Genomic DNA, 57,671 nt, shown 5'->3' on the forward strand with positions numbered 1-57,671 from the left:
AGATCGTATCACCTGCATCATCGGCGATAATTAACCCGCCCTGCTTATCGCTGGCAAGGCCCACCGGTAAGCCGTGCACTTCTTTTTCATCCTCAGTCAAAAAGCCGGACACCACGGTTTGCGGTTGCCCCACCGGTTTCCCGTTTTCGAATTTCACCCAGATGACCTTGTAGCCGTTCAGTGGCTTACGGTTCCAGCTCCCGTGTTCGCTGATAAAGGCACCGCCCCGGTACTGCGGCATATTCTCTGCACCATAGAACAACAGGCCCAGTGGGGCGACATGCGAGCTCAGAGCGTAATCAGGCTTGATGGCTGTTTTGACCAGATCCGGTCGCTGCGGCTGAGCGCGTACATCAACGTGTTGACCAAAATAGCTGTAGGGCCAGCCATAGAAGCCTTTCTCTTTAACAGATGTCAGGTAGTCAGGCACCAGATCCGAGCCAATTTCGTCACGCTCGTTGACGACCGCCCACAACTGCTTCGTCTGCGGCTCCCAGTCGAGCCCCGTCGGGTTACGCAAGCCGCTGGCATAAATGCGGCTGGCACCGCTGGCGGCATCGACCTCCAGCACGGCGGCACGGCGGTATTCCGCACCAATACCGTTTTCGGTGATATTGCTGTTCGACCCGACGCCGACATACAGTTTGCTGCCATCAGGACTGGCTAACAGCGCTTTTGTCCAGTGGTGGTTAATGGGCCCGCCGGGTAATTCGGTCACCTCTTCCGGCGCGGTGCGAATCTCGGTTTGTCCTTCGCTGTAGGGAAATTTCACCAGACTGTCTGCATTTGCCACATACAGGGTATTCCCGACCAGTTGCATGCCAAACGGCGCGGTCAGATTTTCGATAAAGCGGTGTTGCTCCCACTTGCCATTCACATTACGCAACAGGGTGATGCGGTTACCGCCTTTGCCCCCTTTACCTGAGGCATTTTTTACCAGACCCGTAATCAGCTCTTTCGGCTTGGTCGTGGGTTTGGGTGTGCCGTTGGATTCCGCGACCAAAATATCGTTGTTCGGCAGCACGTAGACCTGACGAGGATGCTGAAGCTTATCGGCAATCTTCTCTATCTTCAGCCCCTCGGCGACCTTGGGCATTTCTCCGTTCTTCCACGGAACACCTTTGGGCACCTGCATCGGCGGTACCATAAAATTTTTGGCTTCCGGCAGCTCAGGATTCGCACCAATCTGTTTTTCAGGCGCGACCGACGCACCGTTATCACACCCGGCTAACAGGGCCGTCAGCGCCAACGCTATCAGGGAATATTGTGGTATTTTCATTGGGGCTTCTCCTTAAGCGATGCGTTGACGAAGGGCAAGTTGCACATTCGCCAGCAGTAGCAGTATCACCACCAGCGTTGAGAGAATCACCGCCGTGGGCACCACTGCGTACGCATCACGGCTGTGAATAAAGGCGTTGGCGATAGCCAGCAGGATAGCCACCAGCGAGATCCAGAAATGGGTTTTCTCTGGCGCGCTGCTGCCGCGGAACAGATAAATAAGACTAATTACTCGTGGCAGAACAGCGATGACCAGACCTATTGCGATTAACCAACTGGCACTGACAGACCAGAAGATGACAGTCGTCTTCATATAGATGATATCGAACAGCCAGGCCGCTACAAAAAAGCCCACCGGTAGAGGTTCGAGGAGAGCGTAAAGCGTCACGGCGATGGCCGATCGTCCAGAGGTGTTGCGCATGATTTTCTCCATTTTCAATAGTTATACAGCCCAGGCACAACGTATTACCTTCCCATCACGTTGTTAACCTGCCTGTAAAATATTAGTAAACCTGAAGAAAAATGATGGTTTTAATTCACCTTTGCAGGCGATGACGGGTAAAGCGGTGTCGTCAGGCCTGATGCGACAGGAACCGGCCTGGATAATCGGCGCGAATGGGCTGTTGCGTCGCATAGCGGCCAAACAGCCTGTAGCGGTTCAGCGCAATGGCGTCGTAAAAAAGGTTACTGAGGCGTTTCGGCAACCAGCGCAGCACGCTCATGATGCGCCACGGCAGCGGCAACTGCTGAAAAACGCGAAAAATAGCCTGCGCCCGAAGCCAGTGCTGTTCATCCCGAATGTAGACGATCGTGCTGATATTGTCGTCAGGCAGGCCGGCCCATCTCAGTAGTGCTTTGCCCTCCTCACTCTGGACGGAAGCAAAACGGACCTGCCGCGCCAGCCGGTGGCGCAACAGGAAACGCACCCATCCTGTACAAAGTTTGCATACACCATCATAAAGCACGACGCTCTCACCCGTTTGCAGATAAGGGGGCTGTGGCATGGGGCGGCTCCTCTGTTTCATCCTCAACAGACGCAGTATAGTCCTTCTTTCCCGTATGCTGAGCCAGCCACTGACAAACCGCCGCTTCATCGATGGCCCTGGCATTAACCCGCAGCAGCGGCCCCAGTGCCATGGGTTGTGCTTCTTCCGCCAGACGACGCAGTTCCGCAAGATACTCCGCGCCGGGGTGACCCGGCATGCGTTGCGCCAGGCGAGCCTGGTAACGCGCCACCGCCTCATCGGGTGAGATCTGCATCCAGATCTCCAGCACCTCATCCACGCCCGCTCGCTGCAAACCCTGCTCCAGCACGCTTTTCGACTGAAACCCAAACCAGGCATCAATCAGAAAAACCGTGTTCACCGGTGACTGGCCCACAATATTCCAGATCGCCTGGTAAGCCGCACAGCCGAGCTGTCGGTTACGCTGACGATCGACCGGGGCGAAGCTGGACATGAAGGGCTCCTTAATGCTGTCCAGCGTTAATACCGGTAAGGTGAAACGCCCGGACAGCATCAGGGTCAGCGTACTTTTGCCCGAGGCGGGAATTCCGTTAACCAGTACTACTCGCTTACTTTCCGCCTGTCTGGTCATAAGATCTCCATGACGTCCGCCACGCTACTGGCCTGGCGTAGTTTGACCAGCGTCGCGTCATCGTCAAGCAGCGAGACAATCGCGCGAATGCCCTCTTCAATGTGGGCATTACTGTCACGGGCACCGAACATGATGACGATATCGGCCTTTTCACTGCCCTCAAACGAGATCGGTTCTGCCAGCACAATCAGACTAAAACAGTCGCGAATAACGCCCGTTTCCGGGCGGGCATGAGGAATGGCGATACCTTCTTCAAAAACATAATAGGCACCGTGCGTGAGCGTGTTATCAATGACAGCCTGAGGATACGAGGCCCGAATATAGCCGCCCGCCACCAGCGGTTTGGCCGCCATGGCGATCACCTGTTGCCAGTCGCTGGCCGCAACCCCGACCTGAATGGCATTGGCTTCCTGTAATAACTGTTTAATGGTCATTACTGCTCCTTAAACTGATTTTCGCACCAGATTGCGTAATTCATCAATTTTCACAAACAGAGGATCGATGTGATCCCGGTAACGACGGCTTTTTGCATAGAGTGATAATGCCCGGTTATATTCCAGCATTAATTGTTTTTGCGTGTCGGTATCGGCGGTATTACTGGCCAGCTTCGCTTCCAGCTGCCTTATTTTCTCGCTGACGGATTCTGCCAGGCGATCCTGTTCGGCCGCATCCTGCGGTTGATTTTCCACTTTCTTTTTCATGAATCCAAACATAGCGACTCCTGCCCCGAAAAGCGCGTGGGCACTTCAGGTTTATTTACGTCGGGATAAATGGGGTTAGCGGAATAACTGCATTTTTTCCACTAATACATTGGTTACCGCATTATTAGCGGGCACCAGGAAATTACGCACGCTGTCGTTTACTTTGCCTTTTTCGAACGTGGTTTTGCACTGCGCCACCCACTGGACATTCATCTCGGTGCCCACGTTCACTTTGTCGATACCGCTGCTGACAGCCAGGCGCATATCTTCATCACTCACACCCGTTCCGCCGTGCAGGACCAGCGGCGTCGCGGTGGCGTCGGTGATTGCGGCCAGGCGCTGGTGCTGAATATGGGCTTTCCCGGTATACAGGCCGTGCACGGTGCCGATGGAAATCGCCAGCATATCGACGCCCGTTTCGTGCACAAAGTGCCTGGCATCCTCTACAGGGGTAAACGCAATTTCATCCATCTCCACGCATTTACCATCTTCCGATCCGCCGATTGCGCCCAGTTCAGCTTCCACGGAGACATTTAGCGGGCGCGCCATATCAATAACCCGTCGGGTATTAGCAATATTTTCCTCAAGCGGTAAATGTGAGCCATCGTACATGACCGAACTGAATCCGGCGTTAATCGCTGTCTGAATCGCCTCTAAATCAGAACAGTGATCCAGATGCAGACAGGTTGGAATATTTTTACTTTTCGCTAAAGATTTAACGGCATCGACCAGTAATTCGTGTCCGAGATATTTTGCCGTACCGGTAGATATCTGAATCATTAACGGGCTGTGGGTTTGTTCTGCCGCCTTAAAAAAGGCGGGCAGCATTTCCAGACAATGTAGATTAAACGATCCCACCGCTTTAAAATCACGTTCTTTGGCAATCTTGAGCAGGTCAGTGAAATTATAAAGTTTCATGCACGTTTTCCTCACGGGATGAAGTGGATTTTCCGTTAACAAACCAGGCGATAGCGGTAACAAAGGCGACGAATACGGCGACGAACAACCAGTTATTCTGGAAAGCATGTCCCAAAACCAGGCCGGTACTGATGACGTCGGAATCGCTGAAGGTCACGCCGGTAAAGCCATAACTTTCCAGCATCGGCACCAGAATGGCCGGCAGGAAGGTAATGAATAAGCCGTGCACGAAGCCCCCGATCATCGCTCCGCGCCGGCCCCCCAACGCATTACCAAACACGCCTGCCGTGCCGCCTGCAAAGAAGTTGGTGAGCAGACCCGGCAGAATCATTGCCAGACCAAACATCGGGAACACCAGCATGCCGACCACGGAACCGAGCGTGGTCGCCAGGAAACCGACAATGACTGCATTAGGCGCATAAGGAAACATGACCGGGCAGTCGAGTGCAGGCTTCGCATCCGGCACCAGCCGCATGGCAATGCCACGGAATGCCGGAACCAGTTCATTCAGCAGCAGTCGCACACCGCTGTAGAGGACAAACACGCCCGCGACAAACTGAATGGACTGCATAAAGGCATACATCAGGTAGTTGGTGCCGCTGCTGTACTGCGCAATAAAGGCGGGACCGGCTGCCAGCGCAGGGATCAGGTACATTGGCACCATCACCACCGCCATTGACAGGTAGGTGTCCTGTAAAAATTTGAAGTTGTCCGGTAACTTCAGATCCTCCGTCGAACGTGACCCTTTACCGACCACCTTCGCCACGGCCGCCGTCAGCAGATAGCCGATGGTACAGAAGTGGCCCAGGGCAACATCGTCCGAATCGGTAATACGCCGTACCACCGGCTGGGCCAGCGCGGGCATCACGACAGCCATAACGCCACCAAAAATCCCGCCGGTCAGAATCAGCGGTAAGCCGGTTAAGCCTGCTTTATAGCCGATGACCGCACCAATCGTGGCCATCCATAACAACGCCTGTCCGGTCAGGAAGATGTATTTAAACGGCGTCAGGCGGGCAATGATGATATTGACGATAAAGATCACCAGCAGCGTCATGGCCACTTCGGAGCCCAGTTCACGGTTGGCCAGCCCGGCGATGGCAGCCACATCAGTGATGTAGCCCTGCATGCCAAAGCCGTGGGTGAAGATACTGTTCAGGAAGGTCAGTGCGCCGACAATAATATTGATGCCCGCCATCATAATTAAGAAGCCGAGCAGGGTTTTAAACGTCCCTTCCACCACTTTTCCCGCAGATTTCTTTTGCAGCACCAGCCCAATCAGCGCAATAAAAGCGATAAGAATGGATGCCTGCCCCAGTAAATCTTTAACCAGAAAATTGATTACACTATTCATGATTAGCAACCTTCATATTACGTTCTTTTAAGAAAGCCACGATCTTTTGCTCAATTTCGGCTTTATCGGTAAGTTTATTTAATATAATGACCCGTTTAATCTGTTCTGGTGTGGCGTCGGCATTTAAAACATCCGCAAACGCTTTTTGCGTCAGAATCATGTCGGATTTAAATGCATTAGCTTCTGAAATTGTGGTGTGATCGATATCGGCTTCAATTTCCAGTTTTTTTAAAACGGCTTTCGCACTCATTTCGATGGCGAAACTTGAACCCAGACCACAACCACAAACACATAAAATTTTCAGCATGTTTTCTCCTCACACTATTTGCAGTTGTTTAGCGAGTTTATAATGGTGCCCTTCTGTATCGACCAGGCGTTTTTTCATGCTTATTAAGTCAATCGGAATAGGCTTATTGCTGCCGTTAATAATGACGGCTTTATTGCGCATTCCGGATTGAATACAACGAACCACTTCACTTGCCATAATGGTGCCCTGATAAATTTCTTCACAGGTGGGATCGCCATTACGCAGTCCATAACCGACAATCGTTTTGCGAATGCGCACACCGATCAACGGTTCAAGTTGCTTAATTAAGGTATCGATTGCGCCCTGAAAGCCCGGTGAATATTCACGTGTATAACCCTCAGAGCACAGGATAATGACGCTGTTCTGTTCACTGAGGCGCTGAGTGATGCGCCCGGCCAGCGTCGCCGTCGGAATCTGACACTCGGGGATTAACGCAAAATCCGCATTCGATTTTATTGCCGATTGCAGCGTCAGTTCACCGCAGTAACCACCGAGCAACTCGACCATAAATACCCGGCCGGTTAATGCGCGCCCCGTATTCCGCAGTTTTGCCACCTCTTTAAGTACCTGCTCACAGGCAGTGGAAAAGCCCACGGTATAATCACTGCCGAAGACATCGTTATCAATCGTCATGCCGATGCCAAAACAGTTCACCCCAAATTCGCTCAGCGTATGTAAAAATTGCAGTGAGCCATCTCCGCCGGCCATAATTAATACATCAATACGCAATGACTTGAGCTGTCGGGTGATGGTTTCGTATTCGCTGCGAATTAATTTTCGCGTGGTTCTTCCCGACTGCATAACCGGAATCGAGGTAACAGAGAAATCCACTAAATCGCGTTGCGCAATTTCCTGACAGACATTATCGATAAGCCCCGGAATACCGCCATTAAATAACACCATTTCCGCCTGCGTCATTCTCGCAATCTGAAAAATAAAATTATTTATGCCGGTAACATCGCCGCCGCTGATTACCATCCCGATTCTCATTCTCCATTCCTCTCTGGCTCAATGCGTCTGCGGGCTATTGTTTCGGGATACAAGCCTTATATTTGCAAGTGAGATCACAAAAACGAGAGTATTTTGCCGGGTGGATAGATTGACAGCGGGGTTATAACAGGTGTTTATGTGAATTAAATCACAATTAATAAGCGCGCCCGTTCTGTGAGCTTCGGTTGATAAAACAACAGGTTAAATATCATCAGGCGAAGAGAAACGGCTATTTCAGGCGCGTGTCCGGATAACAAAAAAACCGCGATGCAGATTTGTGATTTTCGCCTCACTTTTCACTGTGATGCTGACGGGTTAGTTATACGGGCAGCATAGATACCGGTTATTTCGGCAGCGAAAAAGGATTCATCTTGTCCGGTTAAGCGTTTACCGGGTTTTCTTACACGCGCGGCACGATGATGAACGTTTGCGCAAAGCGGGCTGTGTTGTACCGGTGGCGTTGGGTGAAGCGGGCATAAAAAAACCCGGCAACGGATGTGCCGGGCGGGAAAACATGCTGAAAGCGTTATTTTGCGTACGCTTCGGTGGAGATGGTCAGTTTGACATCGTCGCTGACCGCAGGCACGTATTTATCCAGTTTGAAGTCAGAACGCTTGATGGTGCCGGTCGCATCAAAACCAATCGCCTGCTTTTTCACCATCGGATGCTCACCCTGCTTGTTCAGCGTGGCGTGCAGCGTAACCGGTTTGGTGATGCCTTTCAGCGTCAGATTACCTTCTACGTCAAATTTGTTATCGCCTTTAGCAATGACTTTGGTGCTGCGGAAGGTCGCGCTCGGGTATTTGGCGACGTCAAAATAGTCGGCGCCTTTAAATTCTTTCGTCAGTGCAGGCACATGGCTGTCAATTTTGGTGACAGGCAAGGTCACGTCAACACGCGACTGCTCGGGTTTGCTGCTGTCGAACACCAGTGACCCCGTGGCATCCGGAATATCGGCGGTAGGATGCGAGAAGCCGAAGTGTTCCCAGCTCATAACGACCGACGTATGCTGTGGATCCAGCTGGTAGTGCATTGTCTCAGCCTGAGAAACCGGGATATACAGCGCGGCAACTGCGATCAGTGGCAGTGTAAAACGTTTAACATCTTTCACTTTTCATTCCTTTTTTATGGCGTCACATTGAGTCTGGTGCAAAGCGGCAGGAATAAAAAGTGAAGAGATTTGGCGTAAACAATCAAAATCATTCAACAATATCGATGAGTAATTATTCTACTGCTTATCGTCTGTACGTAAGATGCGCCACGCTGATTTCTGGCTGCATAACTGGTGATGCAGCTGCGTTAACTGCTGAGTGCTGAGGGCAGCAATATCCTGTGGCGTCAGTGTGGGCAGTGCGTTAGCCTGACGCAGCGCCTCGACGGTGGGTTCTTCCTGCGCTGCGGCTAACTGTGTTTTCACCCCGTCGAGATCGGCCGCGTCTGTCACGGACGTCATCTGCTGCAGAAAATCGTCGCAATACTGAATCAGCGTTGTGGCAGACAGGGTGGGTGACTGAAGCGCAAAAAGAATACCGTCGATATCCACACAACGCTGGTAACGGCAGCTGACGACATAACCGATGGGGCGTTCAACACGGTAGCGCTGATAAAATCGCGGCGCGTATAGCAGCGCCAGCGCGCGCAGTGCGGCCAGCTGTTGAGGATCGGCCAGTGGTATAAACAGCAGAATGGCGCTGTCGTCCGAGGGGTGCGGTATCCTGCTTTCGCCGCTCACCCATGCCCGCGCGGGTAATGTAGGAGAATTGACCTTCAGCACGCTGAGCTGTTGCGCAAGTTGTTGATGTCGACGGGCATTACCGCCCAGAAGGATGGCCCGCCAGCGCTGCGGCTGCACGGACGACGCCAGGCAGTAAGGCAATTGTCGTAGCAGTTCGCGTATTGCAATACCGGGAATGGCAGAGCTGGCCTCTTCCGTTGTCGGCATCAGGCAGGATAACAGTTGCGCCAGCGCCGCGCTGAGCAACGCCTCGTCGGCGGGTAAGTCCAGCGTCAGTTGCCAGACGCCCTGCCTTTCACACCATTCCCCACCGCCGCCAAAGTGACGCAGTACTGCAAACACCGACCGCAAGGCGCTTTCGCAGGCCTGACCTGCCGCCAGCGTGCTGTACAGTTCGGGACGAAGTATCAGCGTGCCGGAGGTTTCATCCGGGTGAATGTGTGGCAACGTCACTGCGGTGGTGGGCAGCCTGGCGGGCGGGAAAGGATTAGGGCCGGGATAAAAAAACCACTTAACAGGGGGAACACTGATGTCGGGCACCTGCCAGCGTGCCAGGGTGAGCGCATAACCCTGTACGCTGCGTGATTCGCCAGCCACGTCGGCGGCACAAACCAGGGTGGTTGCTGGCACACCGGCCAGCGTCTGTAATAAGGGCGAGAGTTCGGGGCAGTCGCCCGTGGCGGCAAACCCTAAAGCCCGCGCCTGAAGCTGCATTAAGGGCGACAATGCAGCCAGCCGCCGCTGCGCAAGGTGCCAGTAGTGTTGCCGCTGCGTCGCTGTGGTATGACTCAAGGCGGCGAAAAATGACTTCAGCAATGCCTGCACCACGGCGGGTTGCTCACCCGTCACTGTCATCATCAACCACTGCGTTTTTGCGGACTGATACAGCCATTTTAGCTGTAGCTGACTGGCGAGCCCGCGCGCATAGAAGGCGGCCAGCAAGCCGCCGGGGGCTTCATCCAGCAAAAACTCGCGCAACAGCGTGACACTGTCACTTAACGCCGTTGGTAACAGCCAGCTCAGCGTCACTTCGGACGGGCCGTCCTGCTGCAACATCAGCCTCCTGTCGGCCGATAATTCAACGTCTGGTGCCGGAAGACTGCCCGCATCGCGAAGGGCAAAAGGAGCAGCAAAAAACTCAGCCAGCGTTGCCAGTTCGTCCAGCGGCTGCGGCCCCTGAAGCCACAGCGTCATCGTGCCGGCGTGATAAAAACGCTGATGAAACGCCCGCAGCGCGGCCTGCAATTCAGTGACGTTGTCACCAAAAACCGCCCTGTTGCCGGTCTGAAAGCGCTGGAAACTGGCCGGTGCGATGACCGTTGAGAATATAGCCGCCTCTGCTCTGGCCGCAGCGTGATGCTGCAGCAGCCGATGCTCGGCATCAATCACAGCAATTTCCTGAGTAATGGCCTCTGGCGTTAACCGCGGCGCGCTCAGCATATCCTGCAGGCGCAGCAGGCCATCAGCCAGACTGTCCGGGGCGACTTCAAAAAAAAAGGCGCTCTGGCGCGCCAGGGTGGTGGCATTCACCTGTCCGCCCTGCGCCTGCACCCAGCTCATCAGCCGCCCTTCGTCGGGCCAGCGCTGGCCACCGCTGAACAGCATATGCTCAAGCAGATGCGCCAGGCCGGGCCAGTTATCAGGTTCATCGTGACTGCCCGCCGCCACCTTCACCAGCGCCGCCGCCTGCGTTGCGTCCGGCTGGTGGACGAGCGTCACGCGGAGTCCGTTCAGGGTCAGGCTGCGTGTGTGCATTACAGATTCCGCGTTTTATAGATCAACTGAGAATTGGTGCGGTTGCGGAACTGTAGCTGACCGATTTTGATATCACTACAGTCTGCCTGACGACGCGCCTCAAGGATTGTGCCGTGATGCGGTGACTTACTGCAGACCGGATCGGTATTATCGGCATCGCCGGTCAGCATAAAGGCCTGGCAGCGGCAGCCACCAAAGTCTTTCTCTTTTTCATCACAGGAGCGGCAGGGTTCCGGCATCCAGTCGAACCCCCGGTAGCGGTTAAAACCAAACGAGTGATACCAGATGTCTTCCAGCGACTGCTCCAGGACCGAAGGAAAGGCCACCGGCAACTGTCGCGCGCTGTGGCACGGCAGCGCCGTGCCTTCTGGCGTGACGCTCAGGAAAATCGCGCCCCAACCGCTCATGCACGGCTTTGGTCGTTCTTCATAGTAATCTGGCGTAACGAACAGCAGGTTAGTGAGGCTGCCCCGCTCGTTCATCTGCGTGCGGTAGCGGTTAACGACCGCCTCCGCCCGGGCAATCTGCTCACGCGTCGGCAATAACCCTTCGCGGTTCAGCTGTGCCCAACCGTAAAACTGGCAGGTCGCCAGTTCAACATCATCCGCCTCCAGCTCAATGCACAGATCGATAATCTTATCGATCTGGTCAATGTTATGGCGATGCAGTACGAAATTCAGCACCATCGGATAGCCGTGAGCTTTCACTGCGCGCGCCATCTCCAGCTTCTGCTGAAAGGCTTTTTTCGAGCCTGCCAGCGCCGCGTTGAGGGTTTCATCACTGGCCTGAAAACTGATCTGAATATGATCCAGACCGGCCTCGCTGAATGCGTCGAGTTTTTTCTCCGTCAGACCAATGCCGGAGGTGATCAGGTTGGTATAAAACCCTAAATCACGCGCCGCTTTGATGAGTTCGGGCAGATCCTTACGCGTCAGCGGTTCACCGCCCGAAAAGCCCAGCTGCACGCTGCCCATGGCACGGGCCTGGCGAAAGACCTCGATCCACTGTGCGGTGGTAAGCTCGCGCGCCTGCTGGGCAAAATCCAGGGGGTTCGAACAGTACGGACACTGGAGCGGACAGCGATAGGTTAACTCTGCCAGCAGCCAGAGCGGTGGGTTGACGCCGGGTTTAGGTTGGGTCACGGAACTGTATCCACTTCTGTTCATAAGCTGACTGCAGGAATTCTTTCACATCTTCGCCCACGCCGCCCGCGTCCGGGAACTGAGCATCCAGCGTGGCAATAATGGAAGCGATATCCTGTTTGCCGTCCACCAGCGCCAGAATGGCCGCTGCGGTTTCATTTAACTTCGCCATGCCTTCGGGATAAAGCACCACATGGCTGTCCTGTGCCGCTTCCCATTGCATACGGTAGCCACGGCGAAAGGCGACAATTGTGTGTTCGTTCATCATTATACCAGTCGGGTTGTGTGCCAGACGGCCTTATCGGTCACGCTGTGATAAGGCGGGCGGTGAAGTTCGTAAGCCATGGTCATGGCATCCAGCAGCGTCCAGAGAATGTCCAGCTTGAACTGCAGAATCTCCAGCATCCTGTTCTGTTTTTCCGCCGTATTACAGAACTCAAGCGCCAGGGCAAGACCGTGTTCCACGTCGCGGTTAGCCTGACTCAGACGGCTGCGGAAGTAAAAATAGCCTTCTTCTTTAATCCATGGATAGTGCTGAGGCCAGCTGTCGAGCCGTGACTGATGAATCTGTGGCGCAAACAACTCCGTCAGCGAACTGCAGGCCGCCTCCTGCCAGTTAGCGCGGCGGGCAAAGTTGACATAGGCATCTACCGCAAAACGCACGCCCGGCAGGACATGCTGTTCAGAAAGCAATGCCTCACGCGTCAGCCCGACCGCCTCGCCCAGCCGCAGCCAGGCCTCAATGCCGCCATCAGCGCCCTGGCTGCCATCGTGATCCAGAATACGTTGTACCCATTTACGCCGGGTGGCCGGGTCCGGGCAGTTGGCCATGATGGCCGCATCCTTCAACGGGATACTGGTTTGATAATAGAAGCGGTTCGCCACCCAGCCCTGAATCTGCTCGCGTGTGGCCTGGCCATTGTGCATCGCGATGTGATAAGGGTGATGGATATGGTAGTACGCGCCTTTATCACGCAGCGCCTGTTCGAAGGCCTGAGGCGACAGGGTTTCCGTAATCAGCATCTTTCGTCCTGCAACTGTATCGCCATTCCGTCCTGACTCACCTCAATGCCCTGTTCAGTCAGGTACTGACGCTGAGGCGACTGTTCGTCAAGGATGGGATTGGTGTTGTTAATATGAATAAGGATTTTGCGTTTTGCGGGCAGACGGGCGAGTAACGCCATCAGCCCCTGCTCTTCAGCCAGCGCCAGATGGCCCATGGCCTTGCCGGTATTTTTGCCCACGCCCGCGGAGAGTAATTCATCGTCCTGCCAGACCGTGCCGTCAATCAGCAGGCAGTCCGCCTGTTCGAGCCACGGCAGAATCACCGCATCCGGCTCGCCCAGTCCGGGCGCATACAGCAGTTTCTGGCCGTTTGCGCGGTTTTCAATAAACAGCGCCACGTTATGGCCCGGTAACGGCCGATCGCGATAAGGCGAGTACGGTGGTGCGTTACTGAGGATTGGAATCGCAGTGAACTGGAGATCCGGACAGACGTCCACGCTAAACGGCGCTAACGGGCGAATGGGCCGATGCTGTAAGCCGCCGTTCCAGTGTTTCAGCATGGTGAACACCGGGAAACCCGTGGTGAGATCGTCATAGACTTCCGGCGTGCACCATACCTGATGCGGACAACCTTCACGCAGACTGAGCAGACCGGTAGTATGGTCGATCTGGCTGTCAGTCAGGATAATGCCGCCGATCGCCGTACCGCGCAGCACACCTTTTTTGATGAGTTCTGGCGTGTGCAAAATCTGCTGACTGATATCGGGGGAGGCATTGCACAGCACCCAGTCCTCGCCATTATCGCTGACAATAATGGAGGACTGCGTACGCGGCGTCGCCTGAACGGTGCCGTTACGGACACCCTGACAGTTGGGACAGTTGCAGTTCCATTGCGGGAATCCGCCGCCTGCCGCCGAACCAAGGACTTTAATAAACATGAAAGGGACCAGGTGTTGAAACAAAATGCCCGCACAAGCGGCGGGCAAAGGATTAACGGTTGGAAATGTACAGTGTTACTTCCAGACCGAGGCGCAGATCAACAAATGTTGGTTTTTTCCACATAATTTTCTTCCTTATAAATAAACAGACAAAGAACGTACTGCAAGACAGCATCGTAACAGGGATTAAAATGCGAACCTTGTCACGCTATTTTCTCGCAGACCCTGGGGTGAAATCAACGAAAAGCCCGTAAGAAAACGTGTTAACGGATGCCGGTAAGGTGTAAAACCCGCAGCCAGTTTCCCCACGTCAATTTCTCAAGCACGCTTTCATCATAGCCTTTGTCGCGAAAAACAGCGAGCAACCGGGGCAACCCACTGACATCGCCGAGCGCATCGGGCACCGAAATGCCGTCAAAGTCTGACCCGAAGGCCACATGATCGCTGCCCATTATGTTAATAAGGTGATCGCAATGTTTGACGATTTCTGTCAAATCGGTGTCGCTGTCACGTTTTCCGTCAGCACGCAGAAAAGCGTTGCCAAAGTTAATCCCGACCACACCGCCGCTGTCGCGAATCGCCCGAAGCTGATCATCCGTCAGGTTACGGGGTTGCGGACAGAGAGCATGCGCATTGGAATGACTGGCGACCAGTGGGGAAAGGCCGAGCCGCGCGGTATCCCAGAATGCCTTCTCGTTCATATGGGACACATCAATCATCATATTCAGCGCGGCCGCCTGCCTGATAAGCGCTTCCCCTTCTGACGTCAGGCCGGGACCGGTGTCGGGTGATCCCGGAAAGCTGCCGCTAACCCCTTCGCCAAAGCGGTTTTTCAGATTCCAGAAAGGCCCAATCGAGCGCACCCCGGCATGATAAAACGCCGTCAACGCCTCGCCGTCGGGATCCAGCGCATCCGCGCCTTCGATATGGGCGACTAACGCCAAAACGCCCTCTGCGCGACAGGCGTCGATTTCTGCCGCGCTGCGGCACAGTTTTACCCGCCCCTCCGCGTGCGCCACGATACGCTGCAGCAGGTCAAGCTGCTGCCACATTATCGTCAGGGGATCATAAGGTTCTTCTGCAGCACGCGTGGACGCGACCTGCGCCAGGTAATCCTTCGGCAGAACAAAAATCGCGCACAGCCCACCTGCGAATCCGCCCTGCTGGATGCGAGGGTAATCCAGATGGCCCTCAGGCACGCCGGCAAAGAACGCCTCAGCAGGCGCATCACGATGGTGCAGCCACAAATTCAGTAACAGATCGTTGTGCCCGTCGAAAATCTGCATAGAAAACCCCCTCAAGAACATCGGGTTATGCTAACGCTGTCGCCCCGCTTCGGCAAATGGCAGCGCACACTGTGCCACAGCCTATGAATCACGATTGTCACTTTTGCGTATCAGGTTGTCAGTTTTGCGCGCGCCGCATGGCTGCGCTTTCGCCACACTGAGCTGACACCGAAAAGGAGAACGCAATGTTAACGAATCCCGCCGAGAAATACCGCCCTTTCCCCCTGGTTGACCTGCCTGACCGTCAGTGGCCTTCGCGGTCAATCAGCCGTGCGCCGCGCTGGCTGTCTACCGACCTGCGGGATGGCAATCAGGCGCTGGCTGAACCGATGAGTCGCGCGCAAAAGCTGCAGTTCTGGCAATTATTGCTGGACTGCGGGGCCAAAGAAATCGAAGTCGCCTTCCCGTCAGCCTCGCAAACCGACTTTGACTTCGTACGGGATTTGATTGAACAGCAGCGCATTCCTGAAGACGTGACGGTGCAGGTTTTAACCCCCGCGCGCCACGATCTGATTGAGACGACCTTCTGCGCCCTGAAAGGCGCACCGCGCGCCATTATCCATTTGTACAATGCCACCGCACCGCTGTTCCGGGAACGTGTATTTAACCAGAGTAAAGCGCAGATTGTGGCGCTGGCTACCGACAGCGCGCGGCAAATCCGGGCCGCCTGCGAGGCCGCACCCGAGACACTGTGGACCTTTGAATACTCCCCGGAAACCTTCTGCTTTACCGAGCCAGCGTTTGCCCTCGACATTTGTGAAGCGGTGGCCGCCGTCTGGGAACCCGGGCCTGAGCGCCCCATGATCATCAACTTACCCGCCACGGTTGAGGTCAACACGCCTAATGTGTATGCCGATCAGATTGAGTTTTTCTGTCGTCACTTTAGTCGTCGACAGGCAGTGTGCATTAGCGTTCATCCGCATAACGATCGCGGCACGGGCGTTGCCTGCGCGGAACTGGCGCTGTTAGCCGGTGCGGACCGCATTGAAGGCTGCCTGTTGGGTAACGGAGAGCGCACGGGGAATGTGGATCTGGTGACGCTGGCGTTAAACCTTTATACCCAGGGCGTTGCCCCCGGACTGGATTTCAGTGACATGGCCCGCGTGATTGAGGTCGTCACCGCCTGCAATAAACTGCCCGTCCATCCGCGTCATCCCTATGCCGGCGAACTGGTGTTCACCGCGTTTTCCGGTTCGCATCAGGATGCAATCAAAAAGGGGTTTACCTGGCGCGCACAGCAGCAGGAAACCGTGTGGCAGATGCCCTATTTGCCCCTCGACCCGGCGGATATCGGCAGCAGTTATGAAGCGGTGATTCGGGTTAACAGCCAGTCGGGGAAAAGTGGGGCGGCCTGGCTGCTGGAGCAGAACCACGGTCTGCAACTGCCGCGCGCCCTTCAGCAGGATTTCAGTAGGTGTGTACAACAGGAAACCGATGCCCACGGAAAAGAAATGACGCAGCACGCGGTCTGGCAACTGTTCTGTCGTCACTACCAGATTGATCGGCCCACGCTGCGTCTGATGGATGCGCAGAGTGAAAGCGAACAAGGCGAGCAAACGCGCCTGCGCGCCCACGTCCGCCATCACGACCACCTTCTCCTGCTGACAGGCTGCGGTAACGGGCTGTTGTCCGCCGCCGTCAACGCGCTGCGTCACGCCTGCGATCTGACGTTAACGATCGAACATTACCATGAACACACGCTGGGAAAACGCAGCGACAGCCGATCGGTTGCCTATGTCAGCTGTATCAATCTTCAGGGAGAGCGCGCATGGGGCGTCAGCATCGACAGCGATACGTCACGTGCCGCCCTGCAGGCCCTCCTCAACGCGGCAGGTCACTTTCTGCCGCCGGGAAGTAGTCCGTCGGTGCCACACCGAGCACACGACGAAACATCGCACTAAACGCACCGGGGCTCTCATAGCCCAGATCGAGGGCGACCTGTAGAACCGGGTCGCCCTGTGCCAGCCGGGTCAGGGCAATGGCCACGCGCGCACGGCGTACCCACTCGCTGAAATAAAGCCCGGTTTCACGTTCGAAGTGACGGGCCAGCGTCCGGCCAGACACATTAAGCCATTCGCTGGCGCGGGCCAGCGTCCAGTCACCGGCGGGCTCCGCCTGAATCTGCATGCACAATGCCTGTAAACGCGGGCTGTCGGGCACGGGCAAGGCAAAGGGCAGCACATCCATGCCGCGAATTTCATCCAGGATCAGCTCGTAAATCCGTTCCGCCCGGCTGGCGGGCGCATAGGAAACCGGTAAATCCATGGCGCTGACGATCAGCGCCCGCAGCAGGGCCGAAATTTGTACGACCTGGCAACTGGCAGGCAGATCGGCCCTGGCCAGCGGGTCCACAAACAACACCCGGGCCGCGACCGCGCCGGTAATCTGTAAGCTATGGCGCGTCATGGCTGGCAGCCAGACGCCGCGGCTGGGCGGTACCACCCAACTGCCCTGTTCGGTTTCAACCCGCACCACGCCACTTAAGGTATGAATCAACTGCGCACAACGATGAAAATGCCAGGGCTCCGTTGCCCCATGCGGATAATCGTGCGCCAGCGGCACCAGCGGACGCGTGCTGAAATCGAAACTGATCGTTGCACTCATTGCGACTTAAGGTACTTATAGATCACCGCTAAATCCTCTTCGCCGTGCCCGGCCTCAACGGCCTGCTGCCAGACGCGGGCGATATTTTCCAGCGCGGGCAGCGTGCTGTCCGACGCCTCAAGCGCCAGCCGGGCATCTTTAAGCGCCCATTGCAGATGCATCTGCGGCGTGTAATCTTCGCTTTCCATCATGGCGAGCTTCATTTTGGCATACGGCGCGGCCAGCGGACCGCCGTCCAGCACCTGCCACAGATCGTGGGTTGAAAAACCAAACTGTTCAGCGAGCCGGTTGCTCTCCGCCAGACTTTGCATCAGGCCGATTAACCAGCTGTTGATCACCAGTTTCATACGCGAACTTTTGCCCGCCTCGCCCAGCCACTGCGTGCCTTTACCTATCGCGGCAAACACCGCTTCAGCAGCCTGGGCACGCGAACGGTCGCCGCTGGCCAGCACCAGAATCTGGGCGTTTTCCGCAGGCGCTTTGGTGCCGGAAACCGGTGCATCGATAAACACCACATCCGGGCGCGTTTGGGCAAAGAAAGCGATTAGCGCATCGGTTTTTTCAACGCCAATGGTCCCCATCTGACACAGCGTGGCGCCCTGCTTCATAGCCGCATTCACCTCATGCAGCACCTGCGCTGTCGTTTCGCCATCGGATAACATCGCAATCACGACATCAGCCTCGCTTACCGCTTCAGATGCCGAATCCGCAAGGTTCAGCCCGGCGTCAACCAGGTCTTCGCCCCGTGCGCGCGTGCGGTTCCAGCCGTGAACCTCAAACCCTTTTTTCAGTAAATTCGCTGCAAAGGCGTGCCCCATGGCACCCAATCCTAAAACCGCTACGTTCATGCTGATTTCCTTGTAGTGAATAGTCAGGCCCGTGTTGCTCATACGGGTTGGCGTAAGATAAAAGGTAGCATCGGTTACCTCGTCCTTCCGTTAACGTCCGCTGTGGCTTCCCAAACCAGTTACTGACAACGCCGCCTGTCGTTCGGCCCGCAACCGGGCCAAACGCGGGAGAGATCTACCCAGGATGCCCGTCTCACGGTTACATCCATCGGCTGAACATTTACGTTTTTCCAGACAACAGACAAAACGATTAACATAAGGGCGATTGTGCCCGTGGGTTCGTTTATCTCCCTATACTGCGACCTGCCGCCAGTCGTCATGGCGTTCGACCCGCATCGGGCTGGCGACCTCCCCCTGGATAGCCGCTTTCAGGCCAAATACAGAGGGATATTAAGCGATTACGCCGGTAAAGCCTGCCGTTTTTTGTGCTGCCTGCCATCTTTTCTCTGCCGCTGACTGCGACGGCAAGCGGATGCCCGGTATCGTGCGCAACCGGATCGATACCGGCTTAGAATCAGCCCCTGAACAGGGCTTTTATGCGGTCGCGGAATGGCGTTATATGAGCAATATTGCCGCAGATGACAGCAACACAGTGCGTGCACCTTCGTATGCCGTAACGGTGGTAAACAGCGGCTAAAAATGGCTGGTTGATGCATAAACACAGGATCTGGTTGGCCGGGTCGATAATCTGGTTGACTATATGGGCTCAGTCATCGTCAACGAAAGCAATGGCCGTTATTACGAATCTGTACCGGGACGCAACTACAGCGTTGGCCTGACAGTTCCAGTAAACGCAGGCGGCTGCGCAGGTGCTTCGTGACCGCTGACTCGCTCTTTCCCTTATTTTTCAGGCATGACGTTGTTACATGCCGGGATAATTTTGCGGGAAGCCGCGAATGGATCCCTGCGTTCTCGCGGGGGCCGGTGGTGCTGAGGCTGACAGGACCTTTATTTCGGCCGTGACATGGCTGGAAACCAGACGCGGCATCGCGCGCCTGGCGAGGCGGGACAGTGAACAGGCGCAGCGCTTACGCCACGCGTACCAGACCCAGGTGCTGGCGGTGTATCATGAGCGGACGCTGGCAGGATTGCACGCAACTGCGCACGGCTGTATATGCCCGTTAGACGTGCTGACACCCATGCGTTGATTGCAGCGACGGCGATGCAGCCTGATCTCATTCTGGCGACGCGTCAGCCGAAAGACGTCCAGGGAATGAGCGTGATGCTGCTCATCCCCTGGCAAGTCGCTTAACCCTTACAGGGCGTTAAGTTTTGCACGCACATCGTCACAACTGCCGGTTTCCCCCAGGCGAGGAAAAATGCGTTTAATGCTGTTTTCGTGCGTATCGCTATTTAAATCCGTCATCGCATCGACCGCTAACGTGACGTTGTAACCTAATTCGTAAGCCTGACGTGCCGTCGACTCTACGCCGATACTGGTGGCAATACCGCAGATAACCACCTGCGTAATACCGCGTTTTTGTAGCTGATCATGAAGCGTGGTTTGATTAAACGCGCCCCAGGTGTGCTTAGTGACGGTGATATCGTTGTGTTGCGGTGTCATCGCCGGTACCAGTGTGGCCCAATTTGCCGGTAATTCGCCCTGATGCCGGGGGGATTCGGTTCGGCCCGGTGCGCCGCCCGCGACATTCACAATCACGACAGGCAGGTCTTTTTCACGAAAGGCGGCCGCCAGGGCTGCGCAGCGTTCAATAACCGGCTGTGGCTCATGCACAACCGGCAGCGCAACAATCCCCTCTTGCAGATCGATAACAATCAGAGCGGTTTTCGCATCAAGTGTGGTTAAAGCCATGGTGAGTCCTCTGGAAACAGTATAAGAAGTATGGCGCAGGCTGATGCCGCTACGCACCGCCGGTTCGCCGCCAGTGCCCGAACAGGCGCGCCATACAGGGGGAGGCAATTATAGCGTGCCGGGCAGCGCTGAACAGGCGCGGGTCGTTTCAATTTGTAAGTCAGGCTGATTAATGGGCAAACCCGAGCCGGTGCTCAGCGTCGCTCGACATAGTGAATCAGGCTGTGAAAGCGCAGGCGCGTATCCAGCGGATTGCGATAACTGTGGGCCACGTCCGCGCGGAACTGAAAGGCCTCGTCCCGCTTCAGCCGCCGCCAGGTATCAGCAATGCCCAGCAACAGCTCGCCTTCCAGCACCACCACCTGCTCGATCACGCCTTTTTCATGCGCGGCAGAATCACTCTGCGCGCCTGGTGCCAGCTCAACGGCAAGCAAATCAAAGCGTAGCCGATCGTCATAAGGTAACAACGGCGTCACCGCCATCTGCGCATTGTGCTGGCGATAACGGGCCACTTCCCCTTCGGCGATGGGCAACTGATGAACAAAAAACGAGAACGGGACATTAAAGCCGGTGGCGATTTTCCACAGGGTGGCAATCGTCGGGCTGGACTCGCCGCGTTCAATCTGCCCCAGCATCGCCTTACTGACGCCTGTTTTCTCGGCGGTTAACGTAAGGCTCCAGCCATTGGCTTGCCTCAGTTGTTTCAGCGCCTCGCCAAGATAGTGATGCAAATTTTCCATATTGTCTCCTGCATAAGCGCATCAGTGTAGCACTTGTGCGTTATAGCGCACTATGCCACGATGTGCGCTATAACGCACAAGAGGAAGAGACCATGTCACTGCGCCATCCACCGTTTCCCGTTACCCTGCCTATGGTGGTGTCAGGCTTTGTCGCCGTGCTGGTCGGCTACAGCAGCACAGGTGCGATTGTTTATCAGGCCGCCCAGGCGGCTGGCGCGCCGCCTGCGCTGATCGCAGGCTGGTTCTCCGTCATTGGCATCGCAATGGGAATCGCCTCAACGGGGCTTTCCCTGGCTTACCGCATGCCGGTGCTGGCCGCCTGGTCCACGCCGGGGGCGGCCTTGCTGGCCACCAGCCTGCCGGGCACGTCTCTCAATGAGGCTGTGGGCGTATTTGTTTTTGCCAATGTCCTGATTGTGTTATGCGGGGTCACGGGCCTGTTTGCCCGCCTGATGAATCATATCCCGGCGTCGCTGGCGGCTGCCATGCTGGCGGGCATTTTACTGCGCTTTGGCTTGCAGACGTTTAGCGACTTCGCCGTGAACTTTCCCCTCGCCGCCACGATGTGTATGAGCTGGTTACTGGCGCGCCGCTGGTTGGCCCGTTATGCCATTCTGATTACGCTTCTGGTCGGTGTTACCCTGGCGGTAGCCCAGAACAGTCTTCATTTTCCGGCGCAGGCTGCCCGTTTCAGCCTTCCTGCGCCTGTCTGGCCGTCGTTTTCACTGCACACGCTTATCGGTATTGGTCTACCCTATTTTTTAGTCACCATGGCGTCACAAAATGCGCCCGGCGTCGCCACCCTACAGGCACACGGCTATCGTCCGTCGGTATCCGGGCTCATGAGCTGGACCGGATTACTGGCGTTGGTTCTGTCGCCGTTCGGCGGATTTTCGGTGTGTGTGGCGGCCATTACGGCAGCGATTTGTATGGGCGAAGAGGTCGATCCCGATCCCCGTCGTCGCTGGATTGCCGCGGCAGTGGCCGGCGGATGTTATCTGTTGGCTGGCCTGTCCGGTGCGCTGATTGCGGTGCTGTTCAGCGCACTGCCGGCTGTAATGGTGCACGTAGTGGCGGGCCTGGCGCTGGTGACGACCCTGGGCGGCAGTCTGCAACGGGCACTGGCAGAGCCTGCTGACCGCGACAGCGCGCTGTTGGCTTTTTTAATCACGGCGTCGGGCGTGACGCTTTTAGGGATCGGGTCGGCGTTTTGGGGATTAGTGGGTGGCGTTATCGCGCATCTGTTATTAAAACGTAAAACAGCGTAACATCATCTGGGCATTGGTTATTTTCCCGGCAGCGGGCGAAAAAACCACGCATTTGACCTCTTTTTCTGCGGTTTGATTTGCCATTGCCCCACGTAAAATCACCGTAATTGACGATAACACGCGATCTTCTGCCTCAGACAACGACCGATAAGGGCCTAACAGGTGGCAAAAACTTTTCTGCGCAGCGGCAATCTGGATGCGGTTCTGGCTTTAGGTGAGAACGGCCAGCCGGTATTTACGTCCGCCCTGCAAATCCGTGAGACCCTGCGTTTGCGCCGCCAAAGCGCACTGGCAGACTGCCTGGCGATTCCGCAAACCAATGAACGTGGCGACCGGCTTGACTGGTACGCGCCTTTTTCCGGCAAAGTCAAATCCTGGATGGCCGCGAGCGATTATGAACGCCGTCAGGCGTTGCAACATCTCACCGCCTGCCAGCAGGATCTGCAAGCCATTAGCGCCCGCGCCCGCGAGGCTGCCAATCCGGCGATGCGCCTGTTTGGCGCGCTGCTCGGCAAGAGCCTGCAATTCCCCAATCAGCAATATGTTTATCTGGTGAACGGTAAACCTGTCATCACCTTTTGGGGATTTGTGGATGCGCAGGAGCGCAACCGTGATGATGCACTTGCCTGCCTGCGTGAAAGCCTGGAGGAGTCGCTGCCTGCTTCGCTGGTCGAACTGCCACCCGAACCTGTTGTGCCGCCTGCGCCCGAACCGGTGGTGGTGCCCGAACCCGCCGCGGTGGTACCGCCGGTCGCAGAGGTGCCCGCGCCTGAGCCGGAACCTGTACCAGAGCCTGTGCCCGCTCAGGCCGCGCGTCGTCCGGCTTTCCGTCTGTGGTATCTGATTCCGACGCTGGCCGTTGCCGCAGCGGCCGCGACGGCGGTTATCCTGCATATGCCGCAATCGGAGCCCGTCACGCCGTCCGCCCCGGTCGCTCAAAACACCGCCCCTGTTGCCGCCATCAGACCGGCAGCCATGGTGCCGGCTGAAAAACTGGCTGACACTTTGCCGCAGAAACCGGCCGCCGTGGTAGCGGGTGCGCAAACCGCCGCCAGCGCTGCGCCTGTGCCTGCAGCGGCACCGTCTGCGACGCTTTCCAACGTGGTTGCGCCTGCGGTGCCCGCGAAACCCGACGATCTGGTGGTAACACCGGATGCCGTACGTGATGGTCAGGTTCAGGTGATTGACGGACGCTGGCGCGTAGAGATCGAAAACATCAAAACGCCAACCGGTAAACCCCCTGTCATGCACTTCCAGTTTAACAATGGCAAGGGCAGCGTACAGATCAACCAGGGGAACACCACCTGTAAGGCCGATGTCACGGCGGCGATGACCAGCGCGGGTAACATGGTGATAGAAAGCCGCTTTACCGCCCGGTGCGCGGACAAATCGCGTTACCGTATGCCGATGTTAGTGTGTCATTCCAGCATTGGCGCCGCCGCCTGCGAAGCGCAATACACCGGGGATCGTGTGTATCCCATTACGATTAAGCGTGAGAGTAAGTAACTATGTTGGCTCCCCTGATCGATGATAAGCAAAAAATTTCTCTGATTGAGAACAGCGGCGTGCAGTTCCTGGATTTTGGTCTGCAACTCTCCGCAACCCAGGCGCGCCGTCAGTTTGTGCGCCAGACCGCAAATGGTCCGTTACTGCGTCTGAATATGGACGGTAACAGCGGTAAATTTTTACTTTACCCGCAGGACGGTGGCGCACCGGAAGTCGTGCGTCCCGAAACCGATATCGCGCTGTCCGACTCCCTGACCTTACTGGAAGCCTGCTGGCTGCCGCTGCCAATGCTGCGTTGCGCCTCAGGTCGTCGCTTTATCGGCGGCCCGGAAAACTGGGCGCGCATGCGGTTAGTGGCGCTGGAAAAACCTGACAGCGCAGGCAACACGCACCGCGTTACGCTGGCGTTTGATACGCGCTGCGTGGCGGAAGAAGATGGCGGCGAACAGTTGGGACTGACGCCATCCGACGCACAGAACGGCGTTACCTTTGCCCTGGCCTGGCACAACTACGAGTTGGGGGAATTTCTTGATCACACCTGGGTAGATGGCTGGCTGCGCGAATCCTTCACTGACCGCGTGTCCGATCGCCGTGAACAGGCCATCAGCCAGGCGCTACGTGAGTTTGAATATCAGGCGCACTACCTCAACCTGCTGGAATTGCTGGGCGAGCAGCTTAACCTCACGGAGATTCACATCCAGGCCGCAACGCTGCAAACGCCAGCCGTCAACGTGGATATCATTCTTGACGTCGGCAACTCGCACACCTGCGGTATTCTGGTGGAAGACCATCCGGAAGAGAGCAACGGCCTGAAGCAGACCTACGAGCTGCAGATGCGCGATCTGTCTCAACCACATCGCGTGTATAACGAGCTGTTCGACAGTCGGCTGGAATTTGCCGAAGCGCGTTTTGGTAAAGCCAACTTTTCGCTGGAAAGCGGCCGTGAGCAGGCCTTTATGTGGCCTTCACTGACCCGCGTCGGACGCGAAGCCAGCCGCCTGGCCTTGCAGCGTGCCGGCCTGGAAGGCAGCACCGGGCTGTCCAGCCCGCGGCGTTACCTGTGGGACGAAGCGCGCTATCAGCCGGGCTGGCGGTTTAATCAGCAGAGCCCACAAGGTGAACCGCAGGCCTGCGCCGCCCCTTTCACCTCACTGATGAATGACGAAGGTCAGCCGCTGTATGCGCTGCCGCTGGATGAACGCCTGCCGGTGTTCTCCGCTCACTACAGCCGCAGTTCACTCATGACGTTTATGCTGTGTGAGCTGCTGGCCCAGGCACTGATGCAAATGAACAGCGCGGCACAGCGTCAGCGCATGCCGCAAAGCCATGCACCGCGCCAGCTGCGTCATGTGATTCTGACGCTTCCGTCCGCCATGCCAAAACCTGAACGTGAAATCTTTCGTCGTCGCATGCAGGAAGCGATTGCGCTGGTGTGGAAAGCCGAAGGCTGGCATCCGGCCGACGAGGAATTTACGGCGGAGACGCAGGCGCAAAGCAGTAAACCCGTGCCGGACGTACAGATGGAGTGGGATGAAGCCACCTGCGGTCAGATGGTGTGGCTGTTTAACGAAACCCAGGTGAACTTTGCCGGCCGCGCAGAAGACTTCTTCAGCAGCATGGCGCGTCCGGATCGTCCGCGTGAAGCCGATGAGCAGCCCGGCAAGAGCCTGCGCATTGCCTCTATCGACATTGGCGGCGGCACTACCGACCTGGCGATTACCCAGTACCGTCTCGATGACGGCCAGGGCAATAACGTCAAAATTACGCCGCGTCTGCTGTTCCGTGAAGGCTTTAAAGTGGCCGGCGACGATATATTACTGGATGTGATTCAGCTGTGGGTTTTGCCGGCCCTGCAACAGAGCCTGCAGAAAGCCGGCCTGACGCTGGCCGAACCGCTGATCAACAAACTGTTTGGCCACGACAGCCGGATGGACGGTCAGGCAACGCTGCGGCAGCAAGCCACGTTGCAGGTGTTTATTCCCCTGGCGCAGGCGGTGCTTGAACGTTACGAGAACTGGGATCCGCTGGAAAGCCATGCCGAAATCAATGCGCTGTTTGGTGAGCTGGTCGATCAGCGTCCGGCAGACGCGGTGCTGGCGTTTGTTAATGGCGAAATCCAGCGTGAATTAGGCGGCAACAGCCGCTTTGACCTGCTTGAGGTGCCGCTGGTGGTCAGCATGGCGCAGCTTCACGGTGAGTTTATGCAGCATCGCATGGCGATCATTCCGGCACTGCGATCTATGTGTGAAGTGGTCTCACTGTATCAGTGTGACGTCCTGCTGCTGACCGGACGGCCCTCACGCTTCCCCGGCATTCAGGCGCTGGTGCGTCATCTGCAACCGCTGCCGGGCAGCCGCATTTTGTCGCTGGAAGGCTATCACACCAGTGACTGGTATCCGTTTAACAAACATGGTCGTATCGATAACCCGAAATCCACGGCCGCCGTGGGCGCGATGTTATGCCTGCTGGCCCTGGATTTGCGCCTGAGCAGCTTCTGGTTCCGCGCGGGCGATTTCGAGCCCTATTCCACGATCCGTTATCTCGGCATGCTGGACGAAAACCAGGCCCTGACCGATGAGAACCTGTGCTACAGCGACATCGACCTGGACGATCCCGCTTTCTCGCTGGATCGCAAAAGCAGCTTCCGGATTCGTGGCAACGTCTGTCTGGGCTTCCGCCAACTGGATAATGAACGCTGGCCCGCGTCGCCGTTGTACAGCCTGACGCTCAATGATGCCGCGCTGGCGCGCAAGGTTGCGGGTGAAAGCGTGCTGCGCGTGAAGCTGGCGGTGAAGGCCGGTCCGGATGCGCCTGGCCCCGAGACGTTGGTGTTAAGCGAAGCCCGACTGGACGATGGTACGCGCGTTCCGCTTGAACATCTGAGCCTCAAACTGAATACTCTCTCCGCCACTGGCAATGCCAATGCGCAATACTGGATTGACAGCGGGAGTGTATGTAAACGATGAGATCGGTTAAACCCCGCCAGCCGCAAACGCTGGCAAAACGCCTGAGTTTATTGCAGGACGCCCTGAATGGCAGCCTGGCATGGATTGAAAACACCCGCGAACAGTCGCCCCGTCTGGCACTGGAAGCCGAAACCCTGACCCTGCAGTTACGTCAGGCCCGTGTGCAAACGCAGGCGCTGGCGCAGCAGGTGGCCCGCCCCGTCACCTTAGCCCTGTTTGGGCAGTCTCAGGCAGGCAAAGCCTGGTTGTTAACGGAGATGGTCGCCGATGCCCAGGGACAGTTAATCACCGCGCTAAGCGACAAGCCGGTTAACTATTTTCAGCATATCAACCCGGGTAATCTTGATTTCGCCACGGCGACGCGGTTTACCCATCAGCGCGAGCCGCTGTCGTCGGAGTGGCCGGTAGAGCTGGCCCTGATGAGCGAAGCCGAGGTGCTACGCCTGGCGATTTCGTGTGGCGAAGGCGTCAGCCAGCCCGATACCGCAAACATCGACAGCGTGATACAACGTCTGCAGCGTCACCGCTTAACGACGCCACTGCCTGGCCTGGAGAGCGATGCGCTGGTCACGCTCTGGTCATGGTGCCGCCGCCATCATTTGTATGATGCACAACTGGATCGGCACTTCTGGCCTCAGGCGGTTGAACTGGCCCCGTGGCTGAGCGTCGACGATCGGGTCCAGCTGTTCTCTCTGCTCTGGCCCGCCGAACCGGCCCTGAATGAGCTGGTGCGGAGCTTGCTGCATCTGCGCCACCAACTGCGCAACAGCACACGCGTGCTGGGGCCGCTTAGCCTGTTAACCGATTCGTCTCTGCTGCCTGCCGAACAGCTTATCGTCCCGGCCAGCGAACAGGATCTCTCGCTGCACATTGAGATCTGCCCGTTAAACGGAAACCGCCTGGCCAAGCCGCAAAATGTGGCGCTGGGATTACTGGCGCTGCTGACGCTGGAGGTGACGATTCCGCTCAGCTCCACGCCGCGCACCGCGATCTATGACGAAGCGGACATGCTGGAGCTGCCTGCACCCGGTACGCCGAGTGATGCGGCGCTGCGGGAAGAACGCCAGCGCCTGCAGCAGCAGGATGCGCTGCGCGCACGGCTGCTGGAGCACAAACGTACACTGCTCCCCGGCATCTATGCCGCCCGCCAGGGCATCGATTTGCTGCTGATCTGCACCGCCGCCAGCCAGCGTCAGGATGTGGATATCGCCAGCCGCGCCCTGCGCGAATGGCAACGCCTTCAGCCAAAAAACGACGCGGGTGAAAAACCGCGTCTGATTTGGGCGATCACGCCTTATGATGCGCGCCATCAGCAGGTGAATGTGGATGAGGCGGTACAGCGTCAGGTCGGCCAGCCGGGTCAGCAATGGGGTTCCATGCTGGCACTGGATCGCGCCGGTGTGGATCGCATGTCCGAATGGTTACAGGATGAGATGCAGCCAGAGGCACGCCGCGATCAGCTTATCGCGCAACTGGCGCAAATTCAGCACATGGTCGTTGAACGTCGGCTACAGCCCTGGACCGAAGCCGGTGCGTCGCCCGATCAGGCGGCGCGCAAGCAGAACATCGCGGATACCTTGTTGAAATGCCTGCAACATCGCACCGGTTTGCATGGAGAACTGCTGGAGCGGTTGCAGCCTTCCCGTGAAGCCCTGCGTCAGCTGTGGCTGAATCAGTCGGGCTCATCCGTTCCTGCCGCCACCACCAGTATTCAGGCACCGGAGAACCAGTTTGGTATCGGTTTTGAGTTCGACCTGTTCAGCGATGCTGAAATTGAACAGCCCGCGCCTCAGCAGTCCAGCTTTGGCCAGGGCCTGACTCAGTTCCCGCGCCAGGTCTTCAGCCTGTGGCTGAACCATCTGCGCCAGTTGCCGGAAAATCAGAGCCTGCTCACGCTGCTGAATATCGACAAAGCCACGATGGAATGGTTAATAGAAGAACTGATCACCGCCAGTTTCCGCACCGGTATCCTGCAGTCGCTGCAAACCGCCCTGCATGAACCGGACGCGCAGAGCATGTCGCATGAGTCGCGCGCCGATCGTCAGGTGACGCGTGCCATGACGGTATTGGGGGATTTCGTCGCGTGGCTGGGCTTCCTGCAGCGTCCGGAAGCGGAACGTCCGGCCAGCCGGGTTAACCGTGGCCAGTCGATCTTCTCACGTCCGCCTGCGCCGAGTGTGAATTTCAGCGCCGGTCAGCGACTGACAAAACTGTCGGCTACGCCAGCAAACCACACGGCGTACTACATATATGACTGGCTGGTGGGCCTGAACACGGTCATTATCGAAAACAACGGCTATACCGGTGGGGGCGACCTGCCGGTCAGCGCGCGCGAAGCGCTAGCCGACCTGCTCAAACCGCTGCGTAACTAAGCGTATATCAGGCGCAGTTCGCCACTCAGCGACTGCGCCGCCTCTTCCAGCAACGCCAGAACCGGGGCCAGATCCGCATCGTGCCGATCGGCATTCAGCAGATAAATCTCCGCCGGCAGGGCCATGCCACCTGTCAGCCAGTCCCAGAGCGCGTCCAGGTTATTGCCGAAGTCGCCGTAACAGTTGCTTTGCGCGGCAAACTGCCGGTAAAAGGCATCGCGATCCGCCAGCTCACCGAGATCAAACCGTAGACGCAACATCGTTACTGCACCGGCTTAAAACTGCGATAGTGGTCAGTGGAAAGAAACACCAGCCCGTCTGACGAATACACGAGGCGATCCGCCTCACGATGGCCGCAGCGGTAGTTCACATCCGCCTCATACCACTGCCGGTCGGAACGTTCAGGTAGCTTTCTTTCGCGGTTGGAAAAGCGATCGCCGCCAATCGCCCAGCCCGGCAGCACGTCACACAGATTGCCCTTCGCAGGATTCCAGCCCAGACGGCGGGCCTGCTTCTTTGTGATGTAGTAATCGGGCAACTGCTGATGCTGTAGCACCCAGCGGGCGACGGTTCGCACATCCGTTAAGGCGGCGATGTCTGCAGCAGAGGTTTTGGCAGGTGCAGACGTCAGATAGGGTCGCAGACCTATCCAGGAGAGGATAAGGATGAGGACTAATCCTAACCACAGTTTTTTTGACATGATGACATCCCTGGAAAACAGGATGCAGATAATAGCAGTTTTCTCAGCGGATAAAACAGCGCGGGCCAGATGACCTGGCCCTGGCGGGGTTTACTGCATTGCAGCCTGCGACGGCACACTGTGACGGCGCCACGCACCCGGAGCAACACCATACTGGCGCTTGAAGCTGCGGTTGAACGACTGCTGCGAATCAAAGCCCAGCGAAATGGCTACGTTCAGAATAGGTTCGTTGGTGCTGGTCAGGCGATCCGCTGATTTTTTTAATTTTTTCATACGGATATATTCACCCAGTGGATAGCCTGTGTGCTCTTTAAACATCCGTTGCAGGTGCCATTTTGAGTAGCCCGCGCGCTCAGAAACCGTATCGAGATCGAGGCGTGCTTCAATATTGTTGTCAATCCAGTTAATCAGATCGTGAATAAAAGCGTTACTCATCATTTGTCTTCTCCGGTCGCGACAGCGAACAGTATTAGTATCAGTTGCAGTTACACTTAAAGCGTGACTGACAATGCCATTTAATGCAAGTTTAATTAATACATTAAATGCCGCACATTTTATGGGGACTTACCTCATGCCCTGTCAGGCTGGATGCTGGCCGATAAATCATCGCTCATCAGACCGCACATAAAGTGTATCAGTTATTCTTGCAGTTCTCAGACACACAAGCCTACACTCCTCGCGATAAATTGCAACCATAGAAGTTGCAAATATTGGCCTGCGGGCTTTACTTCACTGTTCATCGCGGAATCACAACAATGATAAGCAACTGGGTTCGTCAGGGAGTTACCCTGCTGGGGATGGGACTGGTCATCAGTCAGTTAAGTGGATGTGACACGGGTCAGGCGAACAGCGCCCTGCCGCCGCCGCCCGAGGTGAGTGCGGCTATGGTGGTGACAAAACCGGTCAGTCAGTGGGACAGCTTTAATGGCCGCATAGAAACGGTTGAAAGCGTCCAACTGCGTCCACGGGTTTCAGGCTACATCACCACGGTTAATTACCATGAAGGGGATGAGGTGAAAAAGGGCCAGGTCCTGTTCACCATTGACGACCGTAGCTACCGCACCGCACTGGATCAGGCGAGAGCCTCGCTGGCGCGTGCCCGGAGTCAGGCCAGCCTGACCCGCAGTGAATCGGCGCGCACAGAAAAACTGCTCGGTACTCAGGCGGTATCACGTGAGATGTGGGAGCAACGACGCGCCAGCGCCAGCCAGGCGCAGGCCGATGTGCAGGCCGCCGAGTCGGCTGTGGCCATGGCCCAGCTGAACCTGGATTTTACCCGCGTCACGGCGCCCATTGACGGCCGCGCCAGTCGGGCCATGATCACCGCAGGAAACCTGGTAACCGCCGGGGACAGCGCCAGCGTTCTGACGACGCTGGTCTCGCAAGACAAGATGGTGGTCTATTTCGACGTCGATGAAACCACCTTCCTGCACTACCAGGCCATGGCGCGTCAGGGCCAGCAACGTCATGCCCTGCCCGTCGAGATTGCGCTGGCAGGCGAACAGGGTTACCCGCACCGGGGTAACGTCGACTTCCTGGATAACCAACTCAACGCCAGTACCGGCACCATTCGCATGCGTGCGCAGCTGGATAACCATCAGCGTATCTTTACGCCTGGCCTCTTTGCGCGGGTTCGCCTGCCGGGTCGTGCGACCTTCAACGCCCTGTTAATTGACGATAAAGCCGTGCTGACCGACCAGGATCGCAAATATGTTTATATCGTTGATGCTCAGGGGAAAGCGCAGCGCCGCGACATTAAGCCTGGTGCCATGGCTGACGGACTGCGTATCGTCGAGGCCGGTTTGCAGGCGGGCGACCGGGTCATCGTTGCCGGACTGCAAAAAGTGTTTATGCCCGGAATGCCGGTGACGGCCAAAACTGTCGATATGGCCGCTACCGCCGCTCAATAACCCGAGGTTGATATGGATTTTTCCCGCTTTTTTATTGATCGGCCAATCTTTGCCGCCGTGCTGTCGGTATTGATTTTCATGACCGGCCTGATCGCCATACCGTTATTGCCCATCAGTGAGTATCCCGACGTGGTGCCGCCGAGCGTGCAGGTGCGCGCCGAATACCCCGGCGCGAACCCAAAGGTCATTGCCGATTCCGTGGCGACCCCGCTGGAAGAAGCGATTAACGGCGTCGAAAACATGATGTATATGAAGTCCGTCGCCGGTTCGGATGGCGTGCTGGTGACCACCGTGACGTTTCGTCCCGGCACCGATCCGGACCAGGCGCAGGTTCAGGTACAAAACCGTGTCGCTCAGGCGGAAGCGCGACTGCCTGAAGACGTGCGCCGGCTGGGCATTACGACGCAAAAAATGTCCCCTACGCTGACCTTAGTGGTACATCTGTTTTCGCCGGGCAGTACCTATGATTCTCTTTACCTGCGTAATTACGCCACGCTGAAAGTGAAAGACGAACTGGCCCGCCTGCCAGGCGTCGGGCAGATCCAGATCTTTGGTGCAGGCGAATATGCCATGCGCGTCTGGCTGGATCCCAACAAGGTGGCCGCACGCGGCCTGACCGCCGCCGACGTCGTCAGCGCAATGCAGGAGCAGAACGTGCAGGTTTCTGCCGGGCAGCTTGGTGCGGAACCGCTGAAAAAGCAGAGCGATTTTCTGCTGTCGATCAACATGCAGGGCCGGCTCGAAAATGAGCAGCAGTTCGGCGATATCATTTTAAAAACCGCTGAGGACGGCTCGCTGGTGCGGCTGCGCGATGTGGCACGCATCGAAATGGGTGCGGGCAGCTATGCGTTGCGTTCGCAGCTGAACAATAAAGATGCCGTCGGCATTGGTATTTTTCAGGCCCCCGGGGCCAACGCGATCGATCTTTCCAATGCGGTGCGAGCCAAAATGGATGAGCTGGCCACCCGCTTTCCTGACGATGTGAAATGGGCAGCGCCCTACGATCCCACTGTGTTTGTGCGCGACTCCATCAAGGCCGTGGTCCAGACTCTGCTGGAGGCAGTCTTTCTGGTCGTGCTGGTGGTGATTCTGTTCCTGCAAACCTGGCGGGCCTCGATCATTCCCCTGCTGGCGGTCCCTGTTTCCGTGGTGGGCACGTTCAGCGTGCTTTACCTGCTCGGTTTCTCGCTTAACACCCTGAGCCTGTTCGGTCTGGTGCTGGCCATCGGTATCGTGGTGGATGATGCCATCGTGGTGGTGGAAAACGTTGAGCGCAATATTGAAATGGGTCTGTCACCCAAAGCGGCGGCGCATCAGGCCATGCGCGAAGTATCGGGGCCGATTATCGCTATCGCGCTCGTGCTCTGTGCCGTGTTTGTGCCGATGGCGTTTCTGTCGGGCGTCACCGGTCAGTTTTACAAGCAGTTTGCCACCACCATTGCCATTTCGACCGTCATCTCTGCCATCAACTCGCTGACCTTATCGCCTGCGCTGGCAGCAATGTTGCTGAAGGATCACCAGGCCGCCAAAGACAGGCCCACGCGCCTGATCGACTGGCTGTTTGGCTGGATTTTCCGCCCGTTCAACCGTTTCTTTCACCGCACGGCCCATGGCTACGAGTCGATGGTAGCGAAAACCCTGCGGCGGCGCGGCGCGGTGTTTGGCGTGTATCTGGTGTTACTGGCGGGCGCCGGCTGGATGTTCCATGCCGTACCGGGCGGATTTATCCCCACGCAGGATAAGCTTTACCTGATTGGCGGCGTGAAAATGCCGGAAGGATCGTCGCTGGCGCGCACGGATAAGGTCATCCGGCAGATGAGTGAAATCGGTCTGCAAACGGAAGGCGTGGCCTATGCGGTTGCCTTTCCGGGCCTGAATGCGCTGCAGTTTACCAATACGCCGAACAGCGGCACGGTGTTTTTCGGTCTGAAACCTTTCAGTGAACGTAAGCGCACGGCGGCGGAGATTAACGCGGACATCAATGCAAAAATCGCCCGTATCCAGCAGGGGTTTGGCTTCTCCATTATGCCGCCACCGATTCTGGGTCTGGGCCAGGGTTCGGGCTATTCGCTTTATGTACAGGATCGGGCCGGATTGGGCTATGGCGCACTGCAAACCGCGATTAATACACTCTCCGGCGCGGTAATGCAGACGCCGGGCATGCACTTCCCCATCTCGTCTTATCAGGCCAACGTACCGCAACTGGATGTGCAGGTTGACCGTGATAAGGCCAAGGCACAGGGTGTGGCGCTGACGGATTTGTTCAGTACGCTGCAAACTTATCTGGGGTCATCCTATGTTAATGACTTTAACCGCTTTGGCCGGACCTGGCGGGTGATGGCACAGGCAGATGGCGAATTTCGTGACAGCGTGGAGGACATTGCCAACCTGCGTACCCGCAACGATCGTGGCGAGATGGTGCCCATCGGCAGCATGGTGCATATCACCACCACTTACGGGCCCGATCCGGTTATTCGTTACAACGGCTATCCGGCGGCGGACCTGATCGGTGATGCGGACCCCCGGGTACTGTCCTCCGCCCAGGCGATGCGCCAGCTTGAGGCGATGTCCGGCCAGCTGTTGCCGAACGGCATGAACATCGAATGGACCGACCTCAGCTACCAGCAGGCGACGCAGGGCAATACCGCGCTGATTGTTTTCCCGGTGGCGGTGTTACTGGCCTTCCTGGTGCTGGCCGCGCTGTATGAGAGCTGGACGTTACCGCTGGCGGTGATTCTGATTGTGCCGGTTACCATGCTGTCGGCCCTGCTGGGCGTGTGGTTAACAGGCGGAGACAACAACGTCTTTGTGCAGGTCGGTCTGGTGGTGCTGATGGGCCTGGCCTGTAAGAACGCCATTCTGATTGTGGAGTTTGCGCGCGAACTGGAGATGCAGGGTAAAGGGATTGTCGACGCCGCGCTTGAGGCCTGTCGGTTACGTCTGCGCCCTATCGTGATGACCTCTATCGCCTTTATCGCCGGAACTATTCCGTTGATTCTGGGGGAAGGCGCAGGCGCGGAAGTCCGCGGCGTGACGGGCGTCACGGTGTTCTCCGGTATGTTAGGCGTGACGCTGTTTGGCCTGTTTTTAACGCCGGTGTTTTATGTGGCGCTGCGTAAGCTGGTGACGCGTAACGCCGCGCGCCCGGTTACGGAACACGCGCAGTAATGCGTGTGCCCCGACGATCCTGCGGACGTCGGGGCACTGCCTCTCAACGTCAGTATATACAACGCCCGACCCGTGCCCTGGCGGAGCCGGTTAGCGTTTATTTTATTTAAAAGGCGTTGTGCGCGCGCGGACGGAATTACTGAGTACGGGCGTTCGTCAGAGACAGGCAGAGAGGACGTGACGGTGAAAGCTGCCGATGATGAATGCAACACCCTTGCACGTGATGGTCGTCAGTTTACATAAGACGTAAAAAAAGCCGCATCAGCGGCTTTTTTTGCAGTCGGTATCCGGTTCCGTCACCTCAGGCTCAGGCACGGCGGTGCAGTTGCTGGTGTCGTGGGTTTTCAGCTCATTTAACGCGTCGGCGACGGTGCGCTTCGCAAGTACCGCCAGTGATGCCTGCTCGGCTTCCTCGGCAATCGATTTAAAATACCAGCACAGGTTGGCGCTGACCAGGCAACGCGGTGCCACATCCGGGCGAGCCGCCCAGAGTTTTTTATCATCTGTCACAGAGACATAAATATCACGCAGCGTGATTTCGGCTGCGGGTCTGCCCAAATGAATGGAACCCGTACGACCCAGCGTGGACACGATAATGCCATCACGGGTTAATGGCACCATTAACTTACGTATAAAGCTCGGGTTTGCTTCAAGCCCGTAAGCGAGAATCGCGCTGGTAGAGCGTTTTCCCATTTGCTCCGCCACCGCCACACTCAGAACCATTTGCAAAGCTGTCGGGAAGCGATAATCAAGCATCTTTGTATCCTGAATTGCGGTGCATTCTTGTTGTTATATAGCCGCCTAAGTGAACCAACAAACAGGGATGAATATAACAAACACTGTCACTTTTTAGAAGCAACCCACCCGCCACAAGGCACATATTCCCCACCCGGAAGCCCGCGACCGCACAAGGTGCTTATTTGCCCAGCGGTAGCGGACAGCATTAGCGCACAGATGGCGCTGGCGCTGGAAGCCGCTTTTTCAGTGCCACCACCAGCAGCAAGTTAATTACTGCCAGTGTGCACAGTAACCACAGCGTGGCTTTGGGCCCCAACGTCGCAAACACATAGCCCACGCCTAACGGCGTTACCGCCTGCCCCATTAACGCCGGACGCGCCATCCGGCCTGCCAGTACCGCGTACGCTTCAGGTTTTACCATCATCAGCGGCAAAGTGCCGCGCACAATGGCGCGTAAGCCGTTTCCCGCACCGTAAAAGATCATACTTAACAGGGCCAGTTGCGGAAACAGCGCCAGCAACAACAACCCCAGCGCCACCAGCCCCACCGAAAAAAAAGTGGTCCAGATGGGATGGCCCCCTTTAAAGGCCATATCAATGAGACGGGATGCCACCTGGCACGGCCCCAGCAGCGTACTGATTGCCAGCGCCGCCGCCATGCTGTAACCACTGGCCTGCAACAGGGTGATAAGCTGCACCGAAATGGCCGTCATAATCACCGAGGCCAGCGTGAAAATGGCGCACAACAGGTAAAACAAGACTGCGGGCAAATCCGGCGCTGTGCCGGGTGCGCTTTTACGTTTGACGGGTGAGATAAGATGGCCTTTGGGCAAAGCATAAAAATAGGCCGGTAAGACGCTGACCAGCAACAGCGCGGCGATGGCGAAACACGCGCCCCGCCAGTTCAGCCAGTGAATAAGCAGCGCGGTGGCAGGCCAGACCACGCTGGTACAAAAACCGGAAATCAGGGTTATGCCGGTAATGGCGCTGCGTGCCTGCCCACCATAGCGGGTGCCCAGCGTCGCAAACAGCGCATCATACAGCCCCATCGCCATGCCGATGCCGATGATGGCCCAGGCCAGTAAAAACACCGGTAAGTGATGGCTGAATCCCATAAGGGTAAGCCCTGCCGCCATCACGATGCCATTGAGTGCCAGCATCAGGCGACCGCCCGTGCGTGCAATAAGGTGGCCACAGCGCGGAGCGAGCAACCCAGACACTAAAATGCCCAGCGATAACGCGCCGTAAACCCACTGTTGCGACCATCCGGTTTCTGCTACAACAGGCGCGGCCATGACCGCCATCAGATAAAACGAACCGCCCCAGGAGAGGATCTGAACCAGGCCCAGCGTGACAATTTGCGTGACACCCGGCTTTTTAATCACGTCCATGTTGAGGATCCGTTAGCAAACAAAGTGTTTTTATAACATGTTCAGCTAAAAGGAAAAATGCCGCCGTTGGCTTTACCGCTTTTTTACGCCCCCCAACGGTCCGGTTACCAACGCGCCCCAGCGGGATTTCTTCTCCCTGTGGTGGTAGAGCACACGCAGCTAAGGCGATAAGGACATTCAAAATGTGCTGTTGCCCTGCCGCACAGTTAATCGCCCGGCAGGATGTGAAAAAATCAGCAACCAAAATGAAAAAGGCATGTCCCGCTCAGGCCTGAGCCGAAGCGGGACGCGCGGCGTGATGTCGTTGCCCGTCTGAACCGGCTTGTGCGTTCCGTTAGCACCGGTGGTGAATTCGGCTATTCTGACTCATGACCTGACAGGACACGGCATAAACAGGAAGATGCCAGGCCGGGCTGGAAAGCCACGCAAGGAGTAAAAGGCTGAATGCACCGCCTTTTTTCAGATATCGACGAACCGGACTTATTAACCCCTATCCAGGAAGCAACGATGACCCCTTCTCTGCCCCTGCTCGATGCGCAGGATGTCACCTTTTCACACGGCGGCAGACAGCTATTGCAGCCGGTCTCTTTACAGCTGTCGCCGGGCGACGTTGTCGTGCTCACCGGTGCCTCCGGCAGTGGCAAAAGTACCTTCCTGAAGATCCTTGCCTCTCTGTTAACGCCAACGACCGGAGAGATCCGCTTTCAGGGCCGCGATATCGCCACGCTCAGGGCCGAGGAATACCGTCAGCAGGTATCGTACTGTTTTCAGACGCCACAGCTTTTCGGTCAGACGGTTTATGACAACCTTGCCCTGCCCTGGCAACTTCGCCGCCAGACGCCGCCACAGGCAAAACTTAAGGCGGCGCTGGAGAGCGTTAATCTCTCGCCGGATATGCTGAATGCTGCGATTGAGCCCCTCTCTGGCGGCGAAAAGCAGCGTATTGGGCTGCTGCGCCATCTGCAGTTTGTGCCGGCCGTGCTGTTACTTGACGAAGTGACCAGCGCGCTTGATGAAGAAAACAGCCTGACGGTACAGTCGCTGATCAGGCGGCTTGTCGCAGAACACCCGATGGCCGTCGTCTGGATAAGTCACGATGTTAACGACATACAGCAGGCAGAGCATGTGCTTCGCCTCACGTCACCTGACAGGGAGAAGATGAATGCATCAGACAACAATAAGTGACAACTCGCTACTGCTGTCGCTGGTTCTGGTCCTGATGGCGTTGCTTATCAGCCAGAAAGAGAAGCTTGGCATGAGCAAAGATATTTTGTGGAGCGTCAGCCGCGCGATCGTTCAACTGGCCATCGTAGGCTATGTCCTCAAGTCGGTCTTCGATGTGAATAACGGCGGGCTGACCGTGCTGATGGTGCTGTTTATCTGCGTCAATGCGGCGCTTAATGCCCATAAGCGCAGCCGTAACATTGATAATGCCTTTGTGATTTCGTTCGTTGCGATCGCGAGTGGCACCGCCATTACGCTGACCATTCTGGTCATGAGCGGTGCAATCGCCTTTCTGCCTATGCAGGTCATTCCGGTTTCCGGCATGATTGCCGGCAATGCCATGGTTGCTGTGGGGCTGTGTTACAGCAACCTGAACCAGCGCTTCAGCGACAATGCCCAAAAAATTCAGGAGATGCTGAGCCTTGGCGCGCCGGTCAAACTGGCCTCGCAGCGAATCCTTGCCGACAGCATTCGCGCCGCGATGATCCCCACCGTTGATGCCGCCAAAACTGTTGGTCTGGTGAGTTTACCCGGCATGATGTCCGGGCTGATCTTTGCGGGTGTTGACCCGCTTAAGGCGATTAAATACCAGATTATGGTTACGTTTATGCTGCTTGGCACAGCCAGTTTATCGACCATCATCGCCGTCTATTTGTCGTATCGTCGTTTTTTCACGGCCCGATCGCAGTTGAAAGTCTTAGCGAAGTGATGTTTCAGGCACCACGTCACGTTACCGATGCGGTGTGTTCTTCATTCATGGGTGGGGTTAACGGTCAGGCACTGACTGAACGAGATCCCCCCTGTTTGTGAGGGAGAAAATGCGCGTTGCCGCTGACATATCATGCCCGCCTGAGGATACCCTGCGCTTACCGCTGTGGTGTTTATGGCAGCCGCAAGGCGGGCCTCTTTCTTGAGAACGTGTTTCCACTCATTCAGCCGGCTGAACAGATGAACGCGGCGAATGACGATTAAGGTTTTATTAATCTTGCGCGGGGAAAATGGCCCTTGTCCTCTCTTACCACAGAGCCCACGCGCTGATGAATACTTTGCTGGAAACCTATAATCAGGATCTGTTCCTTACCATTAATGCCCTTCCCGGCACGCCCGGCTGGCTCATCGATTTTGCGACATTCAGCGCAGAGTATCTGATCTTTCTGCTGCCGCTTATGCTGCTGATTTACTGGTTTACAGGTGGGCGCGCAGAACGCGAAACCGCCCTGTTTGCCATCGTAACGGCCATCACAGGGCTGACACTGAATTTTCTCTGTTCAGCATTCTATTTTCATCCGCGCCCTTTTATGATTCGGCTGGGTCATCTGTGGATCGATCACGCTGCGGATACGTCATTTCCCAGCGACCACGGCACGCTGTTTTTCAGTATCACGCTGGCATTATGGGCCAGGGGTAACTGGGGCTCCGGTGGCATTCTCACGCTCGTCTCACTGCTGGTTGCCTGGTCACGCATCTTTCTCGGGGTTCACTTCCCACTGGATATGGCAGGCGCGCTCGGTGTAGCGGCCGTAGCCGTGATCATCGTAACCCTGTTCTGGCGCAAAAAAGGCGAAACGCTGCTGTCATGTTGCGAAGCCGTATCAATATGTTTATTCAGCCTGCTCCCGGAACGGATTTATCAGTTGTTCAGCCGACATTCGTAATCCTGCGCCGCTTAACCCCGGTGCCTGAAGGCGGCGAGAGCGCCCGCCAGGCACCGAATAACCTTTTTTGGTTTTGTCACCGTCGGTGACCAGCCGCTTCCCGCCGATTCTGTCTACGCTGGTGACGATGGTAATGCACCCTGTCCCGCGTGGAGCTGTCACTCGCTTTTTTCTGGTGGGCCTCATCGCACCCTGTGCTATCTTCGCCCTGCTTATGCCAAAGACCGCACCGTTTCAGAAAGCCTGTTTAGTATGTTGTAACTATAAAGACGTTTGCAGCAGCGCGATCTTTCTGCCACATTGCGCATGTTGTAACTACAGGAGAGACTGCGGTGCGTTATGATTTAGTCACAGATATGCAGCAGTGCGTCAAGGATCTCGAAGAAGCCCTGGGAGCATTACGGCAGCAGATTGAGGCGCAGCCGCTGTTAATCGCCCGGGTCTTCAGTCTGCCCCCGATTGAAAAAGGGCATGAACACGATGCGATTACTCAGATTGCCGTGGAGCAGCACCTGGGCACAGAGGCACGGGAGCGGGCGCTCAACCACTATTGCCGTCTGTTCATGCAGCACCAGTCAGAAAAGCTCAGTACTAAAGCCGCCGTGCGCCTGCCGGGTGCGCTCTGCATCGAATGCAGCGAGCAGGACGCGCAGCAGCTTACCGCGTTTATCAACAGCATCAACCAGCTGAAAGCCCGTCTTGAGCACATGATCACCGTGGAGTCCGGTCTGCCTTCCGAAGCCCGGTTCGAATTTGTGCATCAGCATTTGCGCGGCTTAATTACCCTGAATGCTTACCGGACCATCACCGCCCTTCCCGCGCCAGAGAGTGTGCGCTTTGGCTGGGCAAACAAGCAGGTCATTAAGAACGTTAAACGGGACGAGATCATCGCCCAACTGGAAAAGAGTCTGAAGGCTGGCCGTGCCCAGGCTCCCTGGACACGCGAGCAGTGGGCGGAAAAAGTGCAGCAGGAACTGGCGGATGTACGCGCCCTGCCCGCATCCGCGCGCCTGAAGATTAAACGTCCGGTGAAAGTGCAGCCGGTTGCGCGCATCTGGCGTGCGGAAGAGAAAAAGCAAACGCAGCTTGCCTGCCCGTCACCGATTCTTGTGCTGTGCCGGGATCGCACCCAGGTGCCAAAGTTAGGTGAGCTGCTGAATTACGATGCAGAGGCGATTAAGCATCGCTATAAACCCGCCGCAGAACCCCTGCATTTGCTGATCCCACGGCTGCATCTCTGGGTGGACTGCCCGGTGTGATATCAGGGCCTGTGCAGGCCCTGACAGACCTCACTTACGACTTCATGCTGCCTACCATGTCTTCCGGACGCACCCAGGCATCAAACTCCGCTTCCGTCAGATAGCCCAGCTTCAGCGCCGAAGCTTTCAGCGTTAAGCCTTGTTTATGGGCCTGTTTGGCAATTTCAGCGGCCTTGTCATAACCGATGTGCGTATTCAGCGCGGTGACCAGCATCAGCGACTCGTTGAGCAACTGATCAATACGCTCACGCACCGGTTCGATACCGACAGCGCAGTGGTGATTGAAACTGTCCATCCCATCCGCCAGTAAACGAACGGACTGCAGGAAGTTATGGATAATCATCGGACGATAAACGTTCAGTTCGAAGTTGCCTGATGCGCCCCCCATGTTAATCGCCACGTCATTACCCATGACCTGACAGCACAACATTGTCATCGCTTCACACTGGGTGGGGTTAACCTTGCCCGGCATGATGGAGCTGCCGGGTTCGTTTTCCGGGATAGCAATTTCGCCGATACCACAGCGCGGACCGGATGACAGCCAGCGGACATCATTAGCAATCTTCATCAGTGAAGCCGCCAGGCCTTTCAGCGCACCGTGTGCATGCACCAGCGCGTCGCAGGTGGCCAGGGCTTCAAACTTATTAGGGGCGGTCACAAACGGCTGCTCTGTCAGTTCCGCCAGGGCTTTCGCCACACGCACGGCATATTCAGGATGGGTATTCAGGCCGGTTCCCACCGCGGTGCCGCCCAGCGCCAGCTCGGCCAGATGCGGAATGCTCTGCTCAATATGTTTAAGGTTGTGCTCCAGCATGGCGACCCAGCCGGAGATCTCCTGACCGAGCGTGAGCGGCGTGGCGTCCTGCAGATGGGTACGGCCAATTTTAACGATGTCTTTAAAGGCGTCAGATTTGGCACGCAGGGTTTGCTTCAGGACGTTCAGTTGGGGAATCAGGTGCTCACGTACCGCAATGACCGCCGCAACGTGCATCGCCGTCGGGAAGACATCGTTTGAACTCTGGCTTTTATTAACGTCATCGTTGGGATGCACCAGACGGGACATACCGCGCTCACCGCCCAACAGCTCACTCGCACGGTTGGCCAACACTTCATTCATGTTCATGTTGGTCTGGGTGCCGGAGCCGGTCTGCCAGATCGCTAGCGGGAATTCATCGCTGTGTTTATCCGCCAGCACTTCATCAGCGGCCTGAATAATCGCCTCCGCCCGCTCCGCAGGCAGTAAGCCTAAATCCCGGTTAACGCTGGCGGCCGCGCGTTTGGTCATCGCCAGCGCGTGCACCAGCGCCACCGGCATTTTCTCTGTTGAGATACGGAAATGCTCCAGGGAGCGCTGTGTCTGTGCGCCCCAAAGTTTATCAGCCGGTACATCAATTGGCCCCATTGAATCTTTTTCAACGCGATTGGCTGCCATGACTTTCTCCTTTCACCGTTTTAAATAAACCCTTCGTTCACGCGCGGGTGTTCGCTACGCATGAAGCAGATAAACTCATACAAATTTTTAACATCATCCGAGCTTAGCATCCTTCTTGCGCTGGATATGTATTTTCCATGTCAGTTTCTGCTTTAATAAGCGCAATATTCCCATGCCAGAAAGGCAGTGAAATGAAAAAGATGAGTAATGCGGTGCAATATTATGCCTGGGGGAGCAAGACGGCATTAACCTCCCTGTATGGCATCGCCAATCCTGAAGACTTACCGATGGCGGAACTGTGGATGGGGGCGCATCCTAAAAGCCCGTCCGCCGTTGACGTTGAGGGGCAATCCCGCTCGTTACGCGATGTCATCGCGGCCCATCCGTCGCAGATGCTGGGCGATGCCGTGGCAAAACGCTTTGGCGAACTGCCCTTTTTATTTAAAGTGCTGTGTGCCGATCAGCCGCTCTCAATTCAGGTGCACCCCAGCAAATCCGCCGCCGAAGAGGGGTTTGCGCGTGAAAATGCCGCCTCTGTACCGCTCAGTTCGCCTGAGCGTAACTATAAAGATGCCAACCATAAACCGGAGCTGGTGTACGCCTTAACGCCGTTTAAAGCCATCAATGGGTTTCGCGAGCGCAACGAGATGGTGACACTGCTCACCCCAGTGGCGGACGCGCATCCTGAGATCGCGCATTTCCTGCGCCAACCGAGCCCCGACAACCTGGCGCAACTGTTTTCAACCCTGCTGTCGCTTCAACAGGACGAAAAAGCGCAGGCGTTAACCGTACTGAAAAACGTCGTCAGTCAGCAGACAGGCGAACCCTGGCAAACCATTCATGAGATTGCGGAATACTATCCGGATGACAGCGGGTTATTCTCGCCGCTGCTGCTCAATGTGATTACTCTGCAGCCCGGACAGGCGATGTTCCTGTTTGCGGAAACGCCGCATGCTTATCTGCATGGCGTGGCGCTGGAGGTCATGGCCAACTCCGATAACGTTTTGCGCGCTGGCCTGACGCCAAAATATATTGATATTCCGGAACTGATGGCCAACCTCAAATTTGACGAAAAGCCGGCCAGCCAGCTTCTTACACAACCGGAGATACAGCAGGATGGCGAGTATTTTCCCATTCCGGTAGACGACTTTGCTTTCTCCATTCATACGGTGAATGCGCAGCCGCTTACCCTGCATCAGGAAAGCGCGGCACTGCTGTTTTGTATTGAAGGTGAGGCCACCGTCACCAATCGCCAGCAGCAACTGGTGCTAAAACCCGGCGAGTCCTGTTTCGTGGCCGCCACCGATGCGCCAGTGTCACTCACCGGCCAGGGTCGGGTGGCGCGCGTGTATAACACGTTTAACTGAGACGGCTGACGCCATTGCGCTTAACTGCTATTATTTCAAACTATTAGCTAAAATGCCTGCGGGCGCTTCTTCACCCGCTGTCTGTGACACGGGTGAAATCAAGGATAAGGACGATTCAGCAATGAAAAAGACTCAAGTTGCCGTTGGTGTGGTAGTCGCTCTGGGCGTAGTCTGGACAGGCGCGGCGTGGTTTACCGGCAAAAAGCTGGAAAGCAATATGGATCAAATGATTCAAAATGCTAACGCTCAGTTAACCACCCTGGCGCCCAACAGTCGTCTGAAAGTCAGCTATCAGGATTATCAACGCGGCATTTTCAGCAGCAAAATGAATGTGGTTATCCAGGCCAGCTCTCAGACCGAAGATAATCCTCTGCTCAAGCCCGGCCAGAGCATCATCCTGAACGAGCAGATCGACCACGGCCCGTTCCCCTTCGCACAGCTGAAAAAAGCCAACCTGATCCCCAGCATGGCGTCCGTGCATACCACGCTGACCAATACCGATGCGGTCAAAAAGCTGTTTGAACTGACCAACAATCAGTCGTTTATCAACGCCGAAACGCGTGTGGGTTACAGCGGCAGCACCGACACCGCAATAAAAATTCTGCCCATCGATTATCAAAATGCGCAAACAGCGCAACGCTTAGCCACCAGCGGCGGCACGCTGAATATCAGCGCAGACAACAAAGGCGATAAAGTGGGCCTGGACAGTGACATCGACAGCATTGCCATCACCACCAAAAATCAGGTCGATCAGCCGGTGATGTTTACGCTGAACGGCCTGAAGCTGAAAGCGGATACGCATCTCACCAACGAAGGCGTACGCATTGGCGATCAGTCCATCAGCGTGGATAAAGTGGCCGCCGCAGTCAGCGGTCAGGACGCGGTTATTCTTAACAAGATGGTCGGTGATTCCTCTTTTGATAATCAGTCCGGCAAAATCAATGGCGACATTAATTACAAAATTGACGGCGTTGAGGTGCAGAAGCAGAACCTGGGTCAGTTCGCATTAAAAATGAAGCTGTCACAGTTTGATGCGCAAAGCGTTAAAGCGTTCTCGGATAACTACAACGCTCAGCTGACCACCCTGATGAACCAGCCTGGCGTGGAAGACGATCCGGTGCGTTTCCAGAACGGTGTGCGCGCGATCCTGCTGAACAATTTGCCGACCCTGCTGAAAGGGGCCCCGTCCATCAGCATCGCACCACTGAGCTGGAAGAACGATAAAGGCGAGAGTACTTTCAACCTGAATGCCCACTTTAACGATCCGTCCACGGTGACAGGCGAACCGCAGACGCTGGCGGCATCCGTTGATCGCGTACTGAAAACGCTGGATCTGAAGCTGTCTGTCAACATGCCGATGGCGACGGAAACCATGCGCCATATTGGCCTGGCTGAAGGTTATCAGGCTGAAGACGCGCAGAAACTGGCCGATCAGCAGGTTAAAGGGCTGGCAGCGATGGGCCAGATGTTCCGTCTGACACAAACGCAGGACAACAACATCGTTACCAGCCTGCAGTATGCCAACGGTCAGGTGAACATGAACGGCGATAAGATGTCGCTGGAGCAGTTCATGTCACGCTATATGCTTGGCGTCCCGACAAACGAAGGCATGCCGCAATAAGGTCAACCTTTTCGATCAAGGCGGCCCTGGCCGCCTTTTTTACGTCACTGCACCGCCCTCTTTTCTCTCCCGATTCGCTCTCACCAGGCGGCCTGCGCCGCGTTCCCGTTTATAAAGTGAACAGTTAACCCCTGCCTTTCACACTTGTTGCGCAAATCACTGGCGTTGTTGCGCAAGATATTTTTATAATGCTCTGCACTTTACAGATATCCAGACGAGTGCACTCCATGATTGATTCAACGCTTCCCCTTACCGACATTCACCGCCACCTTGATGGCAACATCCGTGCACAAACCATCCTTGATTTAGGCCGCCAGTTTAACCTGACCTTACCGGCGGATACGCTGGACACCCTGCGTCCGCATGTTCAGGTCACCGAAACGCAACCGGATCTGGTCAGCTTTCTGCAAAAGCTGGACTGGGGCGTGAAAGTGCTGGGCGATCTTGACGCCTGTCAGCGTATCGCGCGTGAGAACGTCGAGGATGCCGCCCGCGCCGGGATTCACTATGCCGAGCTGCGCTTTTCACCCGGCTATATGGCGATGACCCACCATCTGCCGATTGCCGGTGTGGTTGAGGCGGTGATTGATGGCGTAAAGGCCGGCTGCCAGCAGCATGATATCACCGTGCGCTTAACGGGCATCATGAGCCGGACTTTTGGCGAACAGGCCTGTCTGGATGAACTGAACGGCTTCCTCGCCCATCGCGACCATATTACCGCCGTGGATTTGGCCGGGGATGAACTCGGTGCGCCGGGCCACCGTTTTCTGAGCCACTTCCGTCGCGCCCGGGATGCCGGTTTTCATATTACCGTGCATGCCGGTGAAGCCGCAGGCCCGGAAAGTATCTGGCAGGCGATTCGTGATCTGGGCGCTGAACGCATCGGTCATGGTGTGAAGGCTATTGAAGATCGCGCGCTGATGGATTATCTGGCGGAAAACGGTATTGGTATCGAATCCTGCCTGACCTCCAATATCCAGACCAGCACCGTCGCCTCGCTGGCGCAGCATCCGCTGAAAACGTTCCTGGAGCATGGCGTGCTGGCGACCATCAACACCGACGATCCCGCCGTACAGGGCATTGAGCTGGCCCATGAGTATCTGCATGCCGCCCCGGCTGCGGGACTGAGCCAGGCGCAAATGCGTCAGGCACAGGACAACGGCCTGACTATCGCGTTTTTAAGCGCGGCAGAAAAAGCCGCCATCCGGGCGAAAGTGCAGTAAGCATAAAAAAGGCCGCGTTATTCGCGGCCTTTTTAGCGCTGAAAGCGCTTATTTAAGCGACATGGTCTGGCGTTTTTCCGCCGAATGCAGCCCCAGCTCAATCAGTTCCATGACCTGAATGGCTTCTTCCGCCGTCACCGGATTCGCCCCGCGCCCGGTAATGGCATCACGAATCGCAGCGTAATAGGCGGGATAGTTGCCCGGCTGTGTCAGGACAGTTTTTTCATTCAGCGCGTCGCCCTCCACCTGGGTCAGCGTACCGTCACGCATGTCGTAACCCCAGTTCTCGCCCGGCGGGAAATCCCCCGCTTTCAGCCGATCTTCCTGCGGGTCCAGACCGTATTTGACGTAACTGCCGCGCGTACCGTGCACGGTATAGCGTGCGGATTCGGCCGCCACCAGCATGCTGGCGTGCAGCACCACCCGGCGCTGTGGATAGGTCAGCGTCGCATGAAAATAGTCGGTGGTCTGGGCACCCGGCCGCATTTCCGCCAGATCAACGTTAATCGCCACCGGGGGGCCAAACAGCTGTAGCGCCTGATCCAGCAGGTGCGGTCCCAGATCGTACCAGATGCCGCTGCCTGCCCCTTTCATCTCGCGCCAGCGCTGCCGTACTTCCAGACGGAAACGGTCAAAGTGCGATTCAAAATAACGCACCTCACCCAGCTCACCCTCTGCCAGTAAGCCTTTCAGCGTCAGGAAATCACTGTCCCAACGGCGGTTATGGAATACGGATAACAGCAGCCCTTTGGCTTTAGCTAAGGCATCCAGCTCGCGCGCCTGTGACAACGTCACGGTGAACGGTTTGTCCACCACGACGTGCTTGCCTGCGTTGAGTGCGGCTTTAGCCAGAGGGAAGTGCGTATCATTCGGTGTAGGGATAACAATCAGATCTAACGTAGGATCGTCGAACAGGGCCTGGGGCTCGGCGACGACCTGCACGGCGGGCCAGTCGGCATGGACTTTGCTGGCATCGCTGCTGGAGATGGCAGCCAGTTCAACCTCCGGCGTGCCCGCGATCAGGGGCGCGTGGAAGGTTTTGCTGGCAAAGCCATAGCCGATGAGTCCTACTCGCAGTTTCTCGCTCATTCCTTTTCCTCATTAATCGCTAACCAGACTGATTTAAGACTAATAGTCGGGTCAGGACAAGGAGGATTCCCCTTAAAATCAGGAGACTGAGCGCCGTGCACCGTTCCAGGCGCTCTGACTGGCCAGATTATCGTGTACGTCCTGATTGCGGCGGCGGAAATCACTCGGGCTGACGCCGACGCGCTTACGGAAGACGCGCGAAAAATAGAGCTGATCGTCGTAGCCCACTTCACGCCCAATGCTCGCGATGGGTTCCTGCGTGGTTTGCAGCAGCAACTTAGCGCGAATGACGCGCTGATCTTCCCGCCAGCGAAGCAGGTTCACGCCCATTTGCTCGCGGAACAGGTGCGCCAGCCGCGAAGGTGACAGACACACATGGCGCGCCACTTCCTCTATTTTGACCTCGCTGGCAAGATGATTATTCACATACTGGCAGGCTTCGATGATACGGGGATCGCGGATTTGCTGATGGTTACGTGGATCTTCTTCCACCGCCCGTAACAACAGCCGTTCCAGCAAATTCATTGCCAGTTCTTCGGCAAAACGACGCGATGAGTTGTGGGTTTGTTCAATAGTGGCAAACAGGCGATCAAATTCGCCCCGCAGTGACTCCGGTAATCGCAGCCGACCGACGCCTTCCTGTTCATCCTGCCAGCGCAGCCAGTCATGCCAGTACGCGCGCGGACGAAAATAGACCCAGCGGTGAAACCACTGCGGACTGTCGGGCGCCCGACCATAATAGTGAGCCGTTTTTGGCTGGAACAGCAGCATTTCACCCGGTTCACAGTCAAAGGCCTTTTCGCCGTCGAACACCCGCCCTTTGCCTTTAATGGTCAGGTTGAGAATATAGCCCTTCATGCCGTGTGGGCGATCAATAAAGAAATCCAGCGGACCATCCGCGGTGATCGGGGTTAATCCCGCCACCAGCCAGGCATTAAACGCGTATCCGGGCAGCAAAGGGTTCTGCTGCTCTGCCGGTAATTCACGGTGATACATACTGTCCTCACTTCGTCGTTGATTGATCACGCGCGGACACCTTTCGCGTCCGCGGGAAGGTTTCACGCCAAATCAGACTTTATTCTTTTGTTTGTAGCGGTCGAATATCACCGCTGCCAACAGTATCAAACCCCGCACAACATACTGTGAGAATGGCGAGATATTTAATAAATTCATCGCATTCTCAACGGTGCCCAGAATCAGTACCCCGGCGATCACATAGGAGATTTTGCCGATGCCGCCCTTCAGTGACACGCCGCCCAGTACGCAGGCCGAGATGACCACCAGTTCATAACCAATTGAGGTCATGGGCTGACCGCTGGTCATACGTGACGCCAGGATGATGCCCGCCGCCGCAGAAACCAGGCCAGAGAGAATAAAGATAATGATGCGGGTACGCACAACCGGCACGCCCGCCAGCCGTGCAGCCTCTTCATTCCCGCCAATCGCCAGCGTGTTGCGGCCAAAGGTGGTTTTGTTCAACAGGAAGGCGAAGATCACCATGGTACCCAGCGTGATCCAGATGGGCGCAGGCACGCCCAGCCAGTTGGCGAAGCCCAGTACGAAGAAGCGCTCGTCTTCGATGCCCACCGCTTTACCGTCCGAGAAGATATAGGCCAGACCGCGCACAATCTGCATGGTCGCCAGCGTGGTAATCAGGGCGTTGATTTTCAGTCGGGCGATAACAAACCCATTGATAAATCCGGTGATGACACCGAGTAACAGCCCGGCCGCCACCCCCAGCCAGAGGCTCTCGCTCATATTGATCACCACGGCGGTGACCACGCCCGCGCAGGCAATCACCGAGGCCACCGACAGGTCAAAATCGCCGGAGGCCAGGCAGAACAGCATACCGCAGGCCACCATGCCGGACATCGACATGGCCAGCCCCAGGCCTTTCATGTTGATAAAGGAGCCAAAGTTAGGGACAAAAACCGCACAGGCGATGAACAGCAGGGCAAACACCACCAGCATGCCAAAGTTGTCCCAGACGCGCCCAAAATGCACACCCCGGCGAGGGGCGGCTGGCGGCGTATTTGATGTCGTGGAAGAAGTCACGGTACTCTCCTGTCAGGCCACGGCGGCCGCATGTGTCGTTTTAGGCATGGCCAGGCTCAGCGTCAGCTGCTCTGTGGCCTCGTCATGCAGTAATTCCCCGGCGACCGCCCCTTCGCGCATTACGATAATGCGGTCGGCCAGGCCCATCACTTCCGGGAGATCGCTGGAGGCAAACAGCACCGCAATGCCGTTGTTCGCCAGCTGGTAAATCAGGTTATAAATTTCGTGTTTAGCCCCGACATCAATGCCACGGGTAGGCTCGTCCAGCAAAATCACCTTGATCTCCTCGGACAACCAGCGGCCAAGAATGGCTTTTTGCTGGTTACCGCCGGACAGGTTCATGATCAACTGGTCAGCGCTGGGCGTTTTGATTTTGAGGGAACGGATATGGCTGTCGGCATTCTTCACCTCCCAGCCGTTTTTGATCAGGCAACCGGCGGTGAGGTTATGACGGCGGGCGCTGATGTTGATGTTGTCGCGCACCGAATGCACCGGAATAATGCCTTCGGCTTTGCGATCTTCAGGGCACAGCATCACGCCCGCCCGAATCGCATCAATTGGCGCCATCACGTTAAGGGGTTCCCCGTCCAGCAGAATGCGGCCACCGCGCAGGCGCGTGGCGCCAAACAGCCCTTTCAGCAGTTCGGTGCGTCCCGCGCCCACCAGACCAAACAGGCCGACAATTTCCCCGGCATGCACATTCAGCGAGATTGGCGCTCTGACGCCCTTCGCCTCCACGTCCTGTAGCGCCAGCCGTACCGGGCCTTTTTCCCGCGGCGCGTAGCCGTAGATATCACCCAGATTACGTCCGACCATCGCCTGCACCAGATCGTCGTGATGCGTATTGGCCATGTCCGTAAAGGTGCGCACATAGCGCCCGTCTTTAAACACGGTGATGGCGTCACTGAGGGCAAAAATCTCTTCCATACGGTGCGAGACATACAGCACCACGCGCCCTTCCGCGCGCAACTGGCGGATCACCCGAAACAGATTGTCGATTTCGCGTGCGGACAGCGAACTGGTTGGCTCATCAAAGGCAATGATGCGCGCGTTACGGGCCAGCGCTTTGGCAATCTCAACCATCTGCCACTGGCCCAGCGACAGGTATTTCAGCGGCATGTCCGGATCGATGTCCATACCTAAATTTTTCAGTTGCAGCCCTGCTTCGTAACGCAGCAGCTTGCGGTTCACCAGGCCATGTTTATGCGGCAACTGACCCAGATAGATATTCTCCGCCACGCTCATTTCGGGCACTAAATGCAGTTCCTGGTAGATAATGGCGACACCCGCATCCAGCGCATCCGTGGTGTGCTGGAAATTCATCGGCTTGCCTTTGATGCGAATCTCGCCGCCACTGGGCAGATAGCTGCCGCTGAGGATTTTAAGCAGTGTCGATTTACCGGCACCGTTTTCCCCCATCAGCGCGTGCACCTGACCGCCATGGCATTCAAATGAAATATCCTGCAGCGCTTTCACGCCGGGAAAAGTTTTACTGATGCCATGAAACGACAGAAAGGCTGAATCAGTGTTCATGGTGTCTCCAATAAATGGCTGTGAGGAATCGGGGCACCTGACGCTCAGGCTGAATACCGTCGCGGTGTTCAGCCCTGCTTTCCTGATGACCCGATGGTGTTATCCGTACTGCCTGTTATTACATCAACCCTTTCTTCGCCAGCTCGGTTTTGAAGTTGTCACGCGTAATCAACACGACGTCTGTCACTTCGGTGAATTTCGGTGGCTCCTGTCCTTTGCTTACCCAGTTGTAGAGCATCTGGCTGCTCTTATAGCCATGGATGTCCGGACTTGGCAGCAGTGAGCCATAGAAGCCGGTCGCGTTGGCTTTTGACAGTTCGCTGACGGCGTCGACGCCGTTGATACCGATACCGATCACGTCAGCGGCTTTAAAGCCCTGACCTTCGGTTGCACGCACGCCGCCCAGCACGGTGTTGTCGTTCATGCCGACAATCAGCCAGTGCTTCACTTCAGGGTGCTGAACCAGCAGGGAGTTACCGGCATCAAATGCGCCGGGGATGTCATTCGATTTGGTCGGGACCTGATAGATCTGTTTTTCCGGGAAGCCGGCCGCTTTCAGGGCATCCATCGAACCACCGGTACGACGACGCGCGGTATCCAGTTCGTTAGCGGTGATCGCCATCACGGCGGTGTCTTTGACATCCCAGCCGCGTTTCTGCATTTCTTTATACAGTTCCTGTCCCTGACGTTCGCCAATTTTGGTCGCGGCCATCATGACCAGCGGTACGCTGTCCATCGGCTTGCCTTTGGCGTTCACAAACTGATCGTCCACGGCGATCACCTTCAGGCCATAACCGCGCGCCTTTGCCATGATGGCGGAGCCGAGTTTGGGATCCGGTGTGCAGATCACGAAGCCTTTTGCGCCATTCGCGGCCAGGCTGTCGATAGCATTAAGGGTTTTTTCGCCGTCCGGAACGGCAATTTTGATCACCTCAAAGCCCAGGTCTTTACCGGCTTTATCCGCAAATTTCCATTCGGTCTGGAACCAGGGTTCTTCCGGCTGCTTCACCAGAAAACCCAGCTTCATAGTCTCGGCGATAGCTGATTGTGACATAACCGCTGCCAGCCCGATGGCTGCCAGCGCTTTAGTGAATTTATGCATGATGCTCTCCGGCGCTAGTGGTTTTATCGCTGTTAAATACGAATCGGTGTAAACGCTACCAGTTAACTCTCTTTTGTAGGTACATATGTAAATCAGCACGTTAGCGGGAGCCATGAGGGTAGCCTGCTTAAACGCTGGCCTAGTTTTAGCGGGAATGAAGAAGAAAAATGTAGAGCGGTATCACATCTTAAAATCACGACAGAATGATCCATATATTCAGCAAATTTAACCGTCTGTTAACTTTTGCAATGGATCACAAATTCACTGCGTGTGGCAGAAAAGTGCATATTCTCAGCCAGCCGTGACTAACCCTTCTTTTTTACACATCTCAGGATAAGGAGGTTTATTCACAACAGGAGAGTCAAATGCGTACTGAAGCCATCACCCTGGGGCTGGACTTTGGTAGTGATTCGGTGCGTGCGCTGGCGGTGGATTGTCACACTGGTCAGGAGCTGCACAGTGCCGTGGCCAACTATGCACGCTGGCAGCAGGGACTTTACAGCGATCCTCACAGCAACCGCTTTCGTCACCATCCTCAGGACTATATTGATGCTATGGAGCAGGCCATGCTGGGTGTGCTCGCGGCGCTAAGCGACACGCAACGGGCCGCCGTCGTCGGCATCGGTGTCGACAGCACCGGCTCCACCCCCGCTCCGATCGATCGTGACGGCAAGGTACTTGCCCTGCGGCCGGAGTTTGCGGAAAACCCCAATGCGATGTTTGTGCTGTGGAAAGACCATACGGCCATTGAAGAAGCGGAAGAGATTAACCGCCTGTGTCGCAGCGGCCGCTTTACCGATTACAGCCGCTATATCGGCGGGATCTACTCGTCGGAATGGTTCTGGGCCAAGATTCTTCATATTACCCGCCAGGATGCTGCCGTGCGCGATGCGGCCGTGTCCTGGGTTGAACTCTGTGACTGGGTGCCCGCCTTACTCAGCGATACCGTCGCCCCGGACAAACTCCGTCGTGGGCGTTGTGCCGCTGGTCACAAAGCGCTGTTTCATGCTGACTGGAACGGCTTACCCGACGCCGACTTCCTTAACGCGCTGGACCCGGCGCTGACTCAACAGCTGGATTCTCCCCTGTTCAGCGAGACCTGGACCGCGGATATCCCGGTGGGCACGCTAAGCCCGGAATGGTCGCAACGCCTGGGTTTACCGCAGCAGGTTACGATTTCGGGCGGCGCATTTGACTGCCATATGGGCGCGGTCGGCGCCGGTGCGCGACCCTATACCTTAGTGAAAGTGATTGGCACGTCGACCTGCGACATCCTGATTGCTGACACCGGGAAAGTCGGCGACCGCGCCATCAAAGGCATCTGTGGTCAGGTTGATGGCAGCGTCGTGCCGGGCGCGATTGGTCTGGAAGCAGGCCAGTCGGCGTTTGGCGATATTTATGCCTGGTACAGCCGCCTGCTGGGCTGGCCGCTGCAGCTGGCAGCGCAGCACCATCCCGAACTCAAACCGCAGTTGGCTGAGATGCAAACGTCACTGATCACCCGTCTGACCGAGGCCTGGGTCGCCAGTCCGCAGTTGGATCACCTGCCCGTAGTGCTGGACTGGTTCAACGGCCGCCGTACGCCCAATGCCAACCAGCGCCTGAAAGGGGTCATTACCGACCTGAATCTCGGCACGGATGCTCCGGCCCTGTTTGGCGGCCTGATTGCGGCCACCGCCTTTGGTGCCCGCGCCATCATGGAGTGCTTCGAGCAGCAGGCAATTCCGGTGGAAAACATTCTTACCCTCGGCGGCATTGCCCGTAAATCCCCCGCCATTATGCAGGCCTGCTGCGACGTGATGAACCGGCCGCTGGATATCGTCGCCTCCGATGAGTGCTGTGCGCTAGGCGCAGCCATCTTCGCTGCCGTCGCCGCGGGCTTTCACCGCGATGTGGAGCAGGCGCAGGACGTCATGGCCAGCCCGATTGACGTGACGCTGCAGCCCGATCCGCAACGCGTCGCGCGCTATCAGGCACTTTATCAACGCTATCAACAATGGTGCGAGACGGCAGAACCCCATTATGCCGCCCGTTCCGCTTCCGCTAAGTAAAGGAGTGGTTTTATGCAACAGTTCAACGTGTGGTTTGTCATTGGTACACAGCACCTCTACGGCGCGGAAACGTTACGTCAGGTTGAACACAATGCCCGGCAGGTGGTGGACGGATTAAATCAGGCGGGTTTGCCTGTACGTCTGACGCTGAAACCGCTGGTCAAATCGCCTGATGAAGCGCTGTCGCTGTGCCGTGACGCCAGTCACGATCAAAACTGTATCGGTATCATTACGTGGTTGCATACCTTTTCGCCGGCCAAAATGTGGATCGGCGGATTGAATGTCTTAACGAAGCCCCTGCTACAGTTTCATACCCAGTTCAATGCCGAGATCCCCTGGGACAGCATGGACATGGACTTTATGAACCTGAATCAAACGGCGCACGGTGGCCGTGAGTTTGGCTTTATTGGTGCGCGCATGGGCCTGCAGCACAGCGTGGTGACCGGCCACTGGCAGGATAAACACAGCCAGCAGCGCGTCGCCAACTGGATGCGTGCGGCGCTGGCCAAACAGGCCAGTCAGCATCTGAAAGTCGCGCGTTTTGGTGACAACATGCGTGAAGTCGCGGTCACCGAAGGCGATAAAGTGGCGGCGCAAATCCAGTTCGGCTATGCGGTTAATGGCTGGGGCGTGGGGGATTTGGTGGAGGTGATCAACAGCGTCAGCGAGGGTGATGTCAATGCGCTGGTTGACGAATATGAAAGCCAGTATCGTTTCTCCGACGTGGCCGCCGCAGGCGGTGAAAAACGGCAAAACGTACTGGACGCCGCACGCATCGAGCTGGGCCTGAAGCGTTTTCTGGACGACGAAGGCTGCAAGGCGTTTACCACCAACTTCCAGACGCTGCACGGCATGACGCAGTTGCCCGGCCTGGCGGTACAGCGCCTGATGGGCCAGGGTTATGGCTTTGCGGGCGAAGGAGACTGGAAGACCGCCGCCCTGCTGCGCATCTTTAAAGTGCTGGCGGGTGACCGTCCCGGCGGCACCTCCTTTATGGAGGATTACACTTACCACTTCTCGCCGGGCAACGATTTAGTGCTGGGTTCTCATATGCTGGAAGTGTGCCCGTCTATCGCGCGGGAAGAGAAGCCGCTGATCGACGTGCAGTTCCTCGGCATCGGCAACAAAGCCGATCCGGCGCGGCTGATTTTCTCCACGCCGGCCGGTCGTGCCATTAACGCCAGCGTGATCGATATGGGCGATCGTTTCCGCCTGCTGGTTAACGTAGTGGACGCGATTGAACAGCCTAAACCACTGCCAAAACTGCCGGTAGCCCGCGCGTTGTGGAAAGCGCAGCCGTCTCTGGCGACCGCCTCTGAAGCCTGGATTCTGGCAGGCGGTGCGCACCATACGGTGTTCAGTCAGGCCCTGACGCTGGACGATATGTATCTGTACGGCGAGATGCACGGCATTGAAGTGCTGGTAATTGATGAGCACACCCGGCTTCCGGCCTTTAAAGATGCGCTGCGCTGGAATGACGCCTATTACCATATGAAGCGCTAAGCACCGCTAGCGAACGCATTAACAAAGCGGCGGGCCAGCCCGTTGGCGGCCCGCTTTTTTTATGCGTCGCGCTCAACCTGAGGCACAGCGTTACTGCCCTGATATCGGGCAATAATCCCCCCTGGCCGCTGTCTGTTTCCTTTGCCAGTCGATCGGCAAAAGCCGCTGCCGGCCTGGCGATATGACCGCCCGATAACGGGACAGGTTATCTTCGTTAACCTTCCCCACCGCGAGGCACCGTTACATGGCTGTCATGCGGCTCAGACGTTGTGCGTGAGGGCAGTGTGACGCGGCGTCACGCTATGACTGCCCGTCTGATCGTTAATGTTTTGATAGTGAACGTCGCTGTGGCTGACGCGCGCGGGCCTGTCAGACAGGAAGCGGCTGTCTTGCTCTGTCTGTTGCGTGGGCGTTGCTGCGGCATTGCCTGCCTTGACCAGAAGCGGCTTCACGGGCGCTGCCGAAGGCTGCCAGGCTATTCGCGCCTCGGTCAGCGTATTTTGGGCCAGATTCTCATTCACCTGCGCCAGTTGCCGCCGCAGCACATTGAGTTTCACTGCGGTCGCCAGCGGAATCTGACGTTCCTGATCCTCCAGCACGCTAATCTGCTGACGGGTCGCATACTGCTGTTGCAGCAACGCGCGGTACTGGCTTTCATAGCCCCAGACCACCGACTGCTCCTGTGCAAACTGCAACGCCGAAATATAGCCTTTGTTCAGCAGCGGTCGCCATTTGTTGACCAGGTTTTGCGCCATGCCAACCTGCGCGGACTCGATTTTGATTTGCTGATCAAGTTGCGCCAGTTGTCCGTTCAGCATGGCGGCCTGGAAGTGGTTATCACTGACCTGTTGCAGCGCCAGCTGCTGCGTGTGGGCCATGTCCTGCAGCAGGCTGCCCTGCTCCAGCTTCAACTGATTGCTGACGAGTTGCATGCCTTTGAGTGCCTGACGGTTTGCCTCGGCGATCATAACGACTGAGGGCGCGGAGGCATGCGGCAAATGTTCACTGACGGCAGCGATTTGTCCGGTCGGGTTGGGTACAGTAGCGGCGCTGAGCGGGCGCGCGGACGCGTGCCGGCTGGACAGGACCTGGCGCAGAGCGGACGCATGATTGTCGACAAAACAGATCAGGCTCACCGTCCCCACCACCAGCGAGAACAGATTACGCCGCACAAAAAGTGAGGCAGAGGAAACGCCGCCAGCCGCGGCCACGCGGGACGACTCAGGTGATGGCTGTTGTAAAAATGGTTTTTCCATTTTTTACCCTTAACTCAGTGCGCGTTGGTGGTCTGTTTACGGGATGTCGCGGAAACGTTTTGCTCCCTGGCGGGCAAAAGGCCTCACCGCACACCTAACATCACATGCCCCGGAGCAGAGATAAAACAGAAGTTCATTTCCAGTCGTTACGCTTTGAAAGGGAATCTCACGATGTTTCACCAGCGGTTCAGGGATGTAAATGCCGATGTCTGGCTAACAGCACGCCTTCTCACCTACATTTTACGCAAGCGAGCGAATTAAATAGGGCGCCAG

General features: G+C 56.6%; 52 protein-coding genes and 1 pseudogene (2 of these 53 running past the window's edge). 18 read left to right on the forward strand and 35 right to left on the reverse strand.

Annotated features, from left to right (window positions below; translation table 11 throughout):
* The 18 genes from C1N59_RS10690 to C1N59_RS10775 form a co-directional block, all read right to left on the reverse strand.
* Positions 1–1,279 carry the 5' portion of a PQQ-dependent sugar dehydrogenase gene (locus tag C1N59_RS10690; RefSeq protein WP_054633811.1) on the reverse strand. 23 nt of this gene lie to the left of the window's left edge, so the window shows 1,279 of its 1,302 coding nt (coding positions 1–1,279); the start codon lies at positions 1,277–1,279; the stop codon falls past the left edge of the window.
* Positions 1,280–1,291: 12 nt separating this feature from the next.
* A complete protein-coding gene (locus C1N59_RS10695; protein ID WP_058701939.1) occupies positions 1,292–1,699 on the reverse strand; it encodes a DUF2231 domain-containing protein in 408 nt (135 codons plus the stop codon).
* Between the two features lie 151 nt (positions 1,700–1,850).
* Complete coding sequence (locus C1N59_RS10700) at positions 1,851–2,282, reverse strand: thiol-disulfide oxidoreductase DCC family protein (RefSeq protein ID WP_033741374.1); 432 nt, start codon at positions 2,280–2,282, stop codon at positions 1,851–1,853.
* Positions 2,251–2,874 (reverse strand): AAA family ATPase, encoded by a 624-nt coding sequence (locus tag C1N59_RS10705; RefSeq protein ID WP_394549465.1) that lies wholly within the window; start codon positions 2,872–2,874, stop codon positions 2,251–2,253. Before C1N59_RS10705 ends, C1N59_RS10700 begins: the two co-directional genes overlap by 32 nt.
* Positions 2,871–3,308 (reverse strand): PTS sugar transporter subunit IIA, encoded by a 438-nt coding sequence (locus C1N59_RS10710; RefSeq protein WP_033741369.1) that lies wholly within the window; start codon positions 3,306–3,308, stop codon positions 2,871–2,873. The genes C1N59_RS10705 and C1N59_RS10710 overlap by 4 nt, the downstream gene beginning before the upstream one ends.
* Before the next feature lie 9 nt (positions 3,309–3,317).
* Positions 3,318–3,587: a hypothetical protein gene (locus tag C1N59_RS10715; RefSeq protein ID WP_039340416.1), complete on the reverse strand. Its 270-nt coding sequence runs from the start codon at positions 3,585–3,587 to the stop codon at positions 3,318–3,320.
* 63 nt (positions 3,588–3,650) lie between these two features.
* Positions 3,651–4,493: a class II fructose-bisphosphate aldolase gene (locus C1N59_RS10720; RefSeq protein WP_054633813.1), complete on the reverse strand. Its 843-nt coding sequence runs from the start codon at positions 4,491–4,493 to the stop codon at positions 3,651–3,653.
* Positions 4,480–5,847: a PTS sugar transporter subunit IIC gene (locus C1N59_RS10725; RefSeq protein ID WP_033741366.1), complete on the reverse strand. Its 1,368-nt coding sequence runs from the start codon at positions 5,845–5,847 to the stop codon at positions 4,480–4,482. The genes C1N59_RS10720 and C1N59_RS10725 overlap by 14 nt, the downstream gene beginning before the upstream one ends.
* Positions 5,840–6,154 (reverse strand): PTS sugar transporter subunit IIB, encoded by a 315-nt coding sequence (locus tag C1N59_RS10730; protein WP_033741363.1) that lies wholly within the window; start codon positions 6,152–6,154, stop codon positions 5,840–5,842. Before C1N59_RS10730 ends, C1N59_RS10725 begins: the two co-directional genes overlap by 8 nt.
* 9 nt (positions 6,155–6,163) lie before the next feature.
* Entirely contained in the window at positions 6,164–7,144 is a 981-nt protein-coding gene (locus C1N59_RS10735; protein ID WP_394549466.1) for a 6-phosphofructokinase, read from the reverse strand.
* Positions 7,145–7,670: 526 nt separating this feature from the next.
* On the reverse strand, positions 7,671–8,255 hold the full coding sequence (locus C1N59_RS10740; protein WP_039340419.1) for a YceI family protein: 585 nt from the start codon (positions 8,253–8,255) through the stop codon (positions 7,671–7,673).
* Between the two features lie 117 nt (positions 8,256–8,372).
* Positions 8,373–10,634, reverse strand: a complete 2,262-nt coding sequence (gene pqqF, locus C1N59_RS10745; protein ID WP_394549467.1) for a pyrroloquinoline quinone biosynthesis protein PqqF — start codon at positions 10,632–10,634, stop codon at positions 8,373–8,375.
* Positions 10,634–11,776: a pyrroloquinoline quinone biosynthesis protein PqqE gene (gene pqqE / locus C1N59_RS10750; RefSeq protein WP_394549468.1), complete on the reverse strand. Its 1,143-nt coding sequence runs from the start codon at positions 11,774–11,776 to the stop codon at positions 10,634–10,636. The genes pqqF and pqqE overlap by 1 nt, the downstream gene beginning before the upstream one ends.
* Positions 11,763–12,041: a pyrroloquinoline quinone biosynthesis peptide chaperone PqqD gene (gene pqqD, locus C1N59_RS10755; protein ID WP_110267531.1), complete on the reverse strand. Its 279-nt coding sequence runs from the start codon at positions 12,039–12,041 to the stop codon at positions 11,763–11,765. The genes pqqE and pqqD overlap by 14 nt, the downstream gene beginning before the upstream one ends.
* Before the next feature lie 2 nt (positions 12,042–12,043).
* Complete coding sequence (gene pqqC / locus C1N59_RS10760; RefSeq protein ID WP_033741349.1) at positions 12,044–12,799, reverse strand: pyrroloquinoline-quinone synthase PqqC; 756 nt, start codon at positions 12,797–12,799, stop codon at positions 12,044–12,046.
* Positions 12,793–13,719 carry a pyrroloquinoline quinone biosynthesis protein PqqB gene (gene pqqB, locus C1N59_RS10765; RefSeq protein ID WP_033741347.1) on the reverse strand — a complete coding sequence of 309 codons (927 nt, stop codon included), beginning with the start codon at positions 13,717–13,719 and terminating at the stop codon, positions 12,793–12,795. Before pqqB ends, pqqC begins: the two co-directional genes overlap by 7 nt.
* 52 nt (positions 13,720–13,771) lie before the next feature.
* Positions 13,772–13,843: a pyrroloquinoline quinone precursor peptide PqqA gene (pqqA, locus tag C1N59_RS10770; RefSeq protein WP_009090272.1), complete on the reverse strand. Its 72-nt coding sequence runs from the start codon at positions 13,841–13,843 to the stop codon at positions 13,772–13,774.
* Between the two features lie 139 nt (positions 13,844–13,982).
* The gene (locus tag C1N59_RS10775; RefSeq protein WP_394549469.1) at positions 13,983–15,005 is read right to left on the reverse strand and encodes a dipeptidase; all 1,023 of its coding nucleotides are present in this window, start codon (positions 15,003–15,005) and stop codon (positions 13,983–13,985) included.
* A gap of 185 nt (positions 15,006–15,190) precedes the next feature.
* Between C1N59_RS10775 and leuA the strand changes: the two genes are divergently transcribed.
* On the forward strand, positions 15,191–16,906 hold the full coding sequence (gene leuA, locus C1N59_RS10780; protein ID WP_110267532.1) for a 2-isopropylmalate synthase: 1,716 nt from the start codon (positions 15,191–15,193) through the stop codon (positions 16,904–16,906).
* Here the strand turns inward: leuA and C1N59_RS10785 are convergent.
* Positions 16,827–17,609, reverse strand: coding sequence for an AraC family transcriptional regulator (locus C1N59_RS10785; RefSeq protein ID WP_110267533.1), 783 nt, complete (start codon positions 17,607–17,609; stop codon positions 16,827–16,829). The genes leuA and C1N59_RS10785 overlap by 80 nt on opposite strands.
* The gene (locus C1N59_RS10790) at positions 17,606–18,457 is read right to left on the reverse strand and encodes an NAD(P)-dependent oxidoreductase (RefSeq protein WP_226375008.1); all 852 of its coding nucleotides are present in this window, start codon (positions 18,455–18,457) and stop codon (positions 17,606–17,608) included. The genes C1N59_RS10785 and C1N59_RS10790 overlap by 4 nt, the downstream gene beginning before the upstream one ends.
* 457 nt (positions 18,458–18,914) lie before the next feature.
* On the opposite strand from C1N59_RS10790, the pseudogene C1N59_RS10795 reads away from it, so the two are divergent.
* Positions 18,915–19,277 (forward strand): annotated as a pseudogene (locus C1N59_RS10795) (TonB-dependent siderophore receptor); the annotation flags it as partial.
* 76 nt (positions 19,278–19,353) lie between these two features.
* The gene (locus tag C1N59_RS10800; RefSeq protein WP_185199467.1) at positions 19,354–19,605 is read left to right on the forward strand and encodes a PIN domain-containing protein; all 252 of its coding nucleotides are present in this window, start codon (positions 19,354–19,356) and stop codon (positions 19,603–19,605) included.
* 107 nt (positions 19,606–19,712) lie between these two features.
* On the opposite strand, the gene C1N59_RS10805 is transcribed toward C1N59_RS10800, so the two are convergent.
* Complete coding sequence (locus tag C1N59_RS10805) at positions 19,713–20,270, reverse strand: isochorismatase family protein (RefSeq protein WP_039340433.1); 558 nt, start codon at positions 20,268–20,270, stop codon at positions 19,713–19,715.
* A 194-nt stretch (positions 20,271–20,464) separates the two neighbouring features.
* Positions 20,465–21,010: a helix-turn-helix domain-containing protein gene (locus tag C1N59_RS10810; RefSeq protein WP_033741332.1), complete on the reverse strand. Its 546-nt coding sequence runs from the start codon at positions 21,008–21,010 to the stop codon at positions 20,465–20,467.
* A 92-nt stretch (positions 21,011–21,102) separates the two neighbouring features.
* Here C1N59_RS10810 and C1N59_RS10815 point away from each other — a divergent pair, with 92 nt between their 5' ends.
* The 4 genes from C1N59_RS10815 to C1N59_RS10830 all read left to right on the forward strand — a co-directional run bounded on the left by C1N59_RS10815 (position 21,103) and on the right by C1N59_RS10830 (position 29,122).
* Positions 21,103–22,278, forward strand: coding sequence for a benzoate/H(+) symporter BenE family transporter (locus tag C1N59_RS10815; protein ID WP_324019732.1), 1,176 nt, complete (start codon positions 21,103–21,105; stop codon positions 22,276–22,278).
* Positions 22,279–22,440: 162 nt separating this feature from the next.
* Complete coding sequence (locus tag C1N59_RS10820) at positions 22,441–23,784, forward strand: SrfA family protein (RefSeq protein WP_205951841.1); 1,344 nt, start codon at positions 22,441–22,443, stop codon at positions 23,782–23,784.
* Positions 23,785–23,786: 2 nt separating this feature from the next.
* Entirely contained in the window at positions 23,787–26,750 is a 2,964-nt protein-coding gene (locus tag C1N59_RS10825; protein WP_039340438.1) for a virulence factor SrfB, read from the forward strand.
* Complete coding sequence (locus C1N59_RS10830) at positions 26,747–29,122, forward strand: virulence factor SrfC family protein (protein ID WP_394549470.1); 2,376 nt, start codon at positions 26,747–26,749, stop codon at positions 29,120–29,122. Before C1N59_RS10825 ends, C1N59_RS10830 begins: the two co-directional genes overlap by 4 nt.
* Here C1N59_RS10830 and C1N59_RS10835 read toward each other — a convergent pair.
* From C1N59_RS10835 to C1N59_RS10845, 3 genes are all read right to left on the reverse strand, one after another.
* Positions 29,119–29,382, reverse strand: a complete 264-nt coding sequence (locus C1N59_RS10835; protein ID WP_205951839.1) for a barstar family protein — start codon at positions 29,380–29,382, stop codon at positions 29,119–29,121. The two genes, C1N59_RS10830 and C1N59_RS10835, sit on opposite strands and share 4 nt — an antisense overlap.
* 2 nt (positions 29,383–29,384) lie before the next feature.
* Entirely contained in the window at positions 29,385–29,822 is a 438-nt protein-coding gene (locus C1N59_RS10840) for a ribonuclease domain-containing protein (protein WP_394549471.1), read from the reverse strand.
* Positions 29,823–29,912: 90 nt separating this feature from the next.
* Positions 29,913–30,260 carry a helix-turn-helix domain-containing protein gene (locus C1N59_RS10845; RefSeq protein ID WP_006119087.1) on the reverse strand — a complete coding sequence of 116 codons (348 nt, stop codon included), beginning with the start codon at positions 30,258–30,260 and terminating at the stop codon, positions 29,913–29,915.
* Positions 30,261–30,619: 359 nt separating this feature from the next.
* Here C1N59_RS10845 and C1N59_RS10850 point away from each other — a divergent pair, with 359 nt between their 5' ends.
* Together C1N59_RS10850 and oqxB are read left to right on the forward strand one after the other, a co-directional pair.
* Positions 30,620–31,732 (forward strand): efflux RND transporter periplasmic adaptor subunit, encoded by a 1,113-nt coding sequence (locus tag C1N59_RS10850; RefSeq protein WP_394550824.1) that lies wholly within the window; start codon positions 30,620–30,622, stop codon positions 31,730–31,732.
* Between the two features lie 12 nt (positions 31,733–31,744).
* Complete coding sequence (gene oqxB / locus C1N59_RS10855; protein ID WP_394549473.1) at positions 31,745–34,900, forward strand: multidrug efflux RND transporter permease subunit OqxB; 3,156 nt, start codon at positions 31,745–31,747, stop codon at positions 34,898–34,900.
* A 261-nt stretch (positions 34,901–35,161) separates the two neighbouring features.
* Here the strand turns inward: oqxB and C1N59_RS10860 are convergent, their stop codons facing one another.
* Both C1N59_RS10860 and C1N59_RS10865 read right to left on the reverse strand, forming a co-directional pair.
* Positions 35,162–35,656, reverse strand: coding sequence for an RrF2 family transcriptional regulator (locus tag C1N59_RS10860; RefSeq protein ID WP_006119082.1), 495 nt, complete (start codon positions 35,654–35,656; stop codon positions 35,162–35,164).
* 187 nt (positions 35,657–35,843) lie between these two features.
* The gene (locus C1N59_RS10865) at positions 35,844–37,028 is read right to left on the reverse strand and encodes an MFS transporter (RefSeq protein WP_394549475.1); all 1,185 of its coding nucleotides are present in this window, start codon (positions 37,026–37,028) and stop codon (positions 35,844–35,846) included.
* A gap of 507 nt (positions 37,029–37,535) precedes the next feature.
* Here C1N59_RS10865 and fetA point away from each other — a divergent pair.
* The 4 genes from fetA to tus all read left to right on the forward strand — a co-directional run bounded on the left by fetA (position 37,536) and on the right by tus (position 41,166).
* A complete protein-coding gene (fetA, locus tag C1N59_RS10870) occupies positions 37,536–38,213 on the forward strand; it encodes an iron efflux ABC transporter ATP-binding subunit FetA (RefSeq protein ID WP_367143061.1) in 678 nt (225 codons plus the stop codon).
* Positions 38,191–38,961: an iron efflux ABC transporter permease subunit FetB gene (gene fetB, locus C1N59_RS10875; protein ID WP_394549476.1), complete on the forward strand. Its 771-nt coding sequence runs from the start codon at positions 38,191–38,193 to the stop codon at positions 38,959–38,961. The genes fetA and fetB overlap by 23 nt, the downstream gene beginning before the upstream one ends.
* Positions 38,962–39,289: 328 nt before the next feature.
* On the forward strand, positions 39,290–39,907 hold the full coding sequence (locus C1N59_RS10880; protein ID WP_162285673.1) for an undecaprenyl-diphosphatase: 618 nt from the start codon (positions 39,290–39,292) through the stop codon (positions 39,905–39,907).
* A 356-nt stretch (positions 39,908–40,263) separates the two neighbouring features.
* Positions 40,264–41,166: a DNA replication terminus site-binding protein gene (tus, locus tag C1N59_RS10885; RefSeq protein WP_394550826.1), complete on the forward strand. Its 903-nt coding sequence runs from the start codon at positions 40,264–40,266 to the stop codon at positions 41,164–41,166.
* A 34-nt stretch (positions 41,167–41,200) separates the two neighbouring features.
* On the opposite strand, the gene fumC is transcribed toward tus, so the two are convergent.
* Positions 41,201–42,598 (reverse strand): class II fumarate hydratase, encoded by a 1,398-nt coding sequence (fumC, locus tag C1N59_RS10890; RefSeq protein ID WP_006119076.1) that lies wholly within the window; start codon positions 42,596–42,598, stop codon positions 41,201–41,203.
* Positions 42,599–42,789: 191 nt separating this feature from the next.
* Between fumC and manA the strand changes: the two genes are divergently transcribed.
* From manA to add, 3 genes are all read left to right on the forward strand, one after another.
* The gene (manA, locus tag C1N59_RS10895) at positions 42,790–43,965 is read left to right on the forward strand and encodes a mannose-6-phosphate isomerase (RefSeq protein WP_054633837.1); all 1,176 of its coding nucleotides are present in this window, start codon (positions 42,790–42,792) and stop codon (positions 43,963–43,965) included.
* A 121-nt stretch (positions 43,966–44,086) separates the two neighbouring features.
* Positions 44,087–45,586, forward strand: coding sequence for a YdgA family protein (locus C1N59_RS10900; protein WP_054633838.1), 1,500 nt, complete (start codon positions 44,087–44,089; stop codon positions 45,584–45,586).
* A 227-nt stretch (positions 45,587–45,813) separates the two neighbouring features.
* Positions 45,814–46,809, forward strand: a complete 996-nt coding sequence (gene add / locus C1N59_RS10905; RefSeq protein WP_058709172.1) for an adenosine deaminase — start codon at positions 45,814–45,816, stop codon at positions 46,807–46,809.
* A 48-nt stretch (positions 46,810–46,857) separates the two neighbouring features.
* Here the strand turns inward: add and C1N59_RS10910 are convergent, their stop codons facing one another.
* The 5 genes from C1N59_RS10910 to C1N59_RS10930 form a co-directional block, all read right to left on the reverse strand.
* Entirely contained in the window at positions 46,858–47,898 is a 1,041-nt protein-coding gene (locus tag C1N59_RS10910) for an oxidoreductase (RefSeq protein WP_394549477.1), read from the reverse strand.
* A gap of 78 nt (positions 47,899–47,976) precedes the next feature.
* Positions 47,977–48,894 carry an arabinose operon transcriptional regulator AraC gene (gene araC, locus C1N59_RS10915; RefSeq protein ID WP_006119067.1) on the reverse strand — a complete coding sequence of 306 codons (918 nt, stop codon included), beginning with the start codon at positions 48,892–48,894 and terminating at the stop codon, positions 47,977–47,979.
* Between the two features lie 72 nt (positions 48,895–48,966).
* Positions 48,967–49,953, reverse strand: a complete 987-nt coding sequence (gene araH, locus C1N59_RS10920) for an L-arabinose ABC transporter permease AraH (protein WP_033741305.1) — start codon at positions 49,951–49,953, stop codon at positions 48,967–48,969.
* Positions 49,954–49,965: 12 nt separating this feature from the next.
* Complete coding sequence (araG, locus tag C1N59_RS10925; protein ID WP_394549478.1) at positions 49,966–51,486, reverse strand: L-arabinose ABC transporter ATP-binding protein AraG; 1,521 nt, start codon at positions 51,484–51,486, stop codon at positions 49,966–49,968.
* A 118-nt stretch (positions 51,487–51,604) separates the two neighbouring features.
* A complete protein-coding gene (locus tag C1N59_RS10930) occupies positions 51,605–52,588 on the reverse strand; it encodes an arabinose ABC transporter substrate-binding protein (RefSeq protein WP_006119064.1) in 984 nt (327 codons plus the stop codon).
* 365 nt (positions 52,589–52,953) lie between these two features.
* On the opposite strand from C1N59_RS10930, the gene C1N59_RS10935 reads away from it, so the two are divergent.
* Together C1N59_RS10935 and araA are read left to right on the forward strand one after the other, a co-directional pair.
* Positions 52,954–54,639 carry a ribulokinase gene (locus C1N59_RS10935; protein ID WP_394549480.1) on the forward strand — a complete coding sequence of 562 codons (1,686 nt, stop codon included), beginning with the start codon at positions 52,954–52,956 and terminating at the stop codon, positions 54,637–54,639.
* Between the two features lie 12 nt (positions 54,640–54,651).
* The gene (gene araA / locus C1N59_RS10940) at positions 54,652–56,142 is read left to right on the forward strand and encodes an L-arabinose isomerase (RefSeq protein ID WP_039340462.1); all 1,491 of its coding nucleotides are present in this window, start codon (positions 54,652–54,654) and stop codon (positions 56,140–56,142) included.
* Between the two features lie 260 nt (positions 56,143–56,402).
* Here araA and C1N59_RS10945 read toward each other — a convergent pair whose 3' ends face one another.
* Positions 56,403–57,398: a hypothetical protein gene (locus tag C1N59_RS10945; protein WP_394549482.1), complete on the reverse strand. Its 996-nt coding sequence runs from the start codon at positions 57,396–57,398 to the stop codon at positions 56,403–56,405.
* A gap of 240 nt (positions 57,399–57,638) precedes the next feature.
* Positions 57,639–57,671, reverse strand: partial view of a bifunctional diaminohydroxyphosphoribosylaminopyrimidine deaminase/5-amino-6-(5-phosphoribosylamino)uracil reductase RibD gene (locus tag C1N59_RS10950; RefSeq protein WP_110267814.1) — the 3' end only. The gene runs 405 nt beyond the window's last position; only the last 33 of its 438 coding nucleotides appear in the window; the start codon falls outside the window, past its right edge — the gene reads right to left on this strand; its stop codon occupies positions 57,639–57,641.

The sequence above is a fragment of the Pantoea sp. SGAir0183 genome (genome assembly GCF_043545505.1).

Excerpts from the sequence above, each read along its gene's own strand:
- C1N59_RS10705 (WP_394549465.1), bottom strand. The coding sequence starts at position 2,874 with ATGACCAGACAGGCGGAAAGTAAGCGAGTAGTACTGGTTAACGGAATT.
- C1N59_RS10900 (WP_054633838.1), top strand. The coding sequence starts at position 44,087 with ATGAAAAAGACTCAAGTTGCCGTTGGTGTGGTAGTCGCTCTGGGCGTA.
- C1N59_RS10710 (WP_033741369.1), bottom strand. The coding sequence starts at position 3,308 with ATGACCATTAAACAGTTATTACAGGAAGCCAATGCCATTCAGGTCGGG.
- manA (WP_054633837.1), top strand. The coding sequence starts at position 42,790 with ATGAAAAAGATGAGTAATGCGGTGCAATATTATGCCTGGGGGAGCAAG.
- fetA (WP_367143061.1), top strand. The coding sequence starts at position 37,536 with ATGACCCCTTCTCTGCCCCTGCTCGATGCGCAGGATGTCACCTTTTCA.
- pqqF (WP_394549467.1), bottom strand. The coding sequence starts at position 10,634 with ATGCACACACGCAGCCTGACCCTGAACGGACTCCGCGTGACGCTCGTC.
- C1N59_RS10715 (WP_039340416.1), bottom strand. The coding sequence starts at position 3,587 with ATGTTTGGATTCATGAAAAAGAAAGTGGAAAATCAACCGCAGGATGCG.
- C1N59_RS10840 (WP_394549471.1), bottom strand. The coding sequence starts at position 29,822 with ATGTCAAAAAAACTGTGGTTAGGATTAGTCCTCATCCTTATCCTCTCC.
- C1N59_RS10945 (WP_394549482.1), bottom strand. The coding sequence starts at position 57,398 with ATGGAAAAACCATTTTTACAACAGCCATCACCTGAGTCGTCCCGCGTG.
- C1N59_RS10800 (WP_185199467.1), top strand. The coding sequence starts at position 19,354 with ATGGATCCCTGCGTTCTCGCGGGGGCCGGTGGTGCTGAGGCTGACAGG.
- C1N59_RS10700 (WP_033741374.1), bottom strand. The coding sequence starts at position 2,282 with ATGCCACAGCCCCCTTATCTGCAAACGGGTGAGAGCGTCGTGCTTTAT.
- C1N59_RS10815 (WP_324019732.1), top strand. The coding sequence starts at position 21,103 with ATGTCACTGCGCCATCCACCGTTTCCCGTTACCCTGCCTATGGTGGTG.
- pqqB (WP_033741347.1), bottom strand. The coding sequence starts at position 13,719 with ATGTTTATTAAAGTCCTTGGTTCGGCGGCAGGCGGCGGATTCCCGCAA.
- araA (WP_039340462.1), top strand. The coding sequence starts at position 54,652 with ATGCAACAGTTCAACGTGTGGTTTGTCATTGGTACACAGCACCTCTAC.
- fetB (WP_394549476.1), top strand. The coding sequence starts at position 38,191 with ATGCATCAGACAACAATAAGTGACAACTCGCTACTGCTGTCGCTGGTT.
- oqxB (WP_394549473.1), top strand. The coding sequence starts at position 31,745 with ATGGATTTTTCCCGCTTTTTTATTGATCGGCCAATCTTTGCCGCCGTG.
- C1N59_RS10730 (WP_033741363.1), bottom strand. The coding sequence starts at position 6,154 with ATGCTGAAAATTTTATGTGTTTGTGGTTGTGGTCTGGGTTCAAGTTTC.
- C1N59_RS10850 (WP_394550824.1), top strand. The coding sequence starts at position 30,620 with ATGGGACTGGTCATCAGTCAGTTAAGTGGATGTGACACGGGTCAGGCG.
- C1N59_RS10835 (WP_205951839.1), bottom strand. The coding sequence starts at position 29,382 with ATGTTGCGTCTACGGTTTGATCTCGGTGAGCTGGCGGATCGCGATGCC.
- C1N59_RS10935 (WP_394549480.1), top strand. The coding sequence starts at position 52,954 with ATGCGTACTGAAGCCATCACCCTGGGGCTGGACTTTGGTAGTGATTCG.
- C1N59_RS10695 (WP_058701939.1), bottom strand. The coding sequence starts at position 1,699 with ATGCGCAACACCTCTGGACGATCGGCCATCGCCGTGACGCTTTACGCT.
- C1N59_RS10860 (WP_006119082.1), bottom strand. The coding sequence starts at position 35,656 with ATGCTTGATTATCGCTTCCCGACAGCTTTGCAAATGGTTCTGAGTGTG.
- C1N59_RS10725 (WP_033741366.1), bottom strand. The coding sequence starts at position 5,847 with ATGAATAGTGTAATCAATTTTCTGGTTAAAGATTTACTGGGGCAGGCA.
- araG (WP_394549478.1), bottom strand. The coding sequence starts at position 51,486 with ATGAACACTGATTCAGCCTTTCTGTCGTTTCATGGCATCAGTAAAACT.
- pqqD (WP_110267531.1), bottom strand. The coding sequence starts at position 12,041 with ATGAACGAACACACAATTGTCGCCTTTCGCCGTGGCTACCGTATGCAA.
- C1N59_RS10845 (WP_006119087.1), bottom strand. The coding sequence starts at position 30,260 with ATGATGAGTAACGCTTTTATTCACGATCTGATTAACTGGATTGACAAC.
- C1N59_RS10720 (WP_054633813.1), bottom strand. The coding sequence starts at position 4,493 with ATGAAACTTTATAATTTCACTGACCTGCTCAAGATTGCCAAAGAACGT.
- C1N59_RS10790 (WP_226375008.1), bottom strand. The coding sequence starts at position 18,457 with ATGAACGTAGCGGTTTTAGGATTGGGTGCCATGGGGCACGCCTTTGCA.
- add (WP_058709172.1), top strand. The coding sequence starts at position 45,814 with ATGATTGATTCAACGCTTCCCCTTACCGACATTCACCGCCACCTTGAT.
- tus (WP_394550826.1), top strand. The coding sequence starts at position 40,264 with ATGCAGCAGTGCGTCAAGGATCTCGAAGAAGCCCTGGGAGCATTACGG.
- C1N59_RS10825 (WP_039340438.1), top strand. The coding sequence starts at position 23,787 with ATGTTGGCTCCCCTGATCGATGATAAGCAAAAAATTTCTCTGATTGAG.
- C1N59_RS10805 (WP_039340433.1), bottom strand. The coding sequence starts at position 20,270 with ATGGCTTTAACCACACTTGATGCGAAAACCGCTCTGATTGTTATCGAT.
- C1N59_RS10880 (WP_162285673.1), top strand. The coding sequence starts at position 39,290 with ATGAATACTTTGCTGGAAACCTATAATCAGGATCTGTTCCTTACCATT.
- C1N59_RS10930 (WP_006119064.1), bottom strand. The coding sequence starts at position 52,588 with ATGCATAAATTCACTAAAGCGCTGGCAGCCATCGGGCTGGCAGCGGTT.
- C1N59_RS10785 (WP_110267533.1), bottom strand. The coding sequence starts at position 17,609 with ATGAGTGCAACGATCAGTTTCGATTTCAGCACGCGTCCGCTGGTGCCG.
- C1N59_RS10865 (WP_394549475.1), bottom strand. The coding sequence starts at position 37,028 with ATGGACGTGATTAAAAAGCCGGGTGTCACGCAAATTGTCACGCTGGGC.
- C1N59_RS10810 (WP_033741332.1), bottom strand. The coding sequence starts at position 21,010 with ATGGAAAATTTGCATCACTATCTTGGCGAGGCGCTGAAACAACTGAGG.
- pqqC (WP_033741349.1), bottom strand. The coding sequence starts at position 12,799 with ATGCTGATTACGGAAACCCTGTCGCCTCAGGCCTTCGAACAGGCGCTG.
- C1N59_RS10910 (WP_394549477.1), bottom strand. The coding sequence starts at position 47,898 with ATGAGCGAGAAACTGCGAGTAGGACTCATCGGCTATGGCTTTGCCAGC.
- leuA (WP_110267532.1), top strand. The coding sequence starts at position 15,191 with ATGTTAACGAATCCCGCCGAGAAATACCGCCCTTTCCCCCTGGTTGAC.
- araC (WP_006119067.1), bottom strand. The coding sequence starts at position 48,894 with ATGTATCACCGTGAATTACCGGCAGAGCAGCAGAACCCTTTGCTGCCC.
- C1N59_RS10830 (WP_394549470.1), top strand. The coding sequence starts at position 26,747 with ATGAGATCGGTTAAACCCCGCCAGCCGCAAACGCTGGCAAAACGCCTG.
- fumC (WP_006119076.1), bottom strand. The coding sequence starts at position 42,598 with ATGGCAGCCAATCGCGTTGAAAAAGATTCAATGGGGCCAATTGATGTA.
- C1N59_RS10735 (WP_394549466.1), bottom strand. The coding sequence starts at position 7,144 with ATGAGAATCGGGATGGTAATCAGCGGCGGCGATGTTACCGGCATAAAT.
- C1N59_RS10775 (WP_394549469.1), bottom strand. The coding sequence starts at position 15,005 with ATGCAGATTTTCGACGGGCACAACGATCTGTTACTGAATTTGTGGCTG.